At 43.5% G+C, this 57,671-nt stretch carries 63 protein-coding genes and 1 other RNA gene (1 of these 64 running past the window's edge); 19 read left to right on the forward strand and 45 right to left on the reverse strand.

The genetic code is table 11. The annotated features are described in order from the left end of the window. Positions 1-537 precede the first annotated feature (537 nt). The 28 genes from FTU01_RS10160 to FTU01_RS10295 form a co-directional block, all read right to left on the reverse strand. Positions 538-3,267 carry a hypothetical protein gene (locus FTU01_RS10160; protein ID WP_180138973.1) on the reverse strand — a complete coding sequence of 910 codons (2,730 nt, stop codon included), beginning with the start codon at positions 3,265-3,267 and terminating at the stop codon, positions 538-540. 9 nt (positions 3,268-3,276) lie between these two features. Beyond that, positions 3,277-4,929 (reverse strand): phage terminase large subunit, encoded by a 1,653-nt coding sequence (terL, locus tag FTU01_RS10165; RefSeq protein ID WP_180138975.1) that lies wholly within the window; start codon positions 4,927-4,929, stop codon positions 3,277-3,279. Positions 4,930-4,931: 2 nt separating this feature from the next. Then, on the reverse strand, positions 4,932-5,267 hold the full coding sequence (locus FTU01_RS10170; RefSeq protein WP_180030894.1) for a hypothetical protein: 336 nt from the start codon (positions 5,265-5,267) through the stop codon (positions 4,932-4,934). Between the two features lie 65 nt (positions 5,268-5,332). Beyond that, positions 5,333-7,858, reverse strand: a complete 2,526-nt coding sequence (locus tag FTU01_RS10175; RefSeq protein WP_180138977.1) for a hypothetical protein — start codon at positions 7,856-7,858, stop codon at positions 5,333-5,335. Positions 7,859-7,922: 64 nt separating this feature from the next. Further along, positions 7,923-10,760: a lytic transglycosylase domain-containing protein gene (locus FTU01_RS10180; RefSeq protein WP_180138979.1), complete on the reverse strand. Its 2,838-nt coding sequence runs from the start codon at positions 10,758-10,760 to the stop codon at positions 7,923-7,925. Then, a complete protein-coding gene (locus tag FTU01_RS10185) occupies positions 10,760-12,775 on the reverse strand; it encodes a methyl-coenzyme M reductase (protein WP_180138981.1) in 2,016 nt (671 codons plus the stop codon). The genes FTU01_RS10180 and FTU01_RS10185 overlap by 1 nt, the downstream gene beginning before the upstream one ends. Next, on the reverse strand, positions 12,775-13,158 hold the full coding sequence (locus FTU01_RS10190; protein ID WP_180138983.1) for a hypothetical protein: 384 nt from the start codon (positions 13,156-13,158) through the stop codon (positions 12,775-12,777). The genes FTU01_RS10185 and FTU01_RS10190 overlap by 1 nt, the downstream gene beginning before the upstream one ends. Positions 13,159-13,160: 2 nt before the next feature. Then, the gene (locus FTU01_RS10195; protein WP_180138985.1) at positions 13,161-13,613 is read right to left on the reverse strand and encodes a GNAT family N-acetyltransferase; all 453 of its coding nucleotides are present in this window, start codon (positions 13,611-13,613) and stop codon (positions 13,161-13,163) included. Between the two features lie 2 nt (positions 13,614-13,615). After that, the gene (locus FTU01_RS10200; RefSeq protein WP_180138987.1) at positions 13,616-15,640 is read right to left on the reverse strand and encodes a carbohydrate-binding protein; all 2,025 of its coding nucleotides are present in this window, start codon (positions 15,638-15,640) and stop codon (positions 13,616-13,618) included. Continuing rightward, entirely contained in the window at positions 15,640-16,206 is a 567-nt protein-coding gene (locus FTU01_RS10205; protein WP_180138989.1) for a hypothetical protein, read from the reverse strand. The genes FTU01_RS10200 and FTU01_RS10205 overlap by 1 nt, the downstream gene beginning before the upstream one ends. A gap of 58 nt (positions 16,207-16,264) precedes the next feature. Beyond that, positions 16,265-16,672 carry a Gp49 family protein gene (locus FTU01_RS10210; protein WP_180030907.1) on the reverse strand — a complete coding sequence of 136 codons (408 nt, stop codon included), beginning with the start codon at positions 16,670-16,672 and terminating at the stop codon, positions 16,265-16,267. A gap of 178 nt (positions 16,673-16,850) precedes the next feature. After that, positions 16,851-17,750 carry a phage capsid protein gene (locus FTU01_RS10215; RefSeq protein ID WP_180030909.1) on the reverse strand — a complete coding sequence of 300 codons (900 nt, stop codon included), beginning with the start codon at positions 17,748-17,750 and terminating at the stop codon, positions 16,851-16,853. 13 nt (positions 17,751-17,763) lie between these two features. Then, positions 17,764-18,405, reverse strand: coding sequence for a hypothetical protein (locus tag FTU01_RS10220; protein WP_180138991.1), 642 nt, complete (start codon positions 18,403-18,405; stop codon positions 17,764-17,766). Then, a complete protein-coding gene (locus FTU01_RS10225; RefSeq protein ID WP_257233611.1) occupies positions 18,398-18,922 on the reverse strand; it encodes a hypothetical protein in 525 nt (174 codons plus the stop codon). Before FTU01_RS10225 ends, FTU01_RS10220 begins: the two co-directional genes overlap by 8 nt. Before the next feature lie 17 nt (positions 18,923-18,939). Then, positions 18,940-20,607 (reverse strand): portal protein, encoded by a 1,668-nt coding sequence (locus tag FTU01_RS10230; protein ID WP_180138995.1) that lies wholly within the window; start codon positions 20,605-20,607, stop codon positions 18,940-18,942. Positions 20,608-20,610: 3 nt separating this feature from the next. Continuing rightward, positions 20,611-20,802: a hypothetical protein gene (locus FTU01_RS10235; protein WP_180138997.1), complete on the reverse strand. Its 192-nt coding sequence runs from the start codon at positions 20,800-20,802 to the stop codon at positions 20,611-20,613. A gap of 25 nt (positions 20,803-20,827) precedes the next feature. Beyond that, entirely contained in the window at positions 20,828-21,061 is a 234-nt protein-coding gene (locus tag FTU01_RS10240; RefSeq protein WP_180138998.1) for a hypothetical protein, read from the reverse strand. A gap of 2 nt (positions 21,062-21,063) precedes the next feature. Continuing rightward, on the reverse strand, positions 21,064-21,381 hold the full coding sequence (locus FTU01_RS10245; protein ID WP_180139000.1) for a hypothetical protein: 318 nt from the start codon (positions 21,379-21,381) through the stop codon (positions 21,064-21,066). Between the two features lie 72 nt (positions 21,382-21,453). Further along, the gene (locus tag FTU01_RS10250) at positions 21,454-21,789 is read right to left on the reverse strand and encodes a hypothetical protein (protein ID WP_180139002.1); all 336 of its coding nucleotides are present in this window, start codon (positions 21,787-21,789) and stop codon (positions 21,454-21,456) included. A gap of 6 nt (positions 21,790-21,795) precedes the next feature. Continuing rightward, positions 21,796-21,939, reverse strand: a complete 144-nt coding sequence (locus FTU01_RS10255) for a hypothetical protein (protein ID WP_180139004.1) — start codon at positions 21,937-21,939, stop codon at positions 21,796-21,798. 2 nt (positions 21,940-21,941) lie between these two features. Then, complete coding sequence (locus FTU01_RS10260; protein ID WP_180139005.1) at positions 21,942-22,271, reverse strand: hypothetical protein; 330 nt, start codon at positions 22,269-22,271, stop codon at positions 21,942-21,944. Continuing rightward, positions 22,268-22,708 carry a hypothetical protein gene (locus tag FTU01_RS10265; RefSeq protein WP_180139048.1) on the reverse strand — a complete coding sequence of 147 codons (441 nt, stop codon included), beginning with the start codon at positions 22,706-22,708 and terminating at the stop codon, positions 22,268-22,270. The genes FTU01_RS10260 and FTU01_RS10265 overlap by 4 nt, the downstream gene beginning before the upstream one ends. 29 nt (positions 22,709-22,737) lie before the next feature. Further along, positions 22,738-23,250: a RusA family crossover junction endodeoxyribonuclease gene (locus FTU01_RS10270; RefSeq protein WP_180139006.1), complete on the reverse strand. Its 513-nt coding sequence runs from the start codon at positions 23,248-23,250 to the stop codon at positions 22,738-22,740. After that, the gene (locus FTU01_RS10275; RefSeq protein ID WP_180139007.1) at positions 23,247-23,624 is read right to left on the reverse strand and encodes a hypothetical protein; all 378 of its coding nucleotides are present in this window, start codon (positions 23,622-23,624) and stop codon (positions 23,247-23,249) included. Before FTU01_RS10275 ends, FTU01_RS10270 begins: the two co-directional genes overlap by 4 nt. Next, a complete protein-coding gene (locus FTU01_RS10280) occupies positions 23,621-24,364 on the reverse strand; it encodes an ATP-binding protein (protein ID WP_180139008.1) in 744 nt (247 codons plus the stop codon). The genes FTU01_RS10275 and FTU01_RS10280 overlap by 4 nt, the downstream gene beginning before the upstream one ends. Further along, a complete protein-coding gene (locus FTU01_RS10285; protein WP_257233616.1) occupies positions 24,361-25,230 on the reverse strand; it encodes a hypothetical protein in 870 nt (289 codons plus the stop codon). The genes FTU01_RS10280 and FTU01_RS10285 overlap by 4 nt, the downstream gene beginning before the upstream one ends. A gap of 120 nt (positions 25,231-25,350) precedes the next feature. Continuing rightward, positions 25,351-25,668, reverse strand: coding sequence for a hypothetical protein (locus FTU01_RS10290; protein ID WP_180139012.1), 318 nt, complete (start codon positions 25,666-25,668; stop codon positions 25,351-25,353). A 10-nt stretch (positions 25,669-25,678) separates the two neighbouring features. After that, complete coding sequence (locus tag FTU01_RS10295) at positions 25,679-25,900, reverse strand: Cro/CI family transcriptional regulator (RefSeq protein ID WP_064096023.1); 222 nt, start codon at positions 25,898-25,900, stop codon at positions 25,679-25,681. Between the two features lie 90 nt (positions 25,901-25,990). On the opposite strand from FTU01_RS10295, the gene FTU01_RS10300 reads away from it, so the two are divergent. The 10 genes from FTU01_RS10300 to FTU01_RS15565 all read left to right on the forward strand — a co-directional run bounded on the left by FTU01_RS10300 (position 25,991) and on the right by FTU01_RS15565 (position 31,635). Beyond that, entirely contained in the window at positions 25,991-26,671 is a 681-nt protein-coding gene (locus FTU01_RS10300; protein ID WP_180139014.1) for a LexA family transcriptional regulator, read from the forward strand. A gap of 12 nt (positions 26,672-26,683) precedes the next feature. After that, complete coding sequence (locus FTU01_RS10305) at positions 26,684-27,340, forward strand: hypothetical protein (protein ID WP_180139016.1); 657 nt, start codon at positions 26,684-26,686, stop codon at positions 27,338-27,340. Between the two features lie 315 nt (positions 27,341-27,655). After that, a complete protein-coding gene (locus tag FTU01_RS10310) occupies positions 27,656-27,898 on the forward strand; it encodes a hypothetical protein (RefSeq protein ID WP_180139018.1) in 243 nt (80 codons plus the stop codon). Beyond that, positions 27,895-28,173 carry a hypothetical protein gene (locus FTU01_RS10315; RefSeq protein WP_180030943.1) on the forward strand — a complete coding sequence of 93 codons (279 nt, stop codon included), beginning with the start codon at positions 27,895-27,897 and terminating at the stop codon, positions 28,171-28,173. The genes FTU01_RS10310 and FTU01_RS10315 overlap by 4 nt, the downstream gene beginning before the upstream one ends. Next, positions 28,170-29,093, forward strand: coding sequence for a PD-(D/E)XK nuclease-like domain-containing protein (locus tag FTU01_RS10320; protein ID WP_180139020.1), 924 nt, complete (start codon positions 28,170-28,172; stop codon positions 29,091-29,093). The genes FTU01_RS10315 and FTU01_RS10320 overlap by 4 nt, the downstream gene beginning before the upstream one ends. 22 nt (positions 29,094-29,115) lie before the next feature. Beyond that, a complete protein-coding gene (locus FTU01_RS10325; RefSeq protein WP_180139022.1) occupies positions 29,116-30,615 on the forward strand; it encodes a recombinase RecT in 1,500 nt (499 codons plus the stop codon). 7 nt (positions 30,616-30,622) lie between these two features. After that, positions 30,623-30,748 carry a hypothetical protein gene (locus tag FTU01_RS15560; protein WP_257220230.1) on the forward strand — a complete coding sequence of 42 codons (126 nt, stop codon included), beginning with the start codon at positions 30,623-30,625 and terminating at the stop codon, positions 30,746-30,748. Further along, the gene (locus tag FTU01_RS10330) at positions 30,749-30,973 is read left to right on the forward strand and encodes a hypothetical protein (RefSeq protein ID WP_180139024.1); all 225 of its coding nucleotides are present in this window, start codon (positions 30,749-30,751) and stop codon (positions 30,971-30,973) included. Continuing rightward, a complete protein-coding gene (locus FTU01_RS10335; RefSeq protein ID WP_180139026.1) occupies positions 30,973-31,293 on the forward strand; it encodes a DUF551 domain-containing protein in 321 nt (106 codons plus the stop codon). Before FTU01_RS10330 ends, FTU01_RS10335 begins: the two co-directional genes overlap by 1 nt. Before the next feature lie 120 nt (positions 31,294-31,413). Then, positions 31,414-31,635: a hypothetical protein gene (locus FTU01_RS15565; protein WP_257230028.1), complete on the forward strand. Its 222-nt coding sequence runs from the start codon at positions 31,414-31,416 to the stop codon at positions 31,633-31,635. Here FTU01_RS15565 and FTU01_RS10340 read toward each other — a convergent pair. After that, the gene (locus tag FTU01_RS10340) at positions 31,545-32,846 is read right to left on the reverse strand and encodes a site-specific integrase (protein ID WP_180139027.1); all 1,302 of its coding nucleotides are present in this window, start codon (positions 32,844-32,846) and stop codon (positions 31,545-31,547) included. The genes FTU01_RS15565 and FTU01_RS10340 overlap by 91 nt on opposite strands. A gap of 222 nt (positions 32,847-33,068) precedes the next feature. On the opposite strand from FTU01_RS10340, the gene FTU01_RS10345 reads away from it, so the two are divergent. The 4 genes from FTU01_RS10345 (at position 33,069) to FTU01_RS10360 (ending at position 36,055) form a co-directional block, all read left to right on the forward strand. Beyond that, positions 33,069-33,743, forward strand: coding sequence for an HAD-IA family hydrolase (locus tag FTU01_RS10345; protein WP_218952530.1), 675 nt, complete (start codon positions 33,069-33,071; stop codon positions 33,741-33,743). Beyond that, on the forward strand, positions 33,736-34,176 hold the full coding sequence (locus FTU01_RS10350) for an RNA-binding S4 domain-containing protein (protein ID WP_125278333.1): 441 nt from the start codon (positions 33,736-33,738) through the stop codon (positions 34,174-34,176). The genes FTU01_RS10345 and FTU01_RS10350 overlap by 8 nt, the downstream gene beginning before the upstream one ends. A gap of 145 nt (positions 34,177-34,321) precedes the next feature. Continuing rightward, positions 34,322-35,365 carry a recombinase RecA gene (recA, locus tag FTU01_RS10355; RefSeq protein ID WP_004786150.1) on the forward strand — a complete coding sequence of 348 codons (1,044 nt, stop codon included), beginning with the start codon at positions 34,322-34,324 and terminating at the stop codon, positions 35,363-35,365. A 75-nt stretch (positions 35,366-35,440) separates the two neighbouring features. Further along, positions 35,441-36,055, forward strand: a complete 615-nt coding sequence (locus FTU01_RS10360; protein WP_180139029.1) for a regulatory protein RecX — start codon at positions 35,441-35,443, stop codon at positions 36,053-36,055. A 309-nt stretch (positions 36,056-36,364) separates the two neighbouring features. Here the strand turns inward: FTU01_RS10360 and ffs are convergent. Next, positions 36,365-36,461: signal recognition particle sRNA small type (gene ffs / locus FTU01_RS10365), an RNA gene on the reverse strand. A gap of 295 nt (positions 36,462-36,756) precedes the next feature. Here ffs and FTU01_RS10370 point away from each other — a divergent pair. Continuing rightward, positions 36,757-37,560, forward strand: coding sequence for a YbgF trimerization domain-containing protein (locus FTU01_RS10370; protein ID WP_125278335.1), 804 nt, complete (start codon positions 36,757-36,759; stop codon positions 37,558-37,560). A 68-nt stretch (positions 37,561-37,628) separates the two neighbouring features. Here FTU01_RS10370 and lpxA read toward each other — a convergent pair whose 3' ends face one another. The 12 genes from lpxA to rimO form a co-directional block, all read right to left on the reverse strand. Further along, positions 37,629-38,417, reverse strand: coding sequence for an acyl-ACP--UDP-N-acetylglucosamine O-acyltransferase (gene lpxA / locus FTU01_RS10375; RefSeq protein ID WP_004786156.1), 789 nt, complete (start codon positions 38,415-38,417; stop codon positions 37,629-37,631). Then, on the reverse strand, positions 38,414-38,899 hold the full coding sequence (gene fabZ / locus FTU01_RS10380) for a 3-hydroxyacyl-ACP dehydratase FabZ (RefSeq protein WP_171064833.1): 486 nt from the start codon (positions 38,897-38,899) through the stop codon (positions 38,414-38,416). Before fabZ ends, lpxA begins: the two co-directional genes overlap by 4 nt. Before the next feature lie 5 nt (positions 38,900-38,904). Beyond that, positions 38,905-39,975, reverse strand: a complete 1,071-nt coding sequence (gene lpxD / locus FTU01_RS10385) for a UDP-3-O-(3-hydroxymyristoyl)glucosamine N-acyltransferase (protein ID WP_180003115.1) — start codon at positions 39,973-39,975, stop codon at positions 38,905-38,907. 3 nt (positions 39,976-39,978) lie between these two features. Beyond that, a complete protein-coding gene (locus tag FTU01_RS10390) occupies positions 39,979-40,470 on the reverse strand; it encodes an OmpH family outer membrane protein (protein WP_218952532.1) in 492 nt (163 codons plus the stop codon). Between the two features lie 80 nt (positions 40,471-40,550). Further along, a complete protein-coding gene (gene bamA, locus FTU01_RS10395; protein WP_180139032.1) occupies positions 40,551-42,995 on the reverse strand; it encodes an outer membrane protein assembly factor BamA in 2,445 nt (814 codons plus the stop codon). Between the two features lie 38 nt (positions 42,996-43,033). Beyond that, positions 43,034-44,389, reverse strand: a complete 1,356-nt coding sequence (gene rseP / locus FTU01_RS10400) for an RIP metalloprotease RseP (RefSeq protein ID WP_180139034.1) — start codon at positions 44,387-44,389, stop codon at positions 43,034-43,036. A gap of 3 nt (positions 44,390-44,392) precedes the next feature. After that, positions 44,393-45,589, reverse strand: a complete 1,197-nt coding sequence (gene ispC / locus FTU01_RS10405; RefSeq protein ID WP_180014140.1) for a 1-deoxy-D-xylulose-5-phosphate reductoisomerase — start codon at positions 45,587-45,589, stop codon at positions 44,393-44,395. Then, the gene (locus FTU01_RS10410) at positions 45,590-46,414 is read right to left on the reverse strand and encodes a phosphatidate cytidylyltransferase (protein WP_004786167.1); all 825 of its coding nucleotides are present in this window, start codon (positions 46,412-46,414) and stop codon (positions 45,590-45,592) included. Between the two features lie 5 nt (positions 46,415-46,419). After that, positions 46,420-47,172, reverse strand: coding sequence for a polyprenyl diphosphate synthase (gene uppS / locus FTU01_RS10415; RefSeq protein ID WP_179992307.1), 753 nt, complete (start codon positions 47,170-47,172; stop codon positions 46,420-46,422). A gap of 7 nt (positions 47,173-47,179) precedes the next feature. After that, a complete protein-coding gene (gene frr, locus FTU01_RS10420; RefSeq protein WP_005235283.1) occupies positions 47,180-47,734 on the reverse strand; it encodes a ribosome recycling factor in 555 nt (184 codons plus the stop codon). A gap of 79 nt (positions 47,735-47,813) precedes the next feature. After that, the gene (gene pyrH / locus FTU01_RS10425) at positions 47,814-48,542 is read right to left on the reverse strand and encodes a UMP kinase (protein ID WP_004786170.1); all 729 of its coding nucleotides are present in this window, start codon (positions 48,540-48,542) and stop codon (positions 47,814-47,816) included. A 46-nt stretch (positions 48,543-48,588) separates the two neighbouring features. Then, positions 48,589-49,932 carry a 30S ribosomal protein S12 methylthiotransferase RimO gene (gene rimO, locus FTU01_RS10430; RefSeq protein WP_004786172.1) on the reverse strand — a complete coding sequence of 448 codons (1,344 nt, stop codon included), beginning with the start codon at positions 49,930-49,932 and terminating at the stop codon, positions 48,589-48,591. A 350-nt stretch (positions 49,933-50,282) separates the two neighbouring features. Here rimO and glnL point away from each other — a divergent pair, with 350 nt between their 5' ends. After that, positions 50,283-51,392 carry a nitrogen regulation protein NR(II) gene (glnL, locus tag FTU01_RS10435; protein ID WP_125278343.1) on the forward strand — a complete coding sequence of 370 codons (1,110 nt, stop codon included), beginning with the start codon at positions 50,283-50,285 and terminating at the stop codon, positions 51,390-51,392. Next, a complete protein-coding gene (gene glnG, locus FTU01_RS10440) occupies positions 51,379-52,860 on the forward strand; it encodes a nitrogen regulation protein NR(I) (RefSeq protein ID WP_034702648.1) in 1,482 nt (493 codons plus the stop codon). The genes glnL and glnG overlap by 14 nt, the downstream gene beginning before the upstream one ends. A 56-nt stretch (positions 52,861-52,916) precedes the next feature. Here the strand turns inward: glnG and FTU01_RS10445 are convergent, their stop codons facing one another. The 3 genes from FTU01_RS10445 to mnmG form a co-directional block, all read right to left on the reverse strand. Then, positions 52,917-53,243 (reverse strand): hypothetical protein, encoded by a 327-nt coding sequence (locus FTU01_RS10445; RefSeq protein ID WP_180139037.1) that lies wholly within the window; start codon positions 53,241-53,243, stop codon positions 52,917-52,919. A 113-nt stretch (positions 53,244-53,356) separates the two neighbouring features. Continuing rightward, a complete protein-coding gene (gene mhpT / locus FTU01_RS10450) occupies positions 53,357-54,550 on the reverse strand; it encodes a 3-(3-hydroxy-phenyl)propionate transporter MhpT (protein WP_180139039.1) in 1,194 nt (397 codons plus the stop codon). A 309-nt stretch (positions 54,551-54,859) separates the two neighbouring features. Further along, a complete protein-coding gene (gene mnmG / locus FTU01_RS10455) occupies positions 54,860-56,740 on the reverse strand; it encodes a tRNA uridine-5-carboxymethylaminomethyl(34) synthesis enzyme MnmG (protein ID WP_159122801.1) in 1,881 nt (626 codons plus the stop codon). 249 nt (positions 56,741-56,989) lie between these two features. Between mnmG and FTU01_RS10460 the strand changes: the two genes are divergently transcribed. After that, on the forward strand, positions 56,990-57,379 hold the full coding sequence (locus tag FTU01_RS10460) for a hypothetical protein (protein WP_051065385.1): 390 nt from the start codon (positions 56,990-56,992) through the stop codon (positions 57,377-57,379). Positions 57,380-57,525: 146 nt separating this feature from the next. Continuing rightward, positions 57,526-57,671 carry the start of a bile acid:sodium symporter family protein gene (locus tag FTU01_RS10465; RefSeq protein WP_179992304.1) on the forward strand. 742 nt of this gene lie beyond the right edge of the window, so 146 of the gene's 888 nt are visible here — the first part of the coding sequence; the start codon lies at positions 57,526-57,528; its stop codon lies beyond the right edge, outside the window.

Below are 57,671 nucleotides of genomic sequence, written 5' to 3' on the forward strand. Positions count from 1 at the left end.
TTCTTGACTCAAGCATTAATGCAGTACGATCTTCAAAGTTAAGATGATGGTATGACAATTTTATATACTCCATAAACCCTTTAAATTAATTAGGTGGTTTATGTCGCACTTCAAGTTTTACTCTGCCTTTTTTTGGGGGTTGTTGCTTCTTCAAAATCAAATTCAGAAACAGGAGACACAAATCCGATTCTATTTATTGCAGTATTTATTGTAACAATGATTTTTTATATTGCTCTTAATAAATTAAGATTTACAGGGAAATACTTAAAATATTTTTATTATTACATATACTCTTTAATCTTGATTATTGTAGCACTACCAATTTTTGGACAAGCACAAGTTAAACGTATTGCAATGATCTGTCTATTAATTTCGTTATTTGCTATTTACGATACAATAGAGTCAAAGTTCAAAAGAGAGAATTTAATAATAGTTAGAGTGCTCTTTATATTATTCGCAATTTCACCAATTCTAATATCATCAACCCTCCAAGATATTATTAATTATTAAAGAAATGGGGCTATTAGCCCCATTTACTTATAATCCTAGAATTTTATTCTGCCAAGCTACTGGTATTGAAACACCCTTATCTGATCTCCCTGTAATAGCCGCACTAATTGACCCACGTGATCGAACAACATTTACGATATGCGGGGATTCGTTCAAATAGTTTCCTTGTACGAGCTGTGATGTTGATGAGCCTGTTGTGTTGACCCCATTTAACAAAAGTGTTAATTCAGAGCTACCATTGTAGTCACAGTAAACAATACCACCACCCAGTACATTTGTAGTGCCACCATTAATACTAACAGTATTGCTACCGTATCTAGTCCAAAAACAAGCGTTTTCCATTTCACCTGATACGTTTGATTTCTCTACATCACAATCAACTATGTTTATATCTGCACCTAGCAAAACAACTCTACCGCTTATTTTCAAAACTGGCTTTGTCGTCAATGATGCTAGAGACTTGATAGACACACTCTCATTAATCAGATAAACACCATCTAATGCGAAATCTCCACTCGACATAATGACAATATTCATCTTTCTTGAACCATCTGCAACAGCGTGATCTAAGAATGAGAATTTGTCTGTTATGCGCTTAAACGCCTCATCGAGAGTTTGCAAAGCTTGACTATCAACAACCCCGCAATTTAAATCACTACCTGCGGAACTAACATATATAGTGTTGTCTGTATGCTTATATTTAACACCCTTTGCATAAGCATTTAAAGTTTCAGGAACTCTTATTACAGTTCCATACCGACTTACTTTTTTAAATACGTCTTGCTGTGGTGTTCCAGACTTACCGTAAACCTCAAGGTTCATTTTACCGCCCGAGCCGAAGCAATATACACCCTGGTCAAAAGCACCAGTATGTATACCAATATCTAAATCAGATGCAAAGGAGACAAGTCCATAATTGACAGCACCTTCTGTATATAGAGTACCAATAATAAAACCACCATTGCATATTGCTGCATTTACATGTGAGCCTTCGCACGTGATAGCTGTTGATATTGAGCCATAACCATAGCGACTTACAAACCCGAAAGTTTTATCAGTGTTATTCAGAATATCATCTGTATCTGTATCTGGGGTAAAGAAATCAATCAGATTGGTTGCAACAAGAGGTGTAGTGCTTCTGTCGCTATTGTAATAACCATTGAAAGTACAGTTATTATTGTCAAACTCTGCAAGAAAGCCGCACTTATGCGACAAAGCAAAACTGTCTACCTCAGATTCCCAACTCGCATTCATCATAATGCCATAATCAAAGCCGTGACAAGCTACCTCAATCTTAGATAAAGGTGAGTTTTGTATTCTCAACCCCATAAAAGCACGTGTTCCGTTTGCAGTAAACAGATTGAACCCTGTTAGCTTCAGGTCGGGAGTGTGACTGATTAAACCATCGTCATACTGTTTACCACCTGTTTTCTCATCATAAGCAACTCGAATACCACCTGTCTTCCAGTTTGATGTGGACATCAATGGTTTTAAAGGGTCTGAGAAATTAGCAATTAATTTAGAACAAACAGTGTCAGCAGGTGTCATAAATGACATTTTTCCAGAGCCGACAATTCGGGTGCCTGCTCCAATCCAAAGCGTATCAGATATAACGTATCCAATTTTTGTAGCGGGAATCTCTAAAGTCAACCCGCCCTTTTTACGATTCATAACCGCAACAGATGTGTCAAATGCTGTTGGTGAAATAAAATCAAGAATTTTCTGCAATGCAACCGTACTATCTTGACCTTCGATAGCTCCAGCCCATTCAGGTTGAATGTTTAAAGAATCCCACACACGTGCCCATCCATTGAACACAATAATGCCGTCATTGAATGTTGATAGTGTAGACTTGTATATAAACTGCCCACCGCCTGCATTTTCACCTGAGTGATATGATTTAACACAGACAACTTGTCCATCTTTACGTGGTGTTATATTGATTAAATCATTAATAGATTCAATTTCTTGAATCGTTTTATCATTAATTTCTTTCTGATTTTCTGTCCCATCTTTAACGTTAACAGCATCTTGATAAGCTTTTACCCAAGATGTTATTAATTCATCATAGCGATAATTCCCTAAGTCCTTTACATATACGGTTCTTCCATTCCATACATTTGAAATTTCTTCTAAAGCTTCTAAGCTATCAACATGTGTAATTGCTAAAGCATTAATAGTGCCCTCATTGATTGCTTCATCAATCATAGAGAGGAACATATCTTTTAGAATTTGATCGCCTTTAATACGATCAGCTATCTCTTTTGAAAGATCATTAACTAATTGAGCAATATCACTTGTATTTTCATTTACGTTTTGTTGTAGGTTCTCTAGCCAATCGTCAATTGTATTTATTTGGTTTTGTAGATTGGTATCACCTGCAATACTATCAGCGATCTCTTTAACTAAAGCGAGCCATATAACTTGATCACGATGTCCAAGTTCTTGTAACTTGTACCAGATCGAATCAAAATCTTTATTAATTGTGGCTGGACGCAGTGAGTTGTCATAACTTTGAAAGTTTGTATCACGGCGATATGGTGTATTACGTTGCAACGTAATCTTTTTATCAGCTGCTGGTGCGACATTAAAAATCACTTGCTCATCAGTAAGTGACCATGTTGAATTATCTACTTCAGCATCATCCAACATCACAATTAAGTGATCTTTATCTTTGCAATCAAAATCAAGCGGAAATACGGTAGTCACACCGTTTGCGGTATATTCAATATATGGTGTTTGTTCTTGAACAGCCATACAACCCCCCTAATATTCAAAATCTAAAGTGGCTTCAACTACGCCACTATTCCCTCTCCAATTAGGACCTTCATTGACTTCGTTATTTCTGTGTATTTTGCCTACTCGTTCCGGTGAATCAGTCAGCGTTCCAGCAAATGAGTCCAGATAGTCATCTTCCTGATCAGTAATAGCCGGGTTAAACATACGCATCTGCTTGTATTGGACTGAGCTATTTTCACCTTCTTCTGGTGTGTCGATCACAGATACATGCACCCAGACTAGACCTGATACCAGTGGCCCTTCAATGGCTTCTAAAATACGTTTATTTTTGGCACCGGTTGCATGATGCTCAGTCACACCACAGCGTAATTTACGCGCCTTCAATGCACCTTTAAGTGCAGCTGCTGCGAATCCACCAATGCCGTTGGTCTCAATAACAATTTTAGAAACATGGAACTGCTCGATCAGATCGCAGAGTTGCCAAGCCTGACCGCCTGTGATTTCCCCCTGTTCATTAGAAGTAATTACTTCACCTTTTAGGGCTACAGATCTGTGCCAGTACTTGGTTCCTAGATCATCATGCAGGGCTATCGCAACGGCTGAAATATCGGATTTAATTTTCCCGGATGATGGATCCCAGCGTGCAGTGATACCCACAATGCGGCGCTCACCAAGCATCATGTAATATTCACCGTTTGCACGTTTCAGTACTGGCTCACAGTCATATGGAATCATCTTGTCCGGATCAAGACGCACATCCCCAATTGGTTTGGCATGCATCTGGTATTGACCATCCCACTCATTCAAGGTGCGACATTCTTTACGTCGTTTGCCCATTTCCAGACGTGTGAATCGTTTTGGCCAGAGTGCTTCGCTGTAGACATCGATTAAATAATGCGACTCTTTAAGGACAACTTTGTATGCTGTACCCTGCTTGTGGACAGAATAATCCTTATCTTTTTCTAAAACACGGCCTGAAAAACTGATGCCACTAAATACATAGATCGGCTCAAAATCTACCAGGCATTCAGTGACATTTTCGAAGCGTTTTTCTTTTTCAAACATCCGAAGAATTAAACAGTTTGCCCCCTGTTTCTGGACATCGGTATAAAGTGAATCATGGGTGTGCGGTGTGCCCACAAACAGTTTTTGTCCACCTGGTATGAGAATGTGAGTCTGCTCACCCAGTCGATAGCGTAGCTTTGCACGTGCTTCAGGCGTGCCGATGTTCGCTGGCATTTCAACATCATCATTCTGGATCTCATGCGCACGTGCACCCGTGACGTTGGATAGCACACCACGCGCATGGATTGAGCCATGACGAACATCACTTGAGCCACTAATCCACCACTTTTGCAGTTCTCCACGGGCTTTGTGTACGTTGAATAACTGACAAAGTGGATGCTTTTCTACGACCTGCTGTGTTCCTCGACTACACTTCGCTGCATCATCATCGGTTGCACCTTGATGCAATATCAAATGCTCTGGATTGCAGTAAAGTTTCCAGGCGTTATAGATGTCCAGAATCGTAGATTTACCGTGACCACGTGGCATCATCAATAGACCAAGTGGCCCGTAATCCTCCAAGAAATCACAGACATCTAAATGAAAGTCCGGCACATCCCAGTTCATCGCTTCCGCATAGACCAGGAAGAATGCAGCAAAGCCCACCTTAACCATGATTAGCTCGGACGCTGTTTACGTTCTTCCAGCTTTTTGGCCACACTCTCAAGAATGGCTGTCGCCTGTGCTTCTGGTGAAATCTTTCTGCCGCTGCCATCACCTGCCGATTCTTCATCATCAACCAGAACGCGGTTCAATTTCTCCATGCAGGTCAGGGCTTCTTTAGCACCTTTGTATAGCCAGACTTTATCGCCACGACCATTTTTATCGAATACATCCTGCCCGTAGGCTTCAGTCATCAGATCAATAGAATCGTTCGCTGCCATCTCCATGCATAGCTTTAATTTTTCAACCGTTTCAGGTTTTAAAAAACGCACTCTCTTTTCATCAGCCATAAAAAATCCCCCGTATATAGTCCATATATACAAGGGATGAAAAACATGAAAAATGAGTATTTTCTCTAGTCTACGACACGATCAAAATCAGGCATCTGAATATCACCAATATCATCACCCCAGAAGCGTGTCCGGTCATGTTCACGCTCGGCCTTTCTCAGATATTTTTCTCGGTACCCGGGTGCAATCATGTCTTGCAGCTCATCAAAGACCAGGCGATTTGTAGCGGCTTTGGTGTACCACAAATTTTGTGCAGGGATCTTATTTTTAAGCAGCTTATAGGCTTCATTGGCTGCATTGGTATCCTTGTTTTCGTAGTACTGCGTCATGTTGCCCACAGTCAAACCAAGCAAAGCTTTAGCATCTGAACCGAATGGGCCTACCATAAAATCAGAAGTACTACGCCCTGAAGTATCAGTACCAGCCACCAGAATGTCACCCAAGATGGATAAGCCGCCACCCTGAACCGCTGAGCGTGTCCAGAAGTTCATTGTCTTTTGTGGATCGTCACTATCCCACATGGTCGAAGGATCATTACCATTGGCCAGCTCTTTAAGCTGTACAGCAAGCGCACCCAGCAATGTGGTCATGGCAAAGATCGATGCACCATAGGCCGCTTTACCTTTCACACCATCCTGTGCCATTGCTCGTGATCCATGGCGCATCAAGAATGCGGCTGGAAAGGATTTAAACTGAAGCATGGATTTGACCAGTTCGCCCATGCCTGTGCCTTTTCGCTGCCCTGCACTCATCCAAGTACGTTCACGCAGTCCGGCTTCAACGACCGCCATTCCCTGTTCATCCAGCAAGTGTGCTTGAAACTGTGTGGCCACTTCGTCACGTACCTTTTGCGGATCTCCAAACGGTTTTAATTTATCGTCTGGTATTTCATAGATTGAACGTGCCGACATCAACTGATTACCTTTACGATCCACCACCGGATCAGCCAGGCGCATGACTTCCCAAGCGCGTTCGTTCAGTCCGGTTTTTTCTATCAGCTCCCGATCCAGTGCGTCCAGATCGGCCCATGCTTTAGTCCGGCTTAAACGTCCGTATTTCTCCATGAGCATTTTGGAGAAGCCTACTTTGCTGGCTGCAGTCAAAGCATTCAGACCAGATATGCGCATAACCTGTGAAGCAATACCACTAGATACTCGGGCCAACTTTTGCGACTTGCCATGTACTGAAGTTAGACCATCATCAGACCAACGTGCGATAGAGCCGAGCATTTCTTCTGTGGCCAGACCTAAGCTGTGCGCCAGCTCCCGATCCTCTTTATTTTTTGGATTGAGCTGTGAAATCAATTCACCAAAAGTTTTACGGTAGGCAATACCATGGATCGATGCAGTCTTTGCAATCATGGCCTGATCGGTGACGGATGAAATTGTGGTACCACCCAGCATCGATGCAACGTTCATTGATCGGTATGCAAGACCGAGATTGGCTAACACTTCAGATTGTGGTGTGTTCTGTCCGGAGAACTCATCAAACATCGTTTGTGCACGTTTACGAGTCTTACCGGTTGAATCTGCATCAATGCCTTTGATCCAGTCCTTTTGCTCTGCTGCATCCATCAATATGCGCATGGCATTTTTAGGACTACTGCCAAGATTTTCCACCATAGCAATATCTTTAGATAAGCCATTAATATGCGCTTCCACCAGGTCTACAAACGGCATGCCACCGAACTCAGCCTGATATTCCATCCACGATTCAGCATCTTTAAAATGCAGTACCCGGCTTTCAGAATGACGGCTGGTGACTTTGGAATTACCCCCAAAGGACTGACGGCCAATTTCGGTTTTATTGGCACCGTTGCTGCTCAAGGTATCAAATGAGTATTCAAGCAGTTCACGGATCTCTTGCTGTGAATAGTACGTGCCATCCTCATGCACATATTTTGAAGTGTCGATTAAGCCTTCTGCTTTTTGCACCCATGCCTGTTTCCCTGCCTTTACGATCTTTTCAAGGCTATGCGTCTGTGGTAATCCCCAATCGTCCAGTTTCCCAATATCACCACCGGCACGGTTAAAACGTTCACGCATGCCTTCAAAGACTTCGCCCATCTTGTCTGAAATCTTCTTGGCCAGTGGGTCGCCAGTGCTGTCATTGAATCGTTCTCGGACAATTTTTTGCACCAGTTCCTTATCGGTAAATATGCCTAAGCCGCCTTTGATGTTGGTATAAAAATCAACAAGATCACCACGGTAAATAGATGCGATAGCTCGCGCTTTGGTGTCAAACGACTGGATGCCAGACATATCACCATGCGCCGCAACCATCCGATCCACCACTTCACTGGCTGATAAGGTTGGATGATCCAGCAAGGCAAGGTTTTTGTTTTGGGTCAGGATGTCACGTGCGGCAATAGCGTGCTTTCGTTTTAGTTGTGCCTGAATATCCTGTGCCACAAACTCACCAGCCTTAACGAGCTTTTCAGCATCGGATAAATTACGCCAGTTCTGGATATCCTGTTTAGCCAAAGACTTCATCGCATCCTTGATCCGGTTTTCAATGTCGGTTGCTTCTTGCTGGTTTAATGTCGCCTTGCCGAGTGCTTTTGCTACGGCGGCCTTGCATTGGTCTTTCATAATAAAAATGCCCAGATAATTTCCATCATCTGAGCATTAATAAGAATGTGGTTTGTTGGGTAACTTATTCCCCAAACTGTAAAGCACAACTAATGGCTGTTTGTGCGGCCAAAGTATCTTCTTGTGCCTGACGTGCTTCTGCTTCAAGCTCATCCAGTCGTTCACGTAAAGACATGGTGATTTCTTCCATTTCCCCATCTGGTCGCATACGGCTAACTGAAATTTGCTGATCCGGATTCTGCATGATGATATCTAAAGCGGCTGATTCTTCCGGCCCATCACCAAACAATGAACCCTGACGCGGATCGCCCATGGCTTCAATCTCATCGATTTTGCTTTGGATGTTTTCACCAATGGCTTTAGCACTACGCTTGTTCTGGTCAAAGACATTCAGGAATTCACGCGCACCAGGTGAAAGTCCGTCATCGATGAGCAAATTCTGATTGAGGTAATCTTCAACCGTCAGATCATTGGCTTTCAAATCACGCAGCTTTTGCGCAGCCTTTGCCAGATCCTTTGCAATCGTGTTCTGATGTCGTCCACCCTGTTTCACCAGACTATCAAGCTGTGCCAGTTGCGGTGCAGCACGTAGCAATGCAGACAATACGGTTTTACTGTCATCGTCCAGATTCTCAGCCATACGGCCAATCAAGGCAGAATCATTAAACGCACGCTGCATGATGGCAGATTCAATACGGCGTTTCCCTTCCTGGCTTAATCGTCCATCACCGGTAATCACTGTACCCTGTTCAGATTTTGGCAATGACCCCACAAAACCGCGTACAAAGTCCATAGAGCCATCTAAATTAATTGAGCCATCATTGTTGATCTTCAGCAAAGAAGCATCAGGCAGACGATCTGAGTCACTCACAGCACGCTCAGTTGCGGAGTACTGCGCCACGTCCGATTCATTGGCCAGTTTGGCAAACTGCGTACGGTCGGTATCAGTTAAACGTGTCCGGACTAAAACAGGCTTGTTAATGCCGTCAATATCAATGCCACGTTCAGCCGCGTACTGTTCCAGGAATGCCCGATATTCTTCAGCACGTCCGGCTTCATAGGCTTTTGCAATGGCCAATGTGCGTCCGTTGCCTGATTCCACTACGTTGTCCATGCCGATAATTGGAGCACCATCAGAAAGCTTTGGAGATTCGCCAAGCAACTCAGGTCGTAGATCCTCGGCCATACGTTCAATCTGCTGGCGTGATGCCTCCCGGGTACGATCACGCGGTTGCAGTTCACCCGGATAAAGTGGATTCACGCCATAGGCCAGATCATTGGATGCAATCAGTTCATCCAGGCTTTTGACTTCATAGGCGAAATCGTAGCTAGATCCATCCATGCCATAGGCTGTGCTGGTACCAGTACCGCCATAACGTGCACTAAGACTGTTCCACTTGTTACGCCATTTACCAATCGCTTGGCCAACGGTCATGCCGGACATGCCGTTATTCTTCACAATGGCATCTGCATTCTTTGAATCGTATTTACGGACGACATCAATCAGCTTTGCATTTGGATCGGCTTTTAAAACTGCAGCTGCTCCACCTGGTCCAAGTAAATGGCCTAGATACTGTTCATGTTCTACCGGCTCACGTCCTAAGCTTTTACGCATGGATGCATTGGCAGACTTAATATGCTTCAGACCTTGCTTGATCTGTTCGTCCACATTGTGACGATCTCCACCACCTTGTCCTTTCCAAGTCTTATCGAGGATCTGGAATAAACCATGTGCAGATGATGTCTTGTTTTTCGCTGTGTGGTCGAATTTGCCGCCTGTTTCAATATGGGCAATGGTAAGAGCTACGGAAGGATTAACGCCCTCCTGCTGCGCTTTACGTGCGATTGACTTGGCATTGCTTGGTAAAGCCATAGTTTCATAATTGACCGGCTTTTTCTTTTCCTCACCTTTGACTGGATGTGTGACGTTCACCGGTCTACCCATGCGCAGTGCTTCAACAGAGGCATCCATGTTCTTATAGTGATTGTTTTGCTGCACCGGATTAGCTGGCTTTACTGGTGCCAGCGTGTTTTCAAATTCCAGTTCATTTAAAACCAGTGCTGCACGTTCTGCTTCGATCTCTGCGCCCAACTGTTCAGGCGTTTTGTTCAGATAGCGATTGGCTCCACGTGCTGCACCAAAAAACAGAGTATTCAGTAGTAGATCTGTGCCAACCGTTTCAGCATTGATCTCGTATTTTTTCGCCTGTTTGTCGTAGCCCTCAGATTCCAGCACCTGACCTGATACCGCTTGGCCACCTTGTGACAATGCAGTAGCACCACCGACAGACAATACGCCGTCCTTGATCACACCACCTGTGCCTTTAAAACCATAGGACATTGGCAAAGCCGTTGATACGGCCGCCACAGCACCATCGACCAAAGCCACTTTTGCGGCTGTTTCACTATCCACGCCATCACGGGTCAGGTCGCCATAGACATAGTGAGACTCGGATAAGCCAGTGACAGCGGCTGCACCTGCTACACCACCAACGGCGCTACCAACCACAGCACGTGTTGCATAATCCCCCAAACTGAATGCAATGTTGCCAAGTGTGCCGGTATTCTCTTTATCTTCCAGATAGTCAATGGACTCATACACCAGATCATCACGCGCCTTTTCCTTGTTCGCCTTGTATGCAGAATAAGGTTCAATGATCTCGTCAGTGCCTACATCCTTGAAAGAATAACTCACACGATCCACCACGGCATCCACCGGTGCAGTAATGGTATCCACAGCCTTTGCAAAGCCGGCACCCATACCGCGCACCGGTGCAGCCAACTGGAACAGGCCGCTAGATTCTTCCTTTTGCTCGACTGGCTTGTGTGCAATCCCTTTGGCGTTTAGTTCATCAACCTGTTTTTGTTCTTCAGTCGTATATTCAGATAACCAGTTGCTCATTACTTGGTTACTCCATCAGGCATGTTCATATAAAACAGCGGTGCACCACGTTCATTGATCAGTGCATAGCGTACCTGTCCTTTCGGTCCTCGTTGTGATTCACGACGTAGGCGCAAGCCCTTGAGCTCAGATTCTGAAATCTGGTATTTCTGTGAGATTGCCGCATAACGGGTATCCAGAATACGCTCAAAACGGTCATCATCCATCCCGTAGGGTTTTGATACCTTCCACGTCTTTTGATTGCCGTACTTCACGCCCTGCTCATATACACCACCAGTGGCCAGACTTAATGCCGTATTCGCTAGGTCCTTGCTCATATCGTCCTTGTCTTTGTGCTGGTAGCCATTACGTTCAGACAGGTGCGCATAGATCGATTTAAAGGCAGCATAGGTCATATTTGCCGTACCACCTGAAACAGTACTGCCAACATACTTATTGAATTCAGCCTTGAGTAGATCATCTTTAGGCATGATTAGCTGCTTGTTTTTCAGTGCTTGTGTGCCTGAAATGATTGCAGCCGCGACATCTTCGCCATCACGTGAACGGTAATTATTGGCACGCGCTACACCAGCCATGAGATAGGAATTATCATCACCACCCAATTGCTTGATTGTAGCTGCCCAGATCTGGCTGCCTTTTGGTACGCCTTTAGATTCAGAAATCAGACTGCCAATGAAGTCTAATTTTTGATTAACCCCCATGCTATCGAAAGCTTGCTTAGCTTCTGGTAAATCCTCGGCTGAAATAGGCTTAACCTTGAGATTGTCATCCTTTAAGGCAAACTGACTCACACCATTTTCCAAGACCTTTGCTGCGAATGACTTGGGATTGGATTTTAATTCACCAGCGTTCAGGCTATGTGTCTTTAATCCAGCTTCACGCACGGCCTGATTTGGGTTGGTTTTCAGCGTCTCGGTTTTCTCTTTGTATAGATCCTCGTATACCTTCAAGACTTTTTCTTCATTCACTGCATCTGCTGATTTGCTATTGGCCATCACAGCCTTTTGCTCATTGATCCGCTTCAACTGTTCCGCTGAAGATAGACGGGAAAACTTCTGGAAGTTGTTCGACTGTGACTTATAAAAATTATATTCCGCTTCGTGTTCAGTACCTTTCACTGAATCACTGACACTCTGAATATAATCATCATCCAGAGCACGACCAGTGAGCACCTGAGATTTGAAATCATTCAGGACTTTTCCGGCCAGCTGCACACGCTTGTTTTCTTCAACCTGCACCTGTTTTTCAATGGCATCGATCCGGCTAAGAATCTGCGCCTTTTTCTGCTGCGCTTGTGGTCCGCCCAGATAGCTGAATTTGCCCTCATCCAGTTCTTTCACCAGGCTTTGCAGGTCGGTAGTGTCCTTGCTTTCGATGGCAGAAGTAATACGTCCGTCAATATCCAGAACGTCACGCGAAGTGTGATAGGTATTAATTCGCTGCTGCTTTTCTGGTTCTGGAAGGTTTAAAACCTCGAGTTTTTCTTTAAGGTATTGCAAGCCTTCTTCACGGCCCATACGTGTTGCAATCTCAGTGGCACGATCTGCAACAACTACACCCTTCTGAGCATCAGCTCGTAACTGCAACGGCAAGAAGCCAGTCGCGTTTCTGGTCGCATTTTCTGTCCAGTAATTTTCCAGCTCATGCATAGAATCCCAAGGCAGTTCATTCTGCATCTGCTTGAAGCGTGCCTTTGACCATTCATTGAATGTCTTGTTCGCCTGGTCTGCATTCATGGCACCGTTAGACACATCGTTTTTCAGTAGCGTGATCTGTTCCGACATTTCACGTGTCATCACATCATCAAGCTTGACCTTCGCTTCCTGCTTGGCCAGATCATTGTGATACAGCTCGACACGTTTAGCCGATACTTCCGCTTCTTCCTGCTTGCGTTTGCGTTCATCCAGAACGCCGTCCACTACCTTGCCAATACTGGAAAGGCCGGTCATCGGTGTATGTTGCTGCAAGGTTGGTTGTGATGTAACACGGCCTTGTGAACGTGGAATAATCGCCATTACTTCCAACCTCCTGATGAAGCCGCACCAATAAAGTCGGATACAGCTTGCATAGCATAATTGTTACGCTGCATCTTGCCCTGTGTGCGGATCTGCTTTGCCTGATACCCTGCATCCGAAATATTCATTGAAGCGTTATAGGCTGCATCAGAGATATGCTCATCCTGAAGCATTGCTGCTGCACCTACATCCACATCCACGCCATTTTCCGCAGCCTGTGCACGCGCTGTTGAAGCATTGCTTTTACCTTGCCGTTTCATCTTTTCGGCTTCTGCGAGCGCTACTGACTTCACAGTTTTGGCATTACCCTTTGACACGGCATCTGCCATTTGAGCATTTGCCATGTTTTGAACGCCTTGCATGATTCCACCTGGATTGCACATGATTAAATCTCCATTTCCAAAACATAGCCGACCAATTCAAAGCCTAGAGATTCATACAGCTTCACAGTACGTTCAGCATAAATGCCGGTGATGGTACCGACTTGAATACGGTCTGCTTTGTTCATATCAGCCCATACTTTGAATGTTTCAATCAGATCACTGGCTGCACCCGATTTGCGATATTCAGGCAGGACATAAAGACCTTGCTCATAAGCCAGTTTCTGACCTGTTCGCCAGTCGGTATCTAATGCGCCAATTAATGTACCAACTGGATTCTGATACTCATCCATCACAATCATGATTGAGCCGTGTTTATCAATCAGATACGCAAATACATTTCTAGCTCGTTTCTCATCAAAGCCCTGTTTCTTAAACCGTGGTGATTCATCTGTAAGACGCTTGCCCCAGTAAACAAGCGTGTCTAAATCTTCTAGTGTTGCCGGACGTACAAGCATCTTTATTTCTCATTCATTGATACCAACATAGCTACACTCTGCACGTGAAACGGTAGCGGTTTGTTGTGTGTAATTTTTAATTGCATTTCGTGCAAGGTCGACCAGCCATTCATGCTGACATTGACTGGACCGGTATAAGGCAGATTCTGAAAGGCTTGCTGGTTGAATGGCTTATATTCGAGTTCATACTGGTTGTATTGGCCGCCTACAGACTTACGTATATACAAGACCACTTCATGTGCCTGGATCTTATGCAGCATTGCTGTGCTCGGCACCTGGCTATGATCTGGCGGCAAGAACTCAACTTCCATATTGAATGGCTGACCTGCAAACCATGTGCCGGATGTTGGCTGGTTGTCATCGTAGAAGTAGCCATCTGAATTATTGAATCGGTACAGAGTGCTGTTATGCAGGTTTCTACTGGCTAGATCCCCGTTATGGGCAATTTCACAATCCATGTATGAAGTATCGTCCAGCTGCTCAAGCACGACGGATGATTTACGCGCAACCAGCATGAAACACAGGTCATTGCCGTTGGCTTGTGGTAAAGCACAGATCGAGCGTACAGATCCACCAAAGTCATGCTGAGACCAGGCATTCATTTCCTGATCACGGTTTAGCGTAATTGAAGCCACCTTGCCATCATTGAGCACCATCCACACCAGACTGTACGGCGTTTGCTGGTAGGTCAGTTCCTTAATGCCGCCATGATCTTCAGCGATATGCGGTGCAATGGCTGACAGTTCGGGACTGACCAATCCATCCACTTCATAACGATATGACAGTGCACGCAGACGGTTACCACCACGTTGGACAAATAGCAGTTCATTACCCACCAGACATGGTCGAACATTCGCCTTTGCGCCGTAGGTTGTATGCTGTTCAATCTGGGCTGATGCTGGCGTAAATGCGCCGGATGAACTGATTAGAAACTCAGATCCACCCGTTAAAGCGACCACACCACCACGCTGGGCAAGATGCAGAATGTTGTCTGCCTGTGCCGATGATGAAGCCATGGAGAATGCAGACGCATCATCTGTAGATTCCAGAAAGTCGCCATCGTTGCCAATGGCACTGATCCATAACTGGTTCGGATTGTTTTTCGTATTGGCAAAGACCAGGCGCTGTTTAAAGAACGTCACCGTGGATGGATAGCCAGTGGCTGCTGTAAATGCGGCTGTGTTCAGTGTCCATGACTTAGCAATAGCTTGAATGTTGGCATTCAACTTGACCAGTACCTCACCGAGCACACCAGTTGCTGAAACATAAGAAGTAATCTTGACTTGGCCACCGTTGATATTGACGATTGCACCCACATGAGATGGAGTAAATACCGCAGCATCACCAGCCGTTACAGCTTCCCAATCCGTGCTATCAATTGCCGGAACCTTTCCTGTATTGTCCGTTACAGCACGCCATGTCTGGCCGAGATAAATAACACGCTCACCAATGATGTAGTTTTCTGTTGAACTCCAATTGGGAAAAGCAGCCGCATTCAGCGCAATAGATTTACCAACTTCTGTACCTGTAGGCGTTAAAGCCACGTTCGGTGTGGTGTTGATCTCATCTACTGGTGCGGTTACGAAAGTGAATTGCCCGAAATTCCAGTTATCAAAGTCCTTACTACAGACCAGACGATGCACTGGATGATCACCCTGAACAAAGAACATGCGATAGCGTGAATGTGCCACCTGCACCTGAGCCACTTTGGCCGCTGTGTTATACGGCGTGCTGTCTGTATGCACTACGGTTTGGGTTAATGGATCGTAGACCTGAATCGTGCTTATGCCCAAGATCAACAAAAACGGATTGTCTGAGTTCGGCACAAACGGAATCAGGCGAAGTGCACCGTCAAAGACTCCACGAAACTTGGTGCCTGGTCGTTTCTTTGCTCCACCTTCCACCAATGGGATAGCGTTTAGCAGTTTCTTAGCGCCGTTGGCATATTGCTGGATGTCGGTACGTGTCCACAGCAATGGTGATAGTTCACCACTGGACAGGTTATTTTTAAGCAGCCATTGTTTCATTAGTAGCGACTCCCGATATAGCGAGACTCGTCCACGTACAGCATATCTTGCGCTGGTCGTTCTTGCGCATTGATCGCTTTGGCACGCTGGATCAGTTCGCGGTATTGCGCATCTGCTGACTGTCCAGCTGCATCACTGCCGGTATTTGGCTTGCATAGCTTTGCTGCCATCTTGAGTGACATGGCTTCAACCAGCATGGAATCCCACGAATCTTCATTGTCGTTATCAAAGATGTATTCCAGCTGGATTGCATCGGTATTAGCCAGAATGTAGCGGTTTTCAACTTCATACTGTTCCGTGTTGGCGCTCACGATCCGGATATAATCACGCGGCAAAGGAAAGGCATGTCTATATCCAAAGGCAGGATAAGTGGTCACTGGTGCCAGAATAGTACGCGCTTTTGCGCATGACCACGGATGATCACGCAGGATGGATTTTCGCACCTGATCATAGATATTCCGGCAGCGTTCAGCACGTGCCGTGTTCTCATCAAATGAAGCGATATTCTGATCACCGATCAGGCTTAAAGCATGGTTGCAGATAGAAGTTCTGGTTGTAATAGACATAAAAAAGCCCTCAAGTTTTTATGATCTTGAAGGCTTTTAAGAGTGAGTTTGTTGGGTATTAGAATTGCTTATCCAATTCAGCCTGATAAAGCTTTTCTTTTAACAGGTAACCTTCCAATAACCAGATTTTATTGCGTGCATTTTCATACGCAATCTTTTGACCAATTTCAGCATTGAAGTTTTCAGGACTTGCACATGCTGATTCACCTGTAACCGTGAAGCCATTTTTTAAAATGATTACGCAGAATGTGAGTAAATCAAGCTGGACTGGCGGCTGAATCACGCGCATCTCTTCAGGGATTGAGTTGAACTCTTCAGTTGCAGTGAGTGCACCGGCAAAGCCATCACCAGCGGTAAAGTAATGAACACTTTGAATAACTGAATCAATATGATCAGGCGTTAAACGCGGTGCAGTTAAGCCTTTATCTTGAATCTCTTGTTCGATTTGTTGTTCAGTATTTGACATGGGCATATTCTCTTATTTAATTTCTTTCAAACAATTGCGGCACTCTGTCTTGGCATCAGATCCAATCTCAGTCGCACCGTGGAAGCCAAATAAACACATCAGGAATTGAATTATTTTGGCTGCTCATTAAAAAAAGACCCGGCACCCCTGCTCAAGAATGCCGAGCCAAAGCCCCTACTTAACGAAGGAAGTCGATTAAGACAATCTTCTGTTCGTTGGCACGTGCTGCACCGTAAGATGCAATACCGCCGATCTGTTTCACATTTGACTTGTCAGCGCGAGTAACAATGTCAAAGTTAGAGATTGTATTACGGCCATAGTGTGTTGCACCTTTTGCCACTGCAAAGGTACGACCTTCAGTCACACCGCCTGCACCATCTGCCAGTTCTTCATAAGGCAACCAGATAAAGCCACCCCATTTTTTAGCCACATCACCATCCTGGATCTGCTGGATCGTGTCGCGATCCCATTTGGTCAGCTCATCATCCACCAGAATCTGTTCAAGGATTTCTGAGTTGTAGATCATGTACAGCGGCAAGTTGTCACACTGGTTTTTACGGAACAAGGCACGTGCTTTGGCAATCTTGGCCTTATTCATTGGTGTGGCAGATGCTGCAATGGTTTGACCTGCTGGAACTGGTGTAGCTGTGTAACTTTCGCCGTCTGCAGTTTTACGCTGTACCGATGCACCAAGTGATTTATAAATCACACGGTCACGCTGACGATGTTCAGCAGCCAGACACGCCTGCATGTATGGTGAAGTCGGATTTGCTGAAAGCTTCGCTTCATCACGCGGATCGATTGGTACGAATAGGCCGTAATCTTCCATTACTGCTAAACGTGTACCAGCCTCAGGCACGGACCACTTAGTATCAGCAAATCGAGTGGTCATCTTCTCCATTTCCACTGCGCCAAGATCATTGACTGTGAAAGATGAACCTTGAATCTGGCCGCGGTCATGCGCCAGTACCTGAAGCACTGACTGTGTTTGTTGACATTGAATTTCAAACGCATCGTGAAATTGACGCTTGAATGCGGCGGTAATCATCCCGCCATTTGTAGCCATGTCTTGAGCCATGTTGTACTACCCCTTAATCTGTGTATTGTTTTGCATACCAAGCATCTACACGCTGAGTCACTGATTTATGGTCTGGATGACTTGCATTGCTGAACGCTTCCGACATCATTAATTGTTGAATGGTTTCGCTACCGCTTTGTTGTGTGTTAGAAGGCGGTAAATCTTCCTGAATATGCTTGCCAATTGCCGCAGCCAGCTTGAGTGCACCGATAGGTGAATCCAGTTCTTTTGCATCAAAGCCCAAAGCTTCCAGCGCGTTTTTAGCCAGGCCAATATTCGAATTGAACTGCTCACCCCATTCTTGTTGCAGTGCTTCCATCTGGACAGACTGGTGCTGCTCATAGGCTTTAACGACTGCTTCAACCTGCTTATTGGTCATGCCTTCAGCATGGAATGATTGCAGTACCTCAGCGTTATCTGCTTTAAACGCATCAAAATCGAAGCCATCAATAGAAACGGCGTAAGCATCGGCAGATTCCGGCACTGTTGTTGCTGGATCTGCTTCAGTTGTTTTTGTTTCTTGCTCACCAGCGTTCTGCTGTGTTGTCTCAGCACCTGGCACCGTTTGCGTTTCTGTTGCTGCAGGTGGTGTTGTAGTCTGAGTTTGTTCAGTTGTTTGAACGTTTGATGTGTCAGTTGTTTGTTGTTCATCCATTGTTTTGCTCCATGTGGGCTAGTTCTAAGTTCTCGTCATAGCGAGGATCGTTTGCTGTGTTGATTCGGTTAAGAATGAAGTCCACGACTTCCGCACGGCCAAGACGGCGGCATGTTTCGCGTTCATCATCGGTAAATGGATTGCGCTTAAAACGCGCTGTAAGTTCTTCTAAAATTCGCTGGCCGTTCGGCTCAATATCAAAGTGAATCTGATAGGTTTGCGCCGTTGGCTTGCGTAGTGCACGCCACTTGAAGTGATGACCGAAGCCGAGTTCTTCCTCTTGTTCCTGGATCAACTCGTTAAAGTCAGATTCAGGCTGGGCTTTAAGATCGGCAATTTCATGCTTCAGTGCAAAAACCTGCTCTTGCAGCACTTCTGCACGTTCCCATTCATGGTGCTTTTCATTACGCAAGGTGCTAGATACTGCTCTCTCGTCAAAAAGCTCATTGCTTAATTTTTTTACTTTTTTTTCTGCTGCATAAAGCGAAGCACAGGCAATCAGCGCAAGAATGGCCATTACTGCAAAACCTAAAATCATTGCATCACCTCACTAACCATTTGCGCTTCCAGTCCTTTACTTGCTGCGTTTGCTACAGCTCCTGTGACTTGCTGTGCCATAACTGCTTCCTGTTCCTGTGCTGCTGCTTGCTGCTGTGCCTGTGCTTTGCGTTCACGGTAGGCTTGTAGCTCATCTGTGGTACGCATGATTGAAGTCGGTGCACCTAGACCAGCCGCTAACACTTGCGGTACTGCATCGGTGTTGATGTTATCCATAGCTTCCTGGAATGCTTCTGGGCTTAATTGAGCCAAGCCACCCATTGATCCCATAAGACGTTCAATGCTGGCCACTTCCTCAAGTTTCTGAGCGCGTGCCAGTGGTGAAATAAACTTGAATGAAAGATTGCGGCCCTGCAGGTCCTCTGGTGCTTCTCCCAAAACTTCAGCGCGATATGCCAGGCTAAAAGCACGGTCCAGAATAGGGACCAATAATTCAGCCTGTGCACGGCCATACAACGGGCCAAGCTGCTGCCGGATCATATCGACACGGGCATAAATCTCTGCCGCCGTTGGTGGTGTGTTGTAGTGCTGCTGCAGGCTGTCAGCCATCAGCTTTCGACGGATACCGCCCTGAATCTTTTCAAGCAGTGCTTCACCCACCACGAAGCCTTTACCACTGTCCATACGTTTCATTGAATCAACGCTGTTCGCGGGAATGATCTTGCCACCACCAATACGCACAGTACGCGGATTCAATATGCCGTCATCTTCAGCAATCCACATACCGAGCACATCGATTTCAGCCGAACGTAAGGTGTCACGCATCAAAGCATTGGCTGTTTTGGCATCTGGTAAAGCTGTAGACATGATGCCGATCCCATACACGCTGCCTGGAATCTTTCTGAAACGTGGTACCGCACAAGGAAACTCGTTATAGCCGGATTCCTTCAGCATGGTTTTGCTTTCCACTTCCACATGATATGAAGCAAAAGGCATCTGTTTTGGTAGCAGTACACGCTGGTTTAATGGTGCTTTGACATTACGTGGTTCGATCACATGCACGATCTTAAAACGGTCATCTGGTCGCTGTTTGTAAGACTCTCTGACTGCATTGCTAACCTTGTGCTCTCCAAACTCAGATACAAGCTGTGCAGCGGTTTTGGTGTACTCGCGATAGATCGTATCCACCTGACCATCTGGACGAGTCGACGCAATAAAGCATTCACCAATTGGCCAGCACTGGTACGTAAAGCCACCACCTTTCAAACGGTCAATATCCTGATAGATCACACCCCATCCAGCCACGGCGAAATCAATGATCATGTCGTAGATTTCAGAATCAAAATTAGCGCCGTGGATATTACGGAATAAGAATTGTGCAACCTGTTCAAGCCAGTGTTCACCTGGTGTGAGTTCAGCCTGATCATCCATGCCATCCGGTACAGCTTTAAACCAGATCGCGTTTGCAGGTGTGGTACCTGCAATCAGGTTAGATACAAAGATCAGAATGGATTCTGCCGCAGTTGAATCGAGCAGATCCGCACGCTGTTTCTCCCGTGTGCCATCCAGTGAGCCACCATTGAAGCATTGCTGGCGCTCAGGTGCTCCGTACTTGTAGCATTCAGTCCAGTGAGATTCGTACTTTGATCTTTCAGTACGAAGCTGACCCAACCGTTTGCAAATTTGATTTGCTCGATCACTCATGCTTTAACCGCCTAGTGTTGATTTCTTATTGGTATCTGCTGCACTCAGCACATCAGATGCACGGCGTTTACGGGCTGCCACTGCTGCGTTTTCTTCCTTGGTTTGCTTGCCATCAACTCCGGACTGGGCTTGTTCGACCAGCTCCTTTGCACGTTCTCTGCTAAGACCAAAGTTTCTTCCGCTGTTTTGAAACAACCTGCCAAATGATCCCCCACACATATCAGCCCCCTAATGTATTTTTCTTCTCATCCTGAGAAGGACCGGAAGATAAAACCTCAGATGCCTTGCGCTTTTTACGCGTGGCAATCTGTTCGTTTTCTGCTGCCTGTGCCTTAGCTTTCGCTTCGGCATCAGCTTTCTGTGCGTCATAGCCTTTGGATGCTGCTTTGGTATCAGTCAGGCCAATGGCATCAGTCACAGTGCTAATTGCTTTCCCTACGAATCCACCGCACATATTTAGGCTTCCTTCAGTTCAAGTCCGTGTTTGCCTTGCTGCCAGCGCAGTTTCTTAGGCGCTTCAACCTTTCCAGCCTTCAACAAAGCATCAAGTTTCTTTTCGATACGCTTTTGGCCTTCAAGGATCTGATCAAGGCGTTCATCTTCGACTAGTGCACCTAGTGAACTAGTTTCATTAGTAGACTGGTCTTGTGGTGCTTCAGGTTCTGGATCATTGCCAGTGATGTGCTCTAACGCGGCTTCTGCCTGTTCTGCTGTGCTGACTGGTTCTGGTGCCTTCTCTGTTGCACCTGGTGTATTTACTTTGCGAGCTGCCATAAAAAAACCCTATTCAGTGGTTGATTGAATAGGGTTACTGTGGGGGTATGGGTGTTGGGGTTTGTTGGGTGTTTAATCAGGCAATCTTTTACCCGCTTTGATTTCTTCATCAGTGGCGTGTCGAATAATTCCACCACGTTTTAGTGCCGACTCAACCCAACCACACTCAAAATCAATACTGTCGAGCTGATTTAATTTTTTGTAGGCATCTCCATCTACAGGATCATTACTGAGATATTTGCTTTCATAGCAAAAATAGTCCCCAACCTCAAAAATATTGTGCTGGCGGCGGTATTCAAGACACTGTAACTCCAGTCCAGCTGCTGTGACTCTATCACCTGAATTCTTGTAGTTCACTGCTGCTTGTTTTACAGCTTCATAGCCACCGTATTTTTCAAATATATTCATATCCCATCACCTAAACTTACCTAAAAAATTACTATTCTTCGGCCCGACATACGGACACCAGCCCCAGACTTCACGCCAGAAGAACCAGTCATTGCCAACGTTCTTCCACGGCGTGCCGTCATTCTCGATATGGGTGTAGTCAGGTGGCATATTCATAGAAATATCACCTTGATGATTCCAGCCCCGATGATCAAAAAGATCAGCATCAATGCCTTATCAAGTTCCTTTGAATGCTGTTTCTTATTGGCTTGTTCAACTTCAAACCGGTGCAAGGCTTCTGCCATCAATTTACTTTGACTAATTCTGGCTTGAATCTTCAATAGATCCATTTCCATTTCACGCTGACGCTGGATTCTTTTTAACTCTTCTTTCCGTTGCTGGTGCTCATGGTAGCGTTTCATAACCTGACCCATCCGGTATTCAGTATCGGTAAGGTATTCACCTTCCACTGATTCAACCTCACTTTTGATTAGTTCGTTCACAGCCCCAACTCCCGATCCAGTTCCTCAATGACCTGATCACACAGGCCGCCGTCTTCAAAAATATCCATCTGACCAATCTTGTACTTGTATGTGATCCACTCGCCTTCCAGTGGGAACCGTTCAATGCCAGTCTCTGTTTGCCAGAGCATGATGAATGCATGGCCGTTGTCATAGTTCGGAACGCCACCACGCGCCCATTCTGAAACTGTAGAAGCACCAGACACCGGCAGAACGTCTGCAATCTTTTCGTGTGTCCAGCCACATTTGCCGAGATCCAGAATCATTCGATTGAAGTCCGGGCGTTTGTAATTTCGAAGTTTTAACTTGAACTCTTTGACCTTCTTTTTGGTGTGCAGATTGATAAAACGCGCGCGCGCGCGAGGGTCGTTCGAATAAACCCCCTCTCCACACTCTCCGCCCACTAGTTGCAGCCCCATAGAACTTCCCATAGCAACCCCTATATTCATTAGATTTCCATCACTTTTATTTTGAGTAATCCGCCTTTAACCACATTGCCCCGGCGTACTATCAGCTCATCGAACTGTTCGTCATCTACGCAAAATTCACACTTCACCAGGCTATCAATCGTTGCTTTCAAGTAATTATCGATATCCCGTCTTAACCGATTTGGAAAATGAAACGTCACCTCCAGTTTTAACCGTGCTGTTGTATTGATCCGTGGTACCAACATGCTCACCAGATCATGAAAATCTCTTGCCTCATCACTCAACTTGAAACCGCGTCCAGATTTCTTCCAGTAGTGGTTTACCGATGGAGGAATAGCCGGCAACTTAAAATCTAAAATGACCTTTTCAGCCCCTTCGTTATTTCGCTCTAAATTCGCTTCTACGGCGTTTTGTTCTGCTTGATGTACCTTTGCTTCAATTTTGTTTTTAAATTGCACTGACGCGCATTCCTTGCGCAAATTGTGCTTATTCAAATGAACTTCTAACTGCTTTTCAGTCATACGAAAGGTCATGCAGCAAATTTCTCCATTCCTTGTTCCATAGCTTCGACTTTCGGCATGGCTGCTTTGTATTTTCGATATTCGCTATGTGGCAGTCTGGCATTCGTACGCGGTGTGATGGTGTATCGAATGCGTTTCATAGGAATACCAGTAATTTCAGATAACAATCGCCGTCTCGGATTCTTTGGTGATCCCTTATTGCACCAATCCACTAGGCGAAGAACTAGATAGTGAGCCACATAAGGTGTTCCATTCGACTCAGCCGTTGAACGTTTTGGACGTGGCTTAAATTCAGTACCTTTCAAAACCGTGATTTTTCCACCATTACGTAAATAACGCTTTGTCGGTTGATTCAATTCTTTGCGTTTTTCCTTACGTAAACTCACACCCCACCCCCTAAACGTTGATCAGCCCAATTACATTCGACAATGGTTAAACCGCCTTGCTGGAAACGTGACCAAAGACGATCACCTAAATCTTTTTGAAGTTCTTCAAGCGTTAAATTTGAAATCAACATGGTCGGCTTCATCCGGTCATAGCGTGCATACAAAACCTTGTGCACCATCTCTCTGCGCTTATCACGGTCATGTAATCCGTATTCATCCAGAATCAGCAAGTCATACTGGGTGAAGGCATAAATCACAGATTTCTCTGTAGCATCCGGCTGTTCCCATGCGTTCATGATTCTTTGCGCCAGATCCTCACTGGTGATGTAGCGTGCATGCTTGCCCTTTTTGAGCAGTGTTTTAGCCATTGCGCAGCTCAGATGAGTTTTCCCTGTACCAGTAGGGCCAACCATCAAAAGATTATTTTTCTCACCGTTCAGCATGCCTTTGGCGTATGAAACGATGTGATTCAGCGCGTTTTGCTGTCCTGCGTTATTCACCTGGTAGTTTTTAAAACCTGAATGAGCATGACGTTCTGGAAGCATTGCGCCGTCAAAATGTTTCTGACGTACCATGTGATCCACTTCAGCTTGTGCTTGTGCCAGCTGCTGTTCGTGGTACTCAACTGCGCACTGTGGGCATTTGTGATATGGGCCTGCTTGAACCATAGCGACTTGATGCTTGCTGCAGATCTCTTGAACTTTTTTCAGTCCAAACGAAAACGATGACATTGCGTTCATACGAAGTCCTCCGGAATTTCAACTGTTCCAGTTGCTGGCGCGTGATGAGTTGCCTGATTTTTCCATGCATCATTCACGTTCAGATTTGAATTAGATTTCTTGCTTGCCTTTGGTGCTTGAGGTTTTGCTGGCTGGTAATTGCTTAGCCAGTTCAACCAGGTAGTTATCCACTTCTGAGAACGACGTGCAGGTTGGCCAACTGACCACTGAGCCAATTTTTTAAGTTCTTCAGAAATGATGCCTTCAGACAGTTTTGGAAAACTCACAGCTGCTTGAGCCATGAAATCGGTTTTGACTGGGTATGTGCCGAATAGATCTTTCAGCGTGTACAGCTTTGGATCTTCAGAGTGGTAATCAATAAAATTCAAAGCACCACGATCCTGAGCAACAAAATCGGACGGCGCTTTATAATTATTATTTTCTAAAGATTCTATTGGAGTATCTATTGTGTGTTCGGTTTCCGAACTAGTTACTGGTTCGGTAGTCGAACTGGTTTGGTTCACTTTCCGAACTGGTTCGGTAGTCGAACTGGTTTGGTTAGCAAACTGATTCTTTAGTGAAATCTCATTTAAAACGTACTTTTTCACACCTCTTGAACCAGTGCCAGCAATTGAAACAACCTTGAGTTTTAATAGTTCATCTATGCCATTTCTGACAGTTTCACGGCTTAACTTACGTGACCCTGGAAGATCTCCACCCTGTAGCTGTGAGTAGCTAACAAAATCAGACTCCTTGTTATGTCCGTTAATGCGGTTTTCCAGCTCCGCATAGACGTTACGTGCAGCATCACTAATGAATGGCCACACTTCTTTTCGATACAAGCGACTAGACATAACATAGCCCTGATCGAACTTATCGCTATACATGTTCTTTCCAGCCCCTTGTGCTGGTTGTGAAGGCTTTTGAAACTGAATTATTTGAGCAGCATTCATTTCTTCACAACCTCCCCGATACGTGTTAAATTGATCATGGTTTACTACCTTCGTTTACTTGTCTGAGTGAACGGCAAAGATGCTCATCTGTTCGCGCAGATGGGCATTTTTTGTGCCTGTGTGTTTTGGTGTTACATCAATCATTCTTGGTTCATGAGTCAGCTCAAAAGGCGTATCTACTGTATCTGTGGTAAGACACATGAAAGAGCTGAGAGAATTTAGATATTCCCGAACAGTAGAGATTTTCTCTTTCATGCAAACACGACTTAATTTAGAGACATCAGATTTTTCAGCTTTAGCGATTGCTTCAAATTCGCGCTTTTCTTCATACGTGCATTTGAATGTGATGCTTTCAGTTAATTTTTCAGACATGCTTTCTACCTCACACAGCCTTATCGCGCAGCTCAATCCAAATATCTTGATAGGTGTCTGGAAAAAGTTCTTTTCTTGTCGAAAGGCCACGATCTTCAGCAATAACAGCAAGTCGGATTTTTCTTTCAGTGGGGATTTTCTTCCATCCGCTCACTGATGGAACTCTGATCCCAAGTAATCGAGCAACGGCAGCTGGTCCACCAAGAGCTTCTATAAGCTGTGCATCATTCATGTTGTTCTCCTAAATAACCATCCAATTATTAGGCATTCCTTATTTTTATTCAATAGGAATACCTAATTTATTTCGTGTTAGGATTTCCTAATGAAAACACTTGCTGAACGTCTTAAATATGCCATGGAAGTTTTACCGCCTAAGAAAATTAAGGGGGTCGAACTTGCACGCGCCGTTGGGGTAAAGCCACCATCTGTTAGTGATTGGCTTTCTGGTAAATCGAAAAATATGGAAGGCCCGAACCTGATTCGAGCAGCCCAATTCCTAAAGGTAAATTCAAAATGGTTAGCTACTGGTATCGGTAAACCTACAGATGAAGAAACAAAAAGTGAGTTCAGTAACGTAAGTTTTAATACTTCACCAGTTATGGAAATTCCTGTTTTAGATTATGTTCAAGCTGGCTTGTTTGGGACTGTTGGATATGATGGAATCAATCCTAAAGATAAAACCTATACGACTTATCAAAGTGCAAAACCTTCTGATGTATTTGGTTTGACGGTTGAAGGAATGAGTATGGCACCTGAATTTTTACCAGGTGATTCACTTGTAATTGATGCATCTTTAGCACCACAACCCGGTTCATTTGTTATTGCTCAGAATGGATCCTATGAAGCCACTTTCAAAAAGTACCGGGTAATTGGCTATGATGAATATGGACGTGAAGAATTTGAACTGGTTCCATTAAACCCAGACTATCCAACACTATCTTCAAGAGATCATAAAATATCGATCATTGGTGTGATGGTTCGCCATGAGCGGAGTTATAAATAATAAGAGAGCAAAATGAAAAGATTATGGAATTATGGAACTTCTACGCCAATTCAAAGGATTGGTGTAATTGTTCTGGGGGTGGGATTGTTGTCACTTTTCTCATGGATGATTAAAGAGAATCTGAGCTTTGAGGATCTATTCAATAGCTACTACCTGCCAGGTAAAAGAGATTCCATGTTCTTTCATCTGTTCTTTTATTTTATTCCTCTAGGACTCTTAATGTCCTGGGGGTATCAGGTTTTAGTAAAAACCCAAGAGTGGATCTTTGGAAAAACCAAAGAAAACAAAAAATCACTGAAAGATCAAAAGTTATATTTTAAAGATAATATGGCAGCCTATGATTTTGCATCCACTATTTACCCGGCTACACTTAACTTAAATACAAGCTACGTCGGATTGATTAAAGATGTGGTTTTGACCACTAACGAACGTTTTCAGTACACAATTGAGCTGGCAAACACAGACACAACAATAAAAGTTTATGGATACAATGATGAGAACAGCCAATCTATACGGCTAGGTAACTTAGTTCTTTGGCGTTGTGAAAAGCCAGTTTCTAACAAAAACCATCTTAACATTGAGGCGCTAGGAACTATTATTGCTACCCTTCAGCCAGTATTTGACCCAAATCATGGCACTTGGTTGATTCAAAGTAATTTTATCAAGTAATTCACCTAATCAAATGACCGCCATCTAGGCGGTTTTTTTACGTCTATCAAAAATAAACTGAAAAATATTAGGAATACCTATTTACTTATTTATTAGGATTGCCTAATATTTGTCTTGTACCCAATAAACCGAGAACGCCCATGAATCAATTTAAAACCTTAGCAACTGGCACCAATCACACAAGCCTAATTGTGTGTGATGGCGAAATTAAAGTTGTTCATTGTGGCGAAGTTATTGCGGTTATCACCAACTGGTAAAAACAAAAAAGCCCGCAGGGACTGGAAATCTAGCGGGCTTGCATATAGCGAGATAAGTATGAAACAAAATCCTATTCAAAGCAACCTGCCAGAGTTCGGCCAATCACGCCAAACGTCTGAGCGTTTGTACCAGCATCCCGAGCCTAAATCTGTAGCGAAAGAAATCGTTTCTAATGTCGCTGCATGGTCTGTGGTCTTTTCAATTCTTGTGGGCTTATCCGCAATGTTCATCCACCAGGCAGACAAAGAATCTGAGCATCAGGTGAAAGCCATTAGCACATCTGTTGGAGGTGCAAAGTGAGACTTAAACCTGATTTCTTCGCCTATAAAGGCGATAAGGAAAAGCTTAAAAAGTTCCTCAAATCTCAGCGCTTCAACACGCATTCACAGTTTGGTGTAGACAAAAATGATAACCGTCTAATCAAGCTTTATTGGGACTCAAAACCTAATAGTGATTGGGGAAAGCTGGAACTTAGAGCAATCATCTGCATGGTTGGCACAGGAAAGATGGAAGGCGAAGCAATTGCCCAAGTCGCAACTGAAATTGAAGATGTGATCAATGAGGTGGAATCATGAATGCCTTTATCGAACTACCAACGGCACAGCTTATTGAGAAAATGAGCAATGAGGACTATCACGCACGTCCTGAGTTCAGTTCAAGCCAGTTAAAAGACATGCTGCGTAGTGCCGCCCATTTTCATTCACACAACATTGTGAAAGAACACGAACGGGAAGTTAAAAAGCATCTGGATTTCGGCACATTGGCTCACACGCTATTCCTTGAGCCTGAGCTATTTGAAACTGAATTTGCAATCCTTCCGGAAGATGCACCAAGACGACCAACGGAAGCAATGCTCAAGGCAAAGAATCCGTCACCTGAAACACTTGGAAAAATTGCCTGGTGGGAAAACTTCGATGCCAATAATGCAGGTAAAACGCTGGTAACTGCTGAGCAGATGGCAGGTGCAAAACGTATTGTTGAGAATCTTCAATCACTAAGCATGTATGCCGAAATGCAGAACAATTACGGCATGGCTGAAGCCAGTATCTTTTTCACAGATCCGGCCTTTGATCTTGAATTGCGTATCCGTCCTGACTGGCATATTGCTCCGTGTTCAAGATTTCCTAATGGTCTGATCATTGATGTGAAAACAGCAAATGATGCACGTTTCACCGCCTTTTCCAAAGCATGCGGTAACTACGCTTATGACCTGTCGGCTGCCATGTACCGCGAAGGCTTTCAGCAATACTACCGAACCAGTGAGAAGCCAGCATTTATTTTTATTGTTGGCGAAAACGATGCGCCTTTTGTGGCCAAACAATACAAGGCATCCGAGCTATTTCTCAGTGTCGGTGAAACCCGATACAACAAGGCAAAAGAGCTGCTGGCTGAATCCCTGCTGATCAATGAATGGGATGGCTATTCACTCGAACTGGAAGAAATCTTCCTGCCTTCGTACCTCACCAAACAAGCTTTAGAAAACAACTTTAAATAATTTAATTTTAGGAATATTTATCATGAATGCTCAAACTCAAATTACTGCTGCTCCACAATCAAACTCTGTTGGCCTTTTAAACCTTGAAGCTTTTGAACTGTCACAACGTGTGGCCAAAATGCTATCTAGCTCTACCCTGGTACCGGAACAGTATCGCTCTGTGATCAAGGTTAAAGCGGGTAAAGATCAAAGTGGTCAATGGATGTACCGCGATGAAGAAAACCCGAACGGTCTATCAAACTGCATCATTGCATTGAACATGGCTAACCGTATGGGTGCAGATCCGTTAATGATCATGCAAAACCTTTACCTGATTGAAGGTCGTCCATCTTGGTCATCACAGTTCATCATGGCATCTATCAATAGCTGTGGTCGCTTCTCTGCCCTGCGTTTTGATCTGGAAGATCTAGGCGAGAAAGAAGTCGAGTATCAGGAAACTGTCTGGTCTAACCGCCAAAAACAGACAGTGACCAAAAAAATCAAGATCCAGAACTTTGCATGTACTGCATGGGCGATTGAGCGCGAAACTGGTGAACGTCTGAACTCGTCAAAAATCACAATTGAAATGGCAGTGAAGGAAGGCTGGTACCAGAAGAACGGCTCTAAATGGCAAACCATGCCTGAGCAGATGCTGCGCTATCGTGCTGCTTCATTCTTTGGCCGTGTCTATGCACCAGAGTTATTGATGGGTCTACGTTCTGCTGAAGAAGAACAAGACCAGATCATTGACGTTACACCGGATCAGGAACTGGTAGTTAAGGCTGATACATCTCAATTAAAACGCGACATCCTTGCCGTTAAATCACCTGCCGAACTGAATGCTTTAGAAGAAAAAGTATTCGATATTACAGATGACTCGGCACGCAAAGAACTCACAAAACTGGTGAATGCTCAGGCTCAAAAGTTCCAGCCTAAGGTTGTCGAAGAAGTACCTGCAGAAGAAAAGCCAAAGCGCTCACGTCAACCTAAAGCCGTGGAAGACGCACCAGTAGAAGATATTCCGCCGGCTCAACAAGCTGAAAATGTCCAAAATCAAACATCAAATGATGTCGGAGATGGGGCGTTAAGCGTAGATGAATTGAAGCGCCTTCAAGCAGAAGCCGAAGCTATGGTTGAGCAGAAGAAACAGCCAAGCTCTGCCGATCTTAAAAAAGAGTTTGCCAAACGACTGAACTTAGCTAAGTCACTGGCTGATGTGCTGGACATTGAGGAAGAAATCGAAAATGCAAATGGTCTGATTCAAGCTGACTTCCAGTACCTGCAAGCTAACATTGAGCAAGTACGCGGCAAGTTTGAACAACAAGCCCCAACTGTAGATCCTCTCAAAAGTGGCTCAGTTAAAAGCGGTCTTATCCTACTGATCTCTGATGCCAAGAACGGTGAAGATCTTCGACAAGTCGCCCAGCAAATGAATGCAGCCAAGCCGAACTTGACCAGTGAGCATCAACAGGAATTACTGCAAGCCTACCAGCAAAAAAAGAAATTGATCGAAGATCAGATGGATATGTTCCCAGGCAACTAAACAGTATATGGCCACACTGAAAGGTGTGGTCCATAAGGATGATGATATGGGATTGAAAGAATTAATTATTGGATTAACGGTGCTAGGCGTGATTGGCATCCTAGTAATAGTAGCTCTGGTGACTGGTGGTTAAATGAAAAATATCCCTTTTACCCTTCGTACACCATTTAAAAACTGGTTGGTTAGAAATGGCTATCGTGGTGTGAATCGTGGCGACCACATGACCGCCTGGAAGCCGAAACACAAACAAGTTGAGATTATCGGCTTGCAAATGAACAAGCCCTGTCAGCAAGTATTTAAATCGTTCCTTACTCAGTATCTGGAACATGGCAAAGAATTTTTAGAGGAATTGGCGTGATGGATATTAAAGAAGTCGTAAAAACCGCAATTTTGCGCAACTCCCATGAATGGGGTGATGAGCAAGCAGAAGCAGTTTTGAAGGCAATTAATGAAGCTGGTTTTCTTGTTGTTCCAGCCAAAGCCCAGGCGGTGCCGGAATGGATCAGTGTTAAGAATGAACTACCACCCGAAAATATCTTGGTGCTTGGTATGTCGCAAACGCGGAGCAATATATTCAATTTCTACGATGTAATGGCTTTGGATGAATTTGACGAAGCTGATATAACGCATTGGATGCCATTACCCGATGCGCCACAGGAGCCAGCCAATGAACTTTGATGATGCTCAATTCCTCTGGTGTACCAACTGGTGTAAAGAACAAGGTTTAAGCCCGTACGATGCACAAAACTGGGCTGATGCAAAAGCAGAATATTTGAAGGTTACGAAGGAGGTGAATTGATGACTTTATATATCTCAACGCCTGACCTGTTGAAGCGTTACGGGATAACCAAAGGCACTTTGATCAACTGGCGTAATAAACAGGATTTCCCTGAACCGTTGATCAAAGCACATGGTCGTTCTAGCAGTCGCTACGGTATTAAGGCTGTAGATGCCTGGGAAAGAAGCAAAGGATTGCTTGAATCACTAGAAATACAGCCTTTAATATCAAAACGCTCATGATTGTTCAGTATGGCGCAGAGTTTATGGAACCACTTTTCATAAGCCTGCGCCTGTTCCCCTAAGTATTCATGTAAATCATACGTTCCCCATATAGCCGGCAATCCATGCCCTAGCATAATTTCACAGATATGCGGTGGAGCCAGTTCAGAAATATGCGTCCTCATCGTTCTACGTAAATCATGCATGGTCCAGTGCTGCATTTCCACACCAAAACGCTTGCGCACATTGTCATTCACAAACGGCGGTATGGTTGTCTGAAAGCTCTTTTCAAGTTTGGTATAAGCCTTGGCTTTCAAGTTCGGGAAAGCGTATTCACAGCTATCTGGTGATAGTGAAAATACATATTTAAGGAATGGCACAATCTGCGGAATGACAGGCCGGATAATCGGCTTGTGCGTACGAGCCCCCATCTTGTGATTCTCCGGTGGGATGTACCAGATCATTTCCTGAAAGTCGAAATCAGATTTCTTGGCCAGCCTTAGTTCCGACACACGACAGCCGAAAAATAACAGCATGATGATGATGGCTTTATTTTTGGCAGATATTGCATTGGATCTGAGTGCAGCATGCACTACCCAGAAGATTTCCTGTTCGGAAAGATAGCGTGACCGCTTTACCTTTTTCACGTTCAGATCAGCAGCTCTTAGGTGCTGAATCGGTTGATACTTTAATTTTCCGTGAATGCATCCCCAGCGCATGATCATTCTGAGATTACCAAGCACCTTTACGGATACAGTTCTGGCATTGGCTGCGATTTCAAATAACAGCTCTGACCATTCCTGCAATGAAACATCATCACAGATCCGCCGGCCTATACGCGGGTAGACATGAATCTCGAAAGCACGTGAATCATCCTTGCTTGAAATTTTATGGACGGCGATGGTATTAAACCAGAGTTCACAGATCTCTTTGACAGTCGGCTGTTTTAAATAGTCTGACTCCCCTTTTAATTTTAGCTGCATCGGGTCCTTGCCCTGGTCAAGCTCAGTCTTGTATTTATGCACCAGTAATCTGGCTTCTTTTAGCCCCATCATGGGATACGTGCCAATGTCCAGCCGTTTTGCCTTGCCGTTAAAACGATACCGGTATTGGAAAACGATCTTCCCCTTTGGCGAAATCCGGACAGACAATGCATCCCGATCCGTCACCACTTCAACTTTTTCACGCGGTTTCCCATTGTTGGATTTGAGCCAACTATCACTTAAAGCCATTTAATTTTTTCCAGTCCAAATGCCTTATACTTTGTACATAATCAAACAGAGCAGAATTATGTACACAGATGTGTACACAATTTTTCTTGAAAGGTAAATGACTTTGTTGAACTTTGAAATTATTTGATTGTCGTTAATAAACGCGAAAATTGAGTAATTATATTGAATCTAAAGCTTTTCTATATGCTTTGTTGAACTTTGAAAAACTTTGGAGAATCTTGAATGCAAAAGCCGACTATAATTTTTGATATGGACGGAACTTTACTTGATCTTGCCTACGATGATTTCATCTGGAACGAGTTATTACCGGTCCGTTATGCTGAAACACATGGCTGTAGTCTGGAACAGAGCCGCGAAACGCTTTATGCATTCTATCAGCAACATAATCATACCCTAAACTGGTACTCTTCTCGCTTCTGGACGGCTAAAGTCGAAGTCGATGTTCTGGCCATGCAAATTGAGCATAAAGATAAAGTTAGCTTACGCCCTTATTGCCTGGAATTACTCGATTATCTTAAAAATAATGGCTATCCGATCTGGCTTGCCACCAATGCCGACTGTGCAGGACTCGCCTTCAAACTGGATCATCTGAATCTCAAAGATTATTTCAATGTCATTGTCAGCTCGGAAAGCATTGGACATGCCAAGGAATTTGTAGAATTCTGGCAAGGTCTGAATGCTTTGCACCCCTTTGATCCTGAGCAGGTCTATTTTATTGATGATACCGAAAAAGTCCTGAATGGCGCCAAGGCTTATGGCATCCAGAACCTGTTCTGCATCCAGCAACCATCTTCCAGTAAAGTTGCGCGCCAGACTTGTAATTACCCGATGCTGCACCAATTAACAGAGTTAATCACTCATTTAAATCAGTCTGAGGTAAACAAGCAATATGCGTAAATCGTCTTTACCCGAAGATGCGGTAGGCATGCGTATAGATAAATGGCTGTGGGCAGCACGTTTTTTTAAAACCCGTTCCATTGCCAAGAATGCTATTGAGGGCGGTAAAGTCCATCATAATGGTGAGCGTGTAAAAGTATCTCGCGAAGTCCGTGTGGGTATGGAGTTGACGATTCAGCAAGGTATCGAGAAAAAAACCGTAGTTGTAAAAGAACTTTCTGATGTTCGTGGTCCTGCACCTGTGGCACAGAAACTGTATGAAGAAACTGAAGTCAGTATCGCTCGCCGGGAATTGATTGCATCGCAAAGAAAGTTGCATAATCTAGCGCGTCCCGATCATCGACCAAGCAAAAAAGATCGTCGAGACATCAGTCGATTCAAGAATGAAAATAGTCAGAACTTTGATCAACATTGGTCATATAATGATGATTAAATTCAAGCGTCAGCATGTGTCGTAACACTGCTGGATTTTATAGAACACAAGGGAAATTTCTGTCACTATATTCCTGTGGAACGAAGCTCTAATGTAAGACATCCACTTGAGTACTAAGTTTGTGACATCGTATTGAGGTTGTAAGATGGATGAGAATAAAAACAAGGCGCTCAACGCTGCCTTAAGCCAGATTGAAAAACAGTTTGGTAAAAACACAGTGATGCGTCTTGGTGACAATACCGTGCAAGCAGTTGAAGCTGTATCTACAGGTTCTTTAACGCTTGATATTGCACTCGGTATTGGTGGTTTACCGAAAGGCCGTATTATCGAGATTTATGGTCCTGAATCCTCAGGTAAGACCACAATGACATTGCAAGCGATTGCTGAATGTCAAAAAGCTGGCGGTACATGTGCATTCATCGATGCCGAGCACGCGCTTGATCCTCAATATGCCCGTAAACTCGGTGTAGATATTGATAACCTGTTGGTTTCTCAGCCAGATAACGGTGAACAGGCACTTGAAATCGCTGACATGCTGGTACGTTCTGGTGCGATTGACCTGATCGTAGTCGACTCTGTTGCTGCATTGACGCCTCGTGCCGAGATTGAAGGCGAAATGGGTGACTCACATATGGGTCTGCAAGCACGTTTGATGAGCCAGGCACTGCGTAAAATTACCGGTAATGCCAAGCGTTCAAACTGTATGGTGATTTTCATTAACCAGATCCGTATGAAGATTGGTGTAATGTTCGGTAGCCCGGAAACAACTACTGGTGGTAATGCACTAAAATTCTATGCTTCTGTACGTCTGGATATCCGCCGTATCGGTCAGGTGAAAGAAGGCGACGAGATTGTAGGTTCTGAAACCAAAGTCAAAGTTGTGAAAAATAAAATGGCGCCTCCATTCAGAGAAGCTCTGTTCCAGATTCTGTATGGTAAAGGTGTTAACCATCTTGGTGAACTGATTGACCTTGCAGTACAGCAAGAAATTGTTCAGAAAGCGGGTGCATGGTATTCATATCAAGGCGACAAGATTGGCCAAGGTAAGAACAATACCATCCGTTATCTGGAAGAACACAAAGAGCTGGCGGATACTATTGAAAAACTGATCCGTGAGCAACTGCTTACTACAGGCAAAGTAGTCGAAGATAAAGACGAAGAAGAACCAGCAGACTTTCTGGATGCATAATCCTTGAACGTCATAGCAGAGCGCCCTACGGGGCGTTTTTGTTATTATGGAATAGATATTTTTATCGAGATCAATATGTCAGACGCAAAATTCAGCAAACTTTTGGACTATGACGCGATTAAACAGCAGTTTGGTGATGCTGAAGATTCAGTCACTCCTGCACCTGTTGAGTCACAGACTTTGCCAGAATTTGATCCGGAAGACAGCTTATTTGGTAACTCCGATAAAGAGCAGAAGAAACCCGGTCTAACCGGCACCCGTTTGCGTTCTTATGCCTTTGCTGTACTAACTCGCAAAGAATACTCCAAAGCTGAACTCATTGAGAAACTGGCGCTTTATGCAGAAGATCGAAATGAAGTGGTCACTTTGGTTGAAGAGCTATCTAGAGAAAACTATCAAAGTGATCAACGTGTCGCTGAAATCATGTTATCGAGCCAAAAGCGTAAAGGCAAAGGTCCCAATCAGATTAAAATGAAGCTGAAAAGCAAAAAAATTGATACTGCCCTGATCAGTGAAGAACTAAAAGAAACGGACTGGGTACAACAGGCTTATGAACTGAAGCTTAGAAAATATGGTCCAGAAGTGACGAAAGACCCAAAACTTAAAGCCAAACAGATCCGTTTTCTAATGTATCGTGGTTTTGAAATGGATGCGATCATGAAAGCGATTAGCCGCAAAGCCGAAGATTAATTCTTTTGTATTTGTGAAAAATATGCTTAGGCTATTTTTTTATTTTCCTCTTTGCCATCCTGCTTAACTTAAATAGTTTCCCTTAATTTACAATTAATCCCGAACAACAAAAAGCTTTCAAAAGCTCAAATTAAGATAGTCTATTCAAAAGATTGAATTTCAATATTCCAAACAATATGGCATCCACGAAAGCAGCTGTGAATAGAAGATTGAAAGTAAAGATTAAAAGGAATAGAAAACAATAGAAATTAAGATTGAAAAATAAAAAAATAATATAGAGAAATTTTATAATTATAAATCTGGTGGCAACCCTACCAGCAAAACTCCGGCACATCATAGATCTACTACCGTTGCTACCTTCCGGTCCTGGCGGGGTTCATAGAGTACAATTGCGAAGTAACCGGCAGGGCTACCATTACAGGAACAGAGTATAGAGATTTTTATTGAAGTTGCAAGGGCTGTATTTCAAATTTTCGGCATAAGCTATCCGTTTGATTATTTTAAAAACAATATGCCCCAAGATGCTGATTTTTTAATATTCTTCACAATTAATTCATGAATATCGAAATTCACATGATCTTTGTAAAACCTTGTTGCAATTTCTAAAAATGCCGTTTTAAATGTGAAGCTATAAACGGGTTATCTCTTTTAGAATAAATGAGCTGCGGATACATAATCTCGCCAAGAATCATGGAACTTATATGATGTTTAAGAAACAGGTATTGTGTGCCCTCACTGCACTCTGTACAACCTCTCTTTTTGCTGCGATTCCTATCGAATCACGTGGACTCAGCCAAGGTGCTCAATCAAATAATATCAGCACTCAATCTGCCATTGCGACAGGCGCAGATGCACCTCAGACCAATACCAGCTGGCAGCTTATGCAAAAAAACCAGCAGCTTGAAAATGATCTACGCAGTTTACGTGGAAAAATCGAAGAACAAGAAAATGAGATCGAGAGATTAAAGAGCGAATTAACCAACCGCTATGCCGATCTAGATCAACGTCTGGAACTATTGCAGCAAAAAATTGAACCTGCTGAAGATACTCCCGCGGAGGATAACCAACAGGATATTTCTCCCAGTGTAAGCTCTAATGCTCCAGTAGCGACCAATCAGGCATCTACAACGCAACAGCCGAGTGAGCAGGAAAAAGCGGCTTATACCATTGCACTAGATGCCTATAAAAATGGTGGTGCAGCTAAAGCCATTGCGCCCATGCAAAATTTCATCAAGAATAATCCGAATAGCGTCTATATCAGCAATGCTCACTTCTGGTTAGCCGAATTTAACCTGTCGATTGACCCACCGAATTTTAATGAAGCAAAGAAGAATTATCTGATTGTGGTTGACCGCTATCCAAATTCTGCAAAAGCCTCTACTGCCCTTTATCAGCTTTATAATATTAGTAAGGATGTAGAAAAGAACACTACTCTTGCTTCGCAATATAAAGCGAAACTACTCAAGAACTATCCGAAAGCTGAAGAAGTTAAATTTTTGAAGTAAATAAAAAGTCCCATAAAAAAAGACACCACGAAGGTGTCTTTTTTTAATTCTACTTTCATTTCTTTAGCTTAGCGCACAATGCCACGCTTTGATTGTTCGAGTGAATCAATCAGACGTTGTGCTTCAGAAACTTCTGGAAGAATCTCGTTACGGATTTTCTCGATGGCTTCCTGAGTCGTTAAGCCAGATTTGTAAATCAGCTTAAAGGATTCACGTAAACCATTAATCACGTCTTTCGACCAGCCTTTACGACGCATGCCTTCAACATTCATGGCAAATGCATGGGCCGGGTTACCCGATACCATCACATAGGCAGGAACATCTTTCAGAATCAGTGAAGCACCACCAATCATGCTGTAAGAGTCAATTTTACAGAACTGGTGAATACCTGAGTTACCACCAATCACGACATAATCGCCTACGTGTACGTGACCCGCCACACCGACATTATTTGCGAAAATATTATGATCACCAACCATACAGTCATGTGCAATATGGGTATTTACCATTAACAGGTTATGACTGCCAATCTTGGTAATACCTTTGTCCTGCACCGTACCGCGGTGCAGACTGCAGTGTTCACGGATCTTGTTATAATCACCAATTTCCAGCCAGGTTTCCTCACCTGCATATTTCAGATCCTGGCAGACTTCACCAACACTGGCGAACTGAAAAATTTCATTATGTTCACCAATACGTGTGAAACCACCTACCACGACATGTGAATGCAGTTTGGTACCAGCACCAATCGTGACATTTGGCCCAATAATACAGTAAGGGCCAATCTGTACATCTGCAGCAATTACTGCAGATGCGTCAATGATGGCAGTTGGATGAATTAGGGGATTATTGCTCATGCCTGCTCGACTTTCAGATGGGAAACCATAATTTCCGCGGTTGTTGCGACAATGCCATCTACTGTGGCAATGCAATTATATTTATAAATGCCACGTTTTTGCATCACTAATTCAGATTTAAGTACTAATTGGTCACCAGCAACCACTTGTTTTTTAAATCGAACCTTTTCAGCGCCAGCAAAAAGGAATAATGAACCTTCTTTTGGAGTTTCATTATTCATGACAAAACCAAGGATACCTGAGATCTGTGCTAATGCCTCTACAATCAATACGCCTGGCATGATTGGATAGTTCGGAAAATGGCCTTGCAGAAACTCTTCATTAATTGAGACGTTTTTATAACCAACAATACCATTTTCAGTAATATCGACGACGCGATCTACCAGCAGAAATGGATAGCGATGGGGTAAATATTCACGAATCTTTTGAATATTCATTGGCAATTCAGGCTTCGTGAATGTAGGCAAATTCGACTCTGTCATCATAATTATTTACGCAACTTAAATGTTGATTCAATGGACTCAATTTGAGATTGCATATGATCCAATCGTTTCACCAACTGGGTCAATGGCACATCTGCTAATTGTCTTAAGCGAACCACTGTGCGTTTCCATTGCTGATTTGGCAACAATCCCATGCCTGAAGAATAAGTGCCTTCTTCAGTAATGTTATTTGTCACCATTGACATTCCTGTCAAGGTCACATTATCGGTGATATGTAGGTGTCCTGCTACCCCACAAGCCCCAGCGAGAATACAGTTTTTGCCAATCGTGGTACTACCGGCAATCCCGCATTTGGCTGCAATCGCAGTATTTTCACCAATCTTGACGTTATGGGCGATTTGCACAAGATTATCAATAATGACACCTTGTTCCAGAATTGTGTCATCCAGTGCACCTCGGTCAATACTACAGTTTGAGCCGATCCGGACATCATCTGCAATACGGACTGAACCCAACTGGGCAATTCGATGCCATTTCCCTTGATAAGGTGCAAAACCAAAACCTTCACTACCAATTACGGTATTGGCATGGATCCGAACACGATTACCGATTTTTGTAGCACCTGTTAAAGTCACATGTGCATCAATAAAACAGTCACGGCCAATTTCAACCTGGTCGTCGATCTGAACGTGTGACTGGATAATCGTATTTTCACCCACCACACAATTCTCACCAATAACGGCATAGTGGCCAATATAGGCACTGTCAGCAATGATGGCAGATGGATGAATTTGTGCGGTACTTTCAATTCCCTGAATCGTATGTTTTTTCTCAAAAACGTGAGTCAGAATTGCAAAAGCCAGATAAGGATTGGCTACGACAATGAAGTTCTGCTGGGAAGTTAGCTGCTCTTTTAATTCAGCAGTCACAATTAAAGCGCCCGCCTTACTCTGAGCTGCCTGTTCCAGATATTTATCTGCATTGACAAATGCAAGGTCATGAGAGGTTGCATTTTCAAGACTTGCCAAACCTCTCAAACATAAATCTGCCTGACCTACATACTCACCTTGGACAAGACGAGCGAGGTCAGCTAACTGAAGTTTTTGATGATTCATCGATTATTTAATTGCATTAACCTTTTGAATCATTTTATCAGTTAAATCATACTTCGCGTCATAAGCAAGTACGGAATTTTTATTTAAAACCACATCTAGCTTGTTTTCTTGGCGTAATTGTTCAGCAGCACGCTTCAGATTTCCTTCAAAAGCTTTATTTACACTTTGCATACGCGTTTGCACGGTTGCCTGTACCTGTTGCTGCACCCCTGCCAGTTGAGTCGCTTTGCCTTCAAATTCTTTGGCTATTTTTTCACGTTCTGCTGGTGTTTTTGCAGCCTGACCTTTTTGCTTGATTGCAGCAAGGTCTTTTTGAAACTGTGCAATCTGTGCGGTTTGCGGCTTAATGTCATTTTCCAGAGTGGCATTTTGCTGCTTTAAATAGATACTGTTTTGTACTACTTTTTCTAGATCAACGATTCCGTAATCATCGGCATGTGACAATGAAGTTAAACCCGCTAAAGCAATACCCATTGCCATCATCATTTTTTTCATGTTTTTACCCATTCAAAAAATTTTGCTCACAAAACCTGATGGCTTCATGAGCAAAATTTGTATTTAAGATCAAAGTTTTCTTAGAAAGTACGTCCAATTTCAAACTGAACATTTTGAGTTTCATCACCGTCTTTATCATTCAACGGGTATGCATAGCTCAGTGATAATGGACCAATCATGGTAATCCAGGTGAAACCAGCACCTACGCTATAACGCATATTGCCTGCATCGAAATCAAAGTTATCCTTACAATATTGGCGCAGCTCAGCAGATTGTGAAACATCACATTTTGTATCAAATACTTGAGCACCTTCAGCAAAAAGAACTGGACGAACCTGACGCGCCCAATCCCCCTTAAATGGAACAGGGAGAACTAATTCAGTACCAAACTGAACCAAGGCATTACCGCCCACTTCTTCTGGATCAAAATTACTCAAGCCTGAATTTTCAGCATATACACTGTCATACTTTGGACCTAAAGTACTATTTTCATAACCACGCACAGAACCATAACCACCGGCATAGAAGTTCTTATAGAAAGGTAGGTCATTACCATAGCCTAAACGGCCATAACCACGTAGAACAAAATCTTTGCCTAACGGGAAGAAAGCCTGCGCATCATAAGTCAGTTTTTGATACTCCACATCGCTACCTGGCAAGGCAATTTCTGCATTGACACGATGTGACATACCTGTCGTCGGGAACATTGGACGGTTTAAAGTATTATAAGACCATCCTAAGTTTAGGTTATAGGTTAAAAATTCACCTTGGAAACGATCTGCTTTTGGTTCTGTAGCACAAGGGTTAGCATCATCAATACAATAAGGACTTTGGCCTATTGTTTTACCATCATTTGCTAATAAGTAATCACGAACATAAGTAGAAACACCATTACCCGTAGTTACCTCAGTATTATCGATATTTAAACCTAAGCTTACACTCTGATTCTCATCAATTGGATAACCAAAATTAATACCACCACCAAAACTGTCTGTAACATAATTATTTACGTTGTAATTATCATCTAGCTTTGTTTTACGGTAGTAAAGATTATAACCGCGACGTACACCATCAATCGTGAAGTACGGGTCCATTACACTCAAGTTATAATAATCTTGAGTTTCAGAACGTGACAAATCAATCGAAACGCTGTTCCCTGTACCTAGGAAGTTAGTCTGACTTAATCCAGCCTGGAACGTTACACCACCACTTTGAGAGAAACCAACAGCTAGAGTACTTGTACCTGAATGCTGTTCTTCAACTGCCACATTCAAATCAATTTGATCTGGTGATCCAGGAATACGAACAGGTTTGATATCAACTGTTTTAAAGAAACCAGTACGCTCTAAACGTACTTTAGACAGGTCAATCTTCTCATTGCTTGCCAGCGCACTTTCCATCTGGCGCATTTCACGACGCAATACTTCATCGGCAGTTTTAGAATTACCTGTGAAGTTGATCCGACGCACAGTGACTTGTTGACCCGGATTAATATAGTAGTTCAGGTCAACCTGTTTAGTTTCGTTATTGATTTGAGGTACAACATTTACTTCAGCATAGTAATAACCAGCATTACCATATTTACGTAGCAATAGCTGTTTGACCGCATTCACTCGTTCCTGAGAGTAAGTGTCGCCTTCTTTATACAACTGCAAAGCTTGTAACTCTTCAGGTTTATAAAGCGCATCGCCCAAGAATTTGGTTTGTCCAAACTTAAACTGTTCGCCTTCATTGACTGAAACTTCAATAAAGACATTCTTTTTATCTTCACTCAGGTTCAGACTTGAATTGGTAATATTGAAGTTGATGTAACCACGGTTCAGATACATCGCACGTAAAGCTTCCAGGCTCGCAGCCATTTTTTCACGTGCATAACGGTCATTACGTGAAATGACCGAGCTCCAGCCACTTTCTTTAACAGCGAAAGCCTGCTTGATATCTGATTCTTTAAAGACAGTATTGCCGATAATATTGATATCAAAAACTTTAGCGGCTTTACCTTCAACAAAATCAATCAGCACTTCAACGCGGTTATTTGGTCGCGGTGTCGTTGTTACCGTAATATCGGCATCATAACGACCTTGCTGCATATATTGCTGTTCCAGCTCGGTTTCGACTGTTTGCAGTGCAGATTTCTTCAGTACCTCACCTTCAGCCAGACCCATTTTTTTCAGGCCTTCTTCCAGTGCTTCCTTTGGAATCAGCTTATTGCCTTTCAGCTCAATTTTCGAAATTACCGGACGTTCTACGACCTGGAATACCAAGGTATTGCCCTGCTGAATGGCTTTAATGTCATCAAATAGCCCAGATGCATACAGGCTACGAATCGCATTGGCAATAATCGGATCATTCACCCGGTCACCACTGTTGATTGGCACCAAGCCGTACACATTTTCAGGAGTTAAACGCACCAATCCATCAAATTTTATATCTTGTACAATGAAGTCTTCTGCCGCATATACTTGTTGTGCTACTGCCATTGCACTAACGAGTGCCAAAGGCATAAATAAATGTGTGTGCTGCATGCCAGTCTTTTCCGCTGTTAATTATTCCATTTACGTTATTATAAACGCATAAAGTCATTAAATAATGCCAAAAGCATCATACTGCCGAGCAGTACCATACCAATTTTTAATCCAACCAATTGTATTTGTTCAGAAACAGGTTTACCACGAATTAATTCGATAAAATAATAAACCAGATGTCCGCCATCAAGCATTGGGATTGGCAATAAGTTTAATATCCCTAAACTTACACTCATTAGCGCCATAAAGGAAATAAAAGTTTCCCAACCCATTTCCGCGCTTTGTCCCGCCACTTTGGCAATGGTAATCGGGCCAGAAAGATTATCCAGACCAATCAGACCACGTACCATTTTGACGATCGAGTTCAGAATCATTGAAGACAGATGTGCTGTCTTGTCAAAGGCCATCACCATCGCCTCAACAGGCGTATAGTGAATAGTCTGTTTATATTCAGCAGGAATTGTCACCTTGCCCGGATCGCTTTGAACTCCGAGCATACCGGTTACATTCCCCATATTGTCACGTTTGCCTTGCGGCATGACCTGAAGATGCACGACCTGATTACCACGTAATACATCTATCTTAAGTAATTTTTCTGGTGATGCCTGTACCACTTGTACCACATCGAACCAGTCTTTCATCTGTACACCATCAATCGCCAGAATCTTGTCACCTTCTTTAAGACCCTGACGAATGGCTGCACCATCTTCACTCAGTTTGCTCACCACAGCCGGAATTTCCGGACGATATGGCAAGAAACCTAGTGTATCAAGAGGTGACTGACTTTGATCTTTAAGAAAGTCTTGAATTGGTAACTGGAATATCTTGTTTTCACCCGCACGATCTGCCTGAATCGAAACCACACCAGTTTCACCCACACGATCCACCAAGGCATAACTCAGTTTTTCCCAAGTTTCGACTTGTGTACCATCTACAGTGACAATCTTGTCGCCCGGCTGCATCTGTACCGCGGCTGCAGGTGTGTTTGGTAAGACCTTACCTACACGAGTATTCAGCTGTTCCTGTGCAGGTAAAAAAAGTACCCAAAACAGGACAACAGCTAAAAGCAGGTTAATGAGAGGACCCGCAGCAACGATGGCAATACGTTTCCAGGGATGCTGACGGTTAAAGGCTTTAGGCAAGTCTTCTTCTGCCACACTGCCTTCACGCTCGTCCAGCATTTTGACATAACCACCCAAAGGCAAAGCTGAAAGCTGATATTGGATACCGGATTTTTTGGAAGTCCACTTTAGAAGGGTTGGTCCAAAACCAATGGAATAGACCAGTACTTTAACGCCCAGTTTACGTGCCACAATGTAGTGACCAAACTCGTGAATCGCAATTAAGGGACCGAGTAATAGGATTGCGGCTGCAATAATAAACAAGGCGTTCATGTCTTAACTTCCTTTATTCACAACATATTGCTGTGATAAACCTCGTGCTGTGTGATCTGCATGCAGGATAGTATCCAGATCGTGTGCTGGTTGATTGTCCATCTGGTTCAGGACAGTTTCAACCACCTGAGGAATTTGGGTAAATCTGATTTGCTGATTTAAAAATGCAGCAACTGCAATTTCATTGGCCGCATTCAAAATTGTAGGCGCAATTCCACCACTCTTCATGGCTTGACGCGCTAATTTCAGTGCCGGAAAACGAACCACATCCGGTTCCTGGAAATTCAGTTGTGAATGCTTAAACAAATCCAGAGCCGGGATATGGGTACTGATCCGTTGTGGCCATGCCAAAGCATGTGCAATTGGCGTGCCCATATCCGGGTTGCCCATTTGTGCCAATGTTGACCCGTCCACATATTGCACCATGGAATGAATAATACTCTGTGGATGCACAACAACTGTAACAAATTGTTCTTGAACTGCAAACAAATGACACGCTTCGATAAGTTCCAGTCCCTTATTCATTAAAGTAGCGGAATCTACGGAAATCTTTTGCCCCATTGACCAGTTAGGATGTTTGCAGGCTTGAGCAGGTGTCACATCATGCAATTGTTCAAGCGAATGGTTCAGGAATGGACCGCCAGAAGCAGTCAGTAAAATCTGATGAACACCGAGCTTAGGTTGACCATTACGTTCGGCATCAAAGTAGTTTTGAGGCAGGCACTGGAAAATTGCATTATGTTCAGAGTCGACAGGCAATAATAATGCACCATAATCTCGCGCGGCTTGCATCATGATGTCGCCGGACATGACCAAGGCTTCTTTATTGGCCAACAGGACACGCTTACCCGCTTTGACTGCAGCCAATGTAGGAAGCAGGCCTGCCGCCCCGACTATTGCTGCCATCACAATATCAACATCAGCATGCTCTGCGACTGAAATTAAGCCCGCTTCATCCTGAAGAATTTCGATATCTGATAAGCCCTGCACTTGTAGCAACTGAGAAAGCTCATCGACCTTATTTGCAGGCACTACAGCCACTTTAGGACGGTACTGCTGACAGATTTCTGCCAGCTCAGTAATACGACTTTGCGCTGTCACAGCGAAAACCGAGTAAGCTTCAGGATGTTGCTGCAAAATTTTTAAAGTACTTTGACCAATTGAACCTGTAGCACCCAGTATACAAACAGCTTGTGACATTTATAAATCTACGCCAATAAGTTTTAAAACATATATGCCTGTTGCAAAGATAGGAGCTGCAGCAAGCAAAGAATCAATACGATCTAGTACACCACCATGACCCGGCAAAATACGGCCCGAATCCTTGATTCCAGCACGACGCTTGATCATGGATTCAAACAGGTCACCTAGCACTGAACTAAATACGGTAATAACAGAAAGGATCAGGAACAGACATAACTCTGGCCAGGTCATATCCAGATAAAGTGAAGCGACGGCAACCACGATGAGCATGGAGGTAAGAATACCGCCGTATAGACCTTCTACCGACTTGTTTGGGCTGACATTTGGTGCGAGTTTTTTCTTGCCGAATTTGCGTCCAACAAAGTAAGCGCCACTGTCTGCACCCCAAACCAGCAGGAACAGGTACATTAACCACCATGGAGAGTTTAGCCAAACCGAGAAGATTGCTGTAACAGCAGCAGAAACCAGCACAATCCCGATGCCATGCAAGCTGACATTGTACCAGCCATCATAATCAGGATAGGTTTTAACCCAGTAGATACTCAGCAACCAGGTCAGGATAGATGCCGACCATAATAATAAGGCCACATCCCAATAGTATAAAGCCAGTGCAGATAAGGCTGCAGTCAGTAGACCATAACCCCACGCCACTGGCTTGATTACATTTTTACATTTTCGCGGCATGAGTTTAAACCACTCATAGCCTGCCACCCCGGCAGCCACAACCATCAATGCGAACATTGGATATTGTGATTTGGTCGCAAACATACAGCTCAGTACGACTGCGACCAGCACCAATGCGGTTATAATCCGCTCAAACATGTGTATTAATTCTCAAGTCTTTCTTGAAGAATCTGCTCTGATGTTTTACCAAAACGACGTTCGCGCCCGCCAAATACAGCAAGTGCGTCATCGAATTCCTCTACGGTAAATTCTGGCCATAAGGTCTCAGTAAAATACAGCTCTGCATATGCTGCCTGCCAGAGCAGGAAATTGGACAGGCGGAAATCTCCACCGGTACGAATCAGCAGATCAACAGGCGGCAAGTCACTCAAACTGACATATTGACCGAACACATCAGTATCAATTGCTTCAAGATCTAATTTATTTGTTAAAACATCCGCAGCAATCTGCTTTGCAGCTTGTGCCATGTCCCACATTCCACCATAGCTGATTGCAATGGTAAGCGTCATACTATCGAAATTAGCAGTCCTTTGTTCTGCTTGCAACATCAATGCTTGCAGTTCAGGAGATAAACGCGACCGATCACCAATAAAACGTAAAGCAATATTAAATTTTTGCATACGTGGCAACTGTTCATGAATCGTGTCTTCCAACAACTTCATGAGCAGGTCGACCTCATATTGGGGACGGTTCCAGTTTTCGCTGGAGAATGCAAAGACCGTTAAAGCCTGGATATTTCTTTTTCTACAATGTTCAACAATCGGGTCTAGAACCGTTTTTCCTTCACGGTGTCCATCGCCTTTCTGCATCTGATTTTTTTTGGCAAAACGATTGTTGCCATCCATGATGATGGCAACATGTTTTGGAAGACGGGAATTTTCTTCAGAAGCGGTCATTGATGAATTAGACCTTCATCAATTCAGCTTCTTTCGCAGCCAAGCGTTTGTCTACTTCAGCAACAAATTTGTCTGTGATTTTCTGAATTTCGTCAGATGCACGACGTTCATCATCTTCAGAAATTTCTTTTTCTTTCAACAATGCTTTGATGTCACCCAATACATCACGACGGATATTACGGATCGCAACTTTGGCATTTTCAGCTTCGTTACGTGCAACTTTCTGCATGTCACGACGGGTTTCTTCAGTTAGTGCAGCCATCGGTACACGGATCGCATCAGCAGTAATCGGGTTCAAACCAAGATCAGACTCACGGATCGCCTTATCAATCGCAGCAACCATTGAACGTTCAAATGGTTGAACCAGCAATGTACGTGAATCTTCCACGCCTACGTTTGCAACCTGATTCAATGGCACATCAGAGCCGTAGTAAGGAACCATGACGCCGTTCAAAATTGATGGATGCGCACGTCCGGTACGAACTTTAGCGAAACCATGTTCTAACGAGTCAAGAGACTTGTTCATACGCTCTTCTGCGTCTTTTTTAAGATCGTTAATCATATGATCTTCCTTACTTAATTCTTAAAAGATGTATTTACTAAATTAGGAGGTAGTATAAAGGGCTTTGTAGCTCACGTCATTAATTGGTGACGTGAGTTCCTTCTTTTTCACCCATCACCACTGAAAGCAATGCGCCAGATTTGTTCATGTCAAATACTTGAAGTGGCACATTGTGGTCACGACATAAGCAGATCGCAGTTAAATCCATGACGCCCAACTTCTCGTCCAGCACCTGATCAAATGTCAAAGTATCGTATTTCACGGCATCTTCGTATTTGCTTGGATCTTTGTTATAAACACCATCAACCTTAGTAGCTTTCAGGATCAGGTCAGATTCAATCTCGATACCACGCAAGCATGCTGCTGTATCCGTAGTAAAGAACGGATTACCTGTACCCGCAACAAATACGCACACTTCACCTTGAGTCAGATGACGGATGGCATCGCGGCTAGAATAAGATTCAACCACTGCACCAATCGGTAATGCAGACATCAAACGGGTTTTGATATTACGGCGTACCAAAGCATCGCGTAATGCCAGACCGTTCATGACAGTTGCCAGCATACCCATCTGGTCACCGGTTACACGACCTACCAGACCATCTTTTTGCAACTGGCTACCACGGTACAGGTTACCACCGCCCACGACGATACCGACTTGTACACCCAAACCCACGAGATGCGCAATAGAAAGTGACATTTGATCGAGCACTTGTGCATCGATACCCATGTCTTTGTTCCCTGCCAGTGCTTCACCAGATAGCTTTAGCAGGATGCGACCAAATCGTGGCTTTTTAGAATCCAACATCATAAAACTCCAAATTATTTAATATAAATTCTTTTAATTCAAAATCTTAAGCAGACTTGATTGAGATCAGCTTAGCAAATAAATCATATTCATCTGCATCAGTGATTTCGACTTCAAGCAAATCCCCTGCCTTAATCACACTTTTGTCGATATCTTCAACAAAAACATTACCATCAATTTCAGGCGCATCCGCATATGAGCGTGCTACAGCAACCGGGAATTCTTCTTCTAGATCATCGACTAGCACAGTCATTTTCTGGCCAATACGTTTTTGTAGCTTCGCTGCTGAAATTTCCTGCTGAACCTGCATGAAACGTTCATAACGTTCTTGCTTGATCTCTTCCGGCACATGGTCTGGAAGATCATTCGCTGTCGCACCTTCAACTGGTGAATAAGTAAAACAGCCCACACGATCTAGCTGTGCTTCTTTCAGCCAGTCCAGAAGCATCTGGAAATCTTCTTCCGTTTCGCCCGGGAAACCCACCACAAATGTAGAACGGATGACTAGGTCAGGACATTTCTCACGCCATACTTTTAAACGCTCCAGTGTATTTTCACTGTGCGCTGGACGTTTCATCAGTTTCAGGATTCTTGGGCTGGCATGCTGGAATGGAATATCCAGATAAGGCAGGATTTTGCCTTGAGCCATCAAATCGATCACGGCATCTACGTGTGGATATGGATAAACATAGTGCAGACGCACCCAGATGCCCAATTGACCCAGTGCTTCACACATGTCATAGAATTTGGTTTTAACTGGCTGGCCGTTCCAGAAGTCCAGTTTGTATTTGGTGTCAACGCCATAAGCAGAAGTATCTTGGGAGATTACGAGTACTTCTTTGACACCTGAACGTTTCAGTGCTGCAGCTTCTTCAAGCACAGAACCGACTGGACGGGAAACCAGATCACCACGCATGCTTGGAATGATGCAGAAGGTACAACGGTGGTTACAGCCTTCTGATATTTTCAGGTATGCATAATGTTTAGGGGTTAAACGGATACCCTGCTCAGGCACCAGATCAATAAATGGATTGTGTTTTGGCGGCTCAGGAACATACTCATGTACCGCATCCATCACTTCTTCATATGCTGCTGCACCCGTCACTTTCAGGACATTCGGGTGCATTTGGCGAATTTTATCTTCGTCTTTTCCTAGACAACCTGTTACGATGACACGACCATTCGCGCTCATCGCTTCACCGATAGCATCTAAAGACTCTTGTACTGCAGATTCAATAAAACCACAGGTATTTACTACTACTAAATCAGCACCGTCATAATCCGATGCGACATCATAACCTTCAGTCTTTAACTGAGTTAAAATTCGTTCAGAATCTACCAATGCCTTAGGACAACCTAAAGATACAAAACCGACTTTGGGGGACTTCATGAATCTGCGCTCCACTAGAATGCGCGTATTGTATGTCTTTTCGCATCATAAAAATAGTTGAAATGGCCACTCTTTGCATCACGCACTAAAATAACGCCATAAAATATTCAATATAAAAGCTTATGCACCAAAATAGATCATTTTGGGTTTACAGCCTCAATTTAATCCGTTATACCTGAGTTTGATTGGGCATCCCCGTCAGATTTCGTGCATTTTTCAGCAAAATTTTAACAAGAGTTCTAAAGTTGGCGTGCATCTTGCTTAATTTGCCTCAAATCTGAACTTTGAAATTGTTATTTTGCTTTATGAAGATGCCATTGCGCCATTTTAATACAGGAAAACCACCGCTAATGGATCAGCCTCTTTCCATCGACTATCGCCTTTTGGTGGACAACCTGACCACTGCCATTATGCTGGTTGATAGTCATCTGAATATTTATTACTTAAATACAGCCTGCGAGGCCATGTTTGATGTCAGCCTGTTACGCGCATCAGGCACGCCGGTCTTAAATATCCTGCAAGCGCCAACAGATGAATTCAATACTGAAGAATCTCTCTATAACACACTGCATACTGGCCAACCTTATACTCGCCGTGAGGCGACGATCATCGTCAACTTTAAAGACATTCATGTGGACTATACGGTTTCCCTGCTCAATGCGGGCAAGCCAAATCACCCTTTATTACTGATCGAGCTGAATCAGCGTGACCGTATGCTGAAAATCTCACGTGAAGAAAACTATATTCAGCAGCACCAGGTCGCGCGTCAGTTGATTCGTGGCGTGGCACATGAGATCAAGAATCCACTCGGTGGCATTCGTGGTGCAACCCAGCTTCTGGCACGTAGTCTTGAAGATCCAAAATATAAAGAGTTCACTGACATTATTATTAGTGAAGTGGATCGCCTGAGAAATCTGGCAGATAGCATGCTCGGTTCACGCCAGTTACCAAGCTATGAAATGGTCAATGTACATGAACCATTAGAACGCGTCCGCTCACTGATTGTGAATCAGACTAAAAAGAAAATAAAAATTACTCGGGACTATGATCTGTCCCTGCCGGAAGTTCTGGCAGATCGCGATCAGCTCATTCAGGTCATGCTAAATATCTGCGTAAATGCCGTTCAGGCGATGACAGAAAACAAGGATTTCTTTGTCGAGCATCAACCGGAACTTATTTTAAGAACCCGAATTCAGCGGCTTTATACCATTAGTGGTGTGATTCACCGATCTGTGGTTCGAATCGACATTGAAGATAATGGCCCTGGTGTTCCAGACGATATTATCGAAGCCGTGTTCTATCCACTGGTGACCAGCCGTGCCAAAGGTACCGGACTAGGTCTCAGCATTGCTCAAAATATTATGCATCAACATAACGGAATGATTGAATGCCAGTCAGTTCCAGGAAAAACCGTATTTAGCTTATTTTTACCTTGGGAGTCAGATCATGTCGCGAAATAAAATATGGGTGATTGATGACGATCGTGCCATGCGTTGGGTACTAGAAAAAACATTTAAAGAAGAAGGTTTCGACGTTACTAGTTTTGAAGAAGCCCAGTCAGCACTTGATCAGTTGGGCGTAGATGCACCTGATGTGATCCTAACCGATATCCGTATGCCAGGTATTGATGGTCTGACCTTTTTAGGCAAGGTGAAAAATACCAATCCTGATTTGCCGGTTATTATTATGACGGCGCATTCGGATCTGGAATCTGCTGTATCCAGTTATCAAACAGGTGCTTTTGAATACCTGCCAAAACCATTTGATATTGATGAAGCATTGGCACTGGTCAATCGTGCGATTTTACATATCACCAAATTACAGCAGCAAGAATCTGCCAAATCTGCACCAACCATTCAATCGACTGAGATCATTGGTGAATCGCCTGCCATGCAGGAAGTCTTCCGTGCCATTGGTCGTTTGTCTCAATCACACATTACCGTGCTGATTAATGGTGAATCCGGTACAGGTAAAGAACTGGTAGCGCATGCCCTACACCGCCATTCACCGCGTAGCAATAAACCGTTTATTGCACTGAACATGGCGGCTATTCCAAAAGACCTGATAGAGACTGAATTATTTGGTCATGAAAAAGGTGCTTTTACCGGTGCAAATACGCAACGTCAAGGCCGTTTTGAACAGGCCAACGGCGGTACGCTGTTCCTGGATGAAATTGGCGACATGCCTTTTGAAACACAAACGCGTTTATTACGTGTCCTTGCAGATGGTGAATTCTATCGCGTTGGTGGTCACATTCCGGTTAAAGTTGATGTACGTATTGTGGCTGCAACGCATCAGGACTTGGAAAAACTGGTACATGACGGCCGCTTCCGCGAAGACTTGTATCACCGTCTAAACGTGATTCGTATTCATATTCCTAAACTGGCGCATCGCTCTGAAGATATTCCGATGCTGGCACAGCACTTCTTGGCGCGTGCAGGTAAAGAACTGGGTGTAAATCCTAAAATCTTACGTCCTGAAACTCAGGAATATATGCAGAAGCTGCCTTGGCAAGGGAACGTTCGTCAGCTTGAAAATACCTGTCGCTGGCTCACAGTGATGATCACAGGCCGTGAAGTTTATCCAGAAGATCTGCCACCTGAATTAAAACAGATTCCAATTCAGCAGCAAGACCCGGGTGCTCCAATTCCAAACCCGAATCAGATTGCGCCGCATCACTGGGATGAATTACTGGGTCAATGGGCAATCCAGAAACTGAAAAACGGCGAAATGAAGCTGTTAGATGTGGCTACACCAATGTTTGAACGCACACTCATTAATGCTGCACTACAACAAACTCGTGGTCGTAAGCGTCATGCTGCAGAGCTTTTAGGTTGGGGACGTAATACCCTCACCCGTAAGCTGAAAGAGCTCGGCATGGACAGTGCGGAGGATGATGAAGTCGAAGAAGTCGAAGGCCAAGCCTGAAATTAAAAAAGCACCCTTGGGTGCTTTTTTATTGCTTATATATAGTAATGAGATTCTTACACTGTTAAACCGATATAACGCGAATAACCTGCCGCGCCTAGATCCGATTTTAAAATCAGATAATTCGGATAAGTACTTGTGGTGATTTCTTCGAACATATTGACGATGTCATCATTGGCATGCAGCTCATCAACCGTTTTTTGCATGGTTTGCTCAAATTCATCGGTGATGTATTCAAAACCGATATCCATGGCAATAAATAAGGTATGTTCACAGGGTTGAATATACTGTTCTTCTTGCCAGTTAATAATCTCTTGATGGCAATGAGGGCAGGCAATATTATCGGTGGCTTGGATGTCGAGTTCAATGAGTTGGTACGCCATAATCTTAATCAAATTTTATTTGGCGCAATTTTATCAAAAGCTATGCGAATCCATAAGTCACCGCTATAAAAAAGGCAGCCTCAAATAAGCTGCCTTTTTGTATTTTCTAAAATTTATTTAATTTTAGATTTGTATTTTGACAATGCAGTGACCGCCACAGCTGAAATCACCACTGCTGGCAAACTTGCCATCAATACACCTGCAGTCCCTAAACCGAGTGCCAAGATTTTTCCTGACAATAATGGCCCAGTCATTGCACCTAGGCGACCTAATGAAATTGCACTACCCACACCTGTTACTTTACCTGTGCCTGAGTAGAAAATTGGCGAAATGCCGTAAAGAATCGACTGACCACCTGTTGAGAAAATCCCACCCATCAAGCCAGCAAAAATAAGTAATGGAATGACTTTACTCGTAAACAACAGGATCAATGCAAGTGCTAAACCGACATAGATAATCGCTGCCATTTGCCAAAGTTTCAAACGATCCAGCATAAAGCCTAAACCAAGCGTACCTACCAATGCCCCCACCTGGAAGATCAGCATAATACTGAATGCTTGTGGTTTTGATAGACCTTGTTCCATCAATAAGTTCGGCAACCAACTGATCAGAATGTAGTTAATCATCAAGGTAAAGAAGAAACCTACCCACAGTGGAATGGTACGTTTATATTGTTCAGTTTTAAACAAAACCTCTACCATTGGTGGAACGATTTGTTTTTCAGTATGGGTTTGTACTTTTTCTTTTAAGATAAATGCCATAAATGGAAGTAATAACAACGGTGCTAAACCACCAATCAAGAACAAGGTATGCCAAGAAATATCTTTAAAGAAAATGGCTAAGCCAGCAACAAAAATAGCCCCTACAGGTAAACCGCAATACATCAAACTGTTTAATTTACCACGATTAGCTTCAGTCGCTTCATCACCTACAACTGAAATCATTGTTGGCATTGCAGCCCCCAAACCTAAACCCGTGAGAAAGCGTGCAATATAGAGTACCTCAATACTTGTTGCTACAGCAGTTAATGCCATGAATGCACCAAAGATTGAGATTGAAAGCATCAGTACTTTCTTTTGCCCCAAGTAATCTGCAATACGTCCTCCAAAGAACGCACCAAATAACATACCGAATACACCAAGGCTAAAAACATAACCCATTTCAACTTGACCAAGGCTAAATGTTTCAGCAATTCCTTTTGCAGCAATACCCGGTGCTTGCAAATCAAAGCCCTCGAAAAATGCCACCCAAAAACATAAAAATATGATTAAAAACTTTTGTAATTTATTTTGTTGTGTTGATGCCATGCTTCCTCTCCAGCAGTAAACAGCTTGCCTATTGTTTGACTGAGCTTGCAGAGGAATTGTCTGCCTGTAACCAGAAAAGATATACCACTACAATGGTCGGAATTGGGCTTGCAATAATTGCCTTAAAAGAAGGATTAAGACAAAAAAACAATATCTATATTTAATATTTCAATTTTTATTATTAAAATAAATTTAAAAATCAATAATTTATTTATTGATAAATAATTACTATCAAATCATTATCAAAAGTGATCATAATCTTTAAAAATAAAAAAGCCCGCATTACACGGGCTTCTTTAATTCAAAATCTTAAGCAGATTTTTTAGCTTGAGCATTCTTACGAATGGTGATCATCACCAATTGAACGGCTGCTGGTGTTACACCTGGAATACGGCTTGCCTGAGCAAGTGTTTCAGGACGAATATCTTTCAGCTTCAAGGTAATTTCGCGAGAAAGACCTGAAACAACATCATAGTCAAAATCAGCAGGAATCTTGGTTTCCTCTAAACGTTTCATTTGTGCAACGTCTTGATGCTGACGGTTGATATAACCTTCGTATTTCACCGCAATCTCAATTTGATCACCCACTTGTGGTGAAACTTCAGAACCTGTGAGCTCTGCAATTTGAGCAAAGGTGATGTTTGGACGTTTTAACAAATCAATTGCAGAACATTCTTTAGAAAGATCCGCACCCGTCATTTCTACGAATTTTTTACCCATTGGATTGTTTGGTGCAGCCCAAAGGTGTTGCAGACGACCTGTTTCTTTCTCTACAGCTTCCATTTTTTCACAGTAAGCTGCCCAACGTTCGTCATCTACCAGACCCATTTCACGACCGATTGGTGTTAAACGTTGATCCGCATTGTCTTCACGTAACATCAAACGGTATTCCGCACGTGAAGTAAACATACGGTACGGTTCTTTAGTACCTAGTGTGATCAAGTCATCCACAAGTACACCCATGTACGCTTCATCACGTTTCGGTGTCCATTGTTCCTGATCCCAAGCGCGACGTGCTGCGTTCAAGCCTGCAAGCAAGCCTTGAGCACCCGCTTCTTCATAACCGGTTGTACCGTTAATCTGACCAGCAAAGTACAGGTTATTGATCGCTTTGGTTTCCAAAGTGAACTTCAACGCTTGAGGGTTGAAATAATCGTATTCAATTGCATAACCCGGACGAAGAATGTGTGCATTCTCCATACCACGGATTGAACGCACCAATTCAAACTGAACATCAAATGGTAAAGAAGTTGAAATACCGTTTGGATAAAGCTCATGTGTATCCAGGCCTTCAGGCTCAAGGAATACTTGGTGTGAATCTTTATCAGCAAATTTATGAATCTTATCTTCAATCGATGGGCAATAGCGTGGACCTACACCTTCAATCACACCAGTGTACATCGGTGAACGGTCTAAACCGCCACGAATGATCTCATGAGTACGTTCATTGGTATGAGTGATGTAGCAATTCACCTGTTCAGGGTGCATAGACACATCACCCATAAATGACATGGTTGGAGACGGGAAATCACCCGGCTGCGGTGTCATGACAGAGAAGTCGACTGAACGTGCATCAATACGTGGCGGTGTACCTGTTTTTAAACGACCTACAGGTAAGTTTAACTCACGTAAACGATGTGCCAATGAAATTGAAGGAGGATCGCCAGCACGACCGCCTGAAGCATTGTTTAAGCCAATGTGAATCACACCACCTAAGAATGTACCTGCAGTTAGCACCACAGTTTTCGCATCAAAGCGAATACCCATTTGGGTCACGACACCTTTAACAGTATCGCCTTCAACAATCAGGTCATCTGCTGCTTGCTGAAAGATATCCAGATTCGCTTGATTTTCTAAAGTCTCACGAATCGCTGCTTTATAACGAACACGGTCAGCCTGCGCACGAGTTGCACGTACTGCTGCACCTTTACGTGAATTCAGAATACGGAATTGAATACCGCCTTTATCGGCAGCCAGCGCCATCGCACCGCCCAAGGCATCAATTTCACGCACTAAATGTGATTTACCGATCCCGCCAATGGCCGGGTTACAGCTCATCTGCCCTAAAGTCTCAATGTTATGAGTTAAGAGTAATGTCTGTCGACCCATACGTGCTGCAGCCAGTGCTGCTTCCGTACCTGCGTGACCGCCACCGATAACAATGACATCGTATACTTTAGGATAGTGCATAGTGGTAAATAGAGAGATAGAAAAAGGATAGCTGAACATTATAGCAAACTTCCTTCCAAAGTTGACAAAATCACTTGAATTTATCCTTCGGAATTTACTCTGCCAGCCAATAAAGCAATGTAATTAAACTTTGCATACTTACTATATAAATTAAACATCTAAACTCAAAAAGTTACCCGACTCATATTGTTTAATATTGATTAGTTTTTAATCTATAAAGTGGTCACATTACAAACAAAGGTATACATGATGAATAAGAATATTTTCCTAGCAACAGCGCTCTGCGGTCTATGTTTCGCTCCATTTGCAGCCTCAGCAAATGATAAAGTCGAGAAGGTTTATAATGCCCAAAAATACCAGCAAGTTTGTAAAGGTAAATCAGAGGGCGCTCCTGTAAGTTTTGCTTACCGCGGCATTATCTGGAATGGTACCTGTCAGCAACAGTTCTTCCCTTCATCATCAACCAATATCAAAGGCGATGAACCTGAACTTTATACATCTTGTAGTTCAGGCGGCAAAACTTCAGCAACCATTAATGGCACTCAGGTCAATGGTAAATGTGCATTAGGCTTTACCCCTCCACGTCCACAGTCACAAATGCAAACTCAGCCTCAAACCCCATCTCAATCAGGGATGTAAATCACTATATAGCTGATTAAATATATTTTTAATCAGAAACTTAACGGGTAAAATGCATAAATTTTACCCGTTTTTATATTGCTTATTTATTCATCTACGCTAAACTCAAAACATACCTAAAAAATGAATAATAAAAAGGAAACTTCATGGATTCGGGGTTTTTTAGTTTGTTTTTGCCGATTACTTTGGCAATTACGATGATGGGGTTAGGACTACAGTTAACAGTCAAGGATTTTCTGCATGTTAGTCGTTATCCCAAGGTGATTTTTATTGTCTTATTCTCACAACTGGT

The sequence above is a fragment of the Acinetobacter sp. YH12043 genome (genome assembly GCF_013419915.1).
Classification (GTDB): domain Bacteria; phylum Pseudomonadota; class Gammaproteobacteria; order Pseudomonadales; family Moraxellaceae; genus Acinetobacter.

Bases quoted from the DNA above. Each gene is read 5' to 3' on its own strand.
- FTU01_RS10160 (WP_180138973.1), bottom strand. From the start codon at position 3,267: ATGGCTGTTCAAGAACAAACACCATATATTGAATATACCGCAAACGGT.
- terL (WP_180138975.1), bottom strand. From the start codon at position 4,929: ATGGTTAAGGTGGGCTTTGCTGCATTCTTCCTGGTCTATGCGGAAGCG.
- FTU01_RS10170 (WP_180030894.1), bottom strand. From the start codon at position 5,267: ATGGCTGATGAAAAGAGAGTGCGTTTTTTAAAACCTGAAACGGTTGAA.
- FTU01_RS10175 (WP_180138977.1), bottom strand. From the start codon at position 7,858: ATGAAAGACCAATGCAAGGCCGCCGTAGCAAAAGCACTCGGCAAGGCG.
- FTU01_RS10180 (WP_180138979.1), bottom strand. From the start codon at position 10,760: ATGAGCAACTGGTTATCTGAATATACGACTGAAGAACAAAAACAGGTT.
- FTU01_RS10185 (WP_180138981.1), bottom strand. From the start codon at position 12,775: ATGGCGATTATTCCACGTTCACAAGGCCGTGTTACATCACAACCAACC.
- FTU01_RS10190 (WP_180138983.1), bottom strand. From the start codon at position 13,158: ATGTGCAATCCAGGTGGAATCATGCAAGGCGTTCAAAACATGGCAAAT.
- FTU01_RS10195 (WP_180138985.1), bottom strand. From the start codon at position 13,613: ATGCTTGTACGTCCGGCAACACTAGAAGATTTAGACACGCTTGTTTAC.
- FTU01_RS10200 (WP_180138987.1), bottom strand. From the start codon at position 15,640: ATGAAACAATGGCTGCTTAAAAATAACCTGTCCAGTGGTGAACTATCA.
- FTU01_RS10205 (WP_180138989.1), bottom strand. From the start codon at position 16,206: ATGTCTATTACAACCAGAACTTCTATCTGCAACCATGCTTTAAGCCTG.
- FTU01_RS10210 (WP_180030907.1), bottom strand. From the start codon at position 16,672: ATGTCAAATACTGAACAACAAATCGAACAAGAGATTCAAGATAAAGGC.
- FTU01_RS10215 (WP_180030909.1), bottom strand. From the start codon at position 17,750: ATGGCTCAAGACATGGCTACAAATGGCGGGATGATTACCGCCGCATTC.
- FTU01_RS10220 (WP_180138991.1), bottom strand. From the start codon at position 18,405: ATGGATGAACAACAAACAACTGACACATCAAACGTTCAAACAACTGAA.
- FTU01_RS10225 (WP_257233611.1), bottom strand. From the start codon at position 18,922: ATGGCCATTCTTGCGCTGATTGCCTGTGCTTCGCTTTATGCAGCAGAA.
- FTU01_RS10230 (WP_180138995.1), bottom strand. From the start codon at position 20,607: ATGAGTGATCGAGCAAATCAAATTTGCAAACGGTTGGGTCAGCTTCGT.
- FTU01_RS10240 (WP_180138998.1), bottom strand. From the start codon at position 21,061: ATGTGCGGTGGATTCGTAGGGAAAGCAATTAGCACTGTGACTGATGCC.
- FTU01_RS10245 (WP_180139000.1), bottom strand. From the start codon at position 21,381: ATGGCAGCTCGCAAAGTAAATACACCAGGTGCAACAGAGAAGGCACCA.
- FTU01_RS10250 (WP_180139002.1), bottom strand. From the start codon at position 21,789: ATGAATATATTTGAAAAATACGGTGGCTATGAAGCTGTAAAACAAGCA.
- FTU01_RS10255 (WP_180139004.1), bottom strand. From the start codon at position 21,939: ATGCCACCTGACTACACCCATATCGAGAATGACGGCACGCCGTGGAAG.
- FTU01_RS10265 (WP_180139048.1), bottom strand. From the start codon at position 22,708: ATGGGGCTGCAACTAGTGGGCGGAGAGTGTGGAGAGGGGGTTTATTCG.
- FTU01_RS10270 (WP_180139006.1), bottom strand. From the start codon at position 23,250: ATGACCTTTCGTATGACTGAAAAGCAGTTAGAAGTTCATTTGAATAAG.
- FTU01_RS10280 (WP_180139008.1), bottom strand. From the start codon at position 24,364: ATGAACGCAATGTCATCGTTTTCGTTTGGACTGAAAAAAGTTCAAGAG.
- FTU01_RS10285 (WP_257233616.1), bottom strand. From the start codon at position 25,230: ATGTATAGCGATAAGTTCGATCAGGGCTATGTTATGTCTAGTCGCTTG.
- FTU01_RS10290 (WP_180139012.1), bottom strand. From the start codon at position 25,668: ATGTCTGAAAAATTAACTGAAAGCATCACATTCAAATGCACGTATGAA.
- FTU01_RS10295 (WP_064096023.1), bottom strand. From the start codon at position 25,900: ATGAATGATGCACAGCTTATAGAAGCTCTTGGTGGACCAGCTGCCGTT.
- FTU01_RS10300 (WP_180139014.1), top strand. From the start codon at position 25,991: ATGAAAACACTTGCTGAACGTCTTAAATATGCCATGGAAGTTTTACCG.
- FTU01_RS10305 (WP_180139016.1), top strand. From the start codon at position 26,684: ATGAAAAGATTATGGAATTATGGAACTTCTACGCCAATTCAAAGGATT.
- FTU01_RS10310 (WP_180139018.1), top strand. From the start codon at position 27,656: ATGAAACAAAATCCTATTCAAAGCAACCTGCCAGAGTTCGGCCAATCA.
- FTU01_RS10320 (WP_180139020.1), top strand. From the start codon at position 28,170: ATGAATGCCTTTATCGAACTACCAACGGCACAGCTTATTGAGAAAATG.
- FTU01_RS10325 (WP_180139022.1), top strand. From the start codon at position 29,116: ATGAATGCTCAAACTCAAATTACTGCTGCTCCACAATCAAACTCTGTT.
- FTU01_RS15560 (WP_257220230.1), top strand. From the start codon at position 30,623: ATGGCCACACTGAAAGGTGTGGTCCATAAGGATGATGATATGGGATTG.
- FTU01_RS10330 (WP_180139024.1), top strand. From the start codon at position 30,749: ATGAAAAATATCCCTTTTACCCTTCGTACACCATTTAAAAACTGGTTG.
- FTU01_RS10335 (WP_180139026.1), top strand. From the start codon at position 30,973: ATGGATATTAAAGAAGTCGTAAAAACCGCAATTTTGCGCAACTCCCAT.
- FTU01_RS15565 (WP_257230028.1), top strand. From the start codon at position 31,414: ATGACTTTATATATCTCAACGCCTGACCTGTTGAAGCGTTACGGGATA.
- FTU01_RS10340 (WP_180139027.1), bottom strand. From the start codon at position 32,846: ATGGCTTTAAGTGATAGTTGGCTCAAATCCAACAATGGGAAACCGCGT.
- FTU01_RS10345 (WP_218952530.1), top strand. From the start codon at position 33,069: ATGCAAAAGCCGACTATAATTTTTGATATGGACGGAACTTTACTTGAT.
- FTU01_RS10350 (WP_125278333.1), top strand. From the start codon at position 33,736: ATGCGTAAATCGTCTTTACCCGAAGATGCGGTAGGCATGCGTATAGAT.
- recA (WP_004786150.1), top strand. From the start codon at position 34,322: ATGGATGAGAATAAAAACAAGGCGCTCAACGCTGCCTTAAGCCAGATT.
- FTU01_RS10360 (WP_180139029.1), top strand. From the start codon at position 35,441: ATGTCAGACGCAAAATTCAGCAAACTTTTGGACTATGACGCGATTAAA.
- FTU01_RS10370 (WP_125278335.1), top strand. From the start codon at position 36,757: ATGATGTTTAAGAAACAGGTATTGTGTGCCCTCACTGCACTCTGTACA.
- lpxA (WP_004786156.1), bottom strand. From the start codon at position 38,417: ATGAGCAATAATCCCCTAATTCATCCAACTGCCATCATTGACGCATCT.
- fabZ (WP_171064833.1), bottom strand. From the start codon at position 38,899: ATGACAGAGTCGAATTTGCCTACATTCACGAAGCCTGAATTGCCAATG.
- lpxD (WP_180003115.1), bottom strand. From the start codon at position 39,975: ATGAATCATCAAAAACTTCAGTTAGCTGACCTCGCTCGTCTTGTCCAA.
- FTU01_RS10390 (WP_218952532.1), bottom strand. From the start codon at position 40,470: ATGAAAAAAATGATGATGGCAATGGGTATTGCTTTAGCGGGTTTAACT.
- bamA (WP_180139032.1), bottom strand. From the start codon at position 42,995: ATGCAGCACACACATTTATTTATGCCTTTGGCACTCGTTAGTGCAATG.
- rseP (WP_180139034.1), bottom strand. From the start codon at position 44,389: ATGAACGCCTTGTTTATTATTGCAGCCGCAATCCTATTACTCGGTCCC.
- ispC (WP_180014140.1), bottom strand. From the start codon at position 45,589: ATGTCACAAGCTGTTTGTATACTGGGTGCTACAGGTTCAATTGGTCAA.
- FTU01_RS10410 (WP_004786167.1), bottom strand. From the start codon at position 46,414: ATGTTTGAGCGGATTATAACCGCATTGGTGCTGGTCGCAGTCGTACTG.
- uppS (WP_179992307.1), bottom strand. From the start codon at position 47,172: ATGACCGCTTCTGAAGAAAATTCCCGTCTTCCAAAACATGTTGCCATC.
- frr (WP_005235283.1), bottom strand. From the start codon at position 47,734: ATGATTAACGATCTTAAAAAAGACGCAGAAGAGCGTATGAACAAGTCT.
- pyrH (WP_004786170.1), bottom strand. From the start codon at position 48,542: ATGTTGGATTCTAAAAAGCCACGATTTGGTCGCATCCTGCTAAAGCTA.
- rimO (WP_004786172.1), bottom strand. From the start codon at position 49,932: ATGAAGTCCCCCAAAGTCGGTTTTGTATCTTTAGGTTGTCCTAAGGCA.
- glnL (WP_125278343.1), top strand. From the start codon at position 50,283: ATGGATCAGCCTCTTTCCATCGACTATCGCCTTTTGGTGGACAACCTG.
- glnG (WP_034702648.1), top strand. From the start codon at position 51,379: ATGTCGCGAAATAAAATATGGGTGATTGATGACGATCGTGCCATGCGT.
- FTU01_RS10445 (WP_180139037.1), bottom strand. From the start codon at position 53,243: ATGGCGTACCAACTCATTGAACTCGACATCCAAGCCACCGATAATATT.
- mhpT (WP_180139039.1), bottom strand. From the start codon at position 54,550: ATGGCATCAACACAACAAAATAAATTACAAAAGTTTTTAATCATATTT.
- mnmG (WP_159122801.1), bottom strand. From the start codon at position 56,740: ATGCACTATCCTAAAGTATACGATGTCATTGTTATCGGTGGCGGTCAC.
- FTU01_RS10460 (WP_051065385.1), top strand. From the start codon at position 56,990: ATGAATAAGAATATTTTCCTAGCAACAGCGCTCTGCGGTCTATGTTTC.